This is a genomic window from Rothia sp. CCM 9417 (genome assembly GCF_048513575.1).
GTDB lineage: Bacteria > Actinomycetota > Actinomycetes > Actinomycetales > Micrococcaceae > Rothia.
The window spans coordinates 1-46,492 of the sequence record NZ_JBLXXT010000011.1; the positions used below are offsets into that span (position 1 = coordinate 1).

Consider the following 46,492-nt stretch of genomic DNA (forward strand, 5'->3'; position numbering starts at 1 on the left):
TCACTTCAATCCTCTTTATTTTCAAGGCAAAGCACCGACACAAACCCAAAAAGTCACCACAAACTCACCACTTTGAAATCTAAGGGTTTCCTACGCCCACATGATGCCTAACCTGCCATCGGCAATATAAAGTCAAGAGAGGAATAGGAAGCACACTGCCACACGCAATAAAGAAAGACCTACATGACAACCTTTGAGCAAGCAGCAGAGACAGTCCTACGACAAGCTCTAGAAATGCGGGCCACCAAAGGTGAGCCCGAAGCAATAGACCTACCCATTTACGAGAGCGAAGCCTCGCTACGTAGAGCCGGAGTCTTAGAGCTAAGTTTGGAAGAGCACACCCAGCGGGTTCAGCACATCGCCAAACGCTTGGAAGAACACGGGTTCAGGGTAAACGTTTTCACATCACCCACCGAACTATAAAAAGGCCCCTGCCGCAAAGTATAGAAGCTGGCGGCAGGGGCTACCCCCAGAGACCTGGGGAGCAATCACGCCAAAGGAAGGCGCATCGAATACTTTACCAAACGGAACAGTCGTGCATAATGATGCCGTGAGAACATTCTCAAAACCGAGGTGGATTATATAATCTTCACGTTTTCACCTTGTACTTGCATCGCCTGTTACATTCAGGTCTAGTATTTACTGAGGCAAGGAGATAGAAGCCCGAGCCTCACGCCCGAAACCATCCGGACAAGGGTAAGCAATCAAACAAAGGATAGAATCTATGCCCCGCAGAAAAAACCGGGGGGTCTGGCCTGTAGACCTCCCCAAAATACGCACCCACACCATTACCTCCATCCGGGACGCAGCCAGAACCGACCCAGAATACGCCACCGAGCACAAGCACAACGCCAAGCTCATGGAAGAAGCCGAGCTCTGGTGGGTAGCAAAACCAATGGCAATCCTCGCCAGCCACGCCAAAGAAGACCTCCCGTCAGGTCAAACCCTGTCCGATAACCGCCCCTCACTGGCTGGAATCATCATCTACGAGGGCGGCACCGGTATCACCACAGAATGGCTCGATGCCCCAGAAGAGCACCAAAAAACTAGCGCCTTCGGGCAGGTCATCTACCCGCAGGTTGAAGTCAAAGGGCTAGTGTGGCTGCCGGGGCATATCCTAGCCCTGGCCGACACACCCCTGGTCAAGCGCACCGGGGTGCACGATAAGGTCTTTGTAATAGCCCTGAGCCGCAGCGCTCAGAATCATCTAGAGAAGCTACTGATCACCACCTGGCTCCTGGCTGAGCAACCGCATCTGGGTGTCTCTAGGCGTGAGCCGGTCGCCTCCTACGGGCAAGCCAGCAGGCCACAGCACCAGCCAGAAATTAGGGTTATCAAGCTACGCGAAACCCCCACCCACCCAGAGCCCTGGGAGACCGAGTCCGTCAAGGAGGGCAAGAAATGGGCCATGAAGCACCGCACCGTCGTTTCGGGTCATTGGAGGAATCAGCCCTACGGGCCGGGTCGGGGTTCGGTCAAGCCGATTTACATCGAGCCCTATCTCAAAGGGCCATCCGGCGCGCCCATCATCGTCAGGCCCACGGTCAAAGTGTGGAGTCGGTAGATGACCTGCTACGCGAGTACCTGGCTGCCTATAAGAACCCGCGCACTCTTGCCAATAAGCGCCGTTTCCTTGATGGGTTCCTGGGCAAGCTGGCCTCAGCACGCCTACCCTTAGCGGAGGTCACTGCTTCCTTTGTGGAGCAGCATATTCGTGATGAAGCCCGCGGTAAAGGCTGGGGTGAAGGTACTGTTCGTTCAGCTCAGATAGAGCTGCGGCTCTTCCTCCAGCGCGCTCACGTCATGGGTTTTATCCCCGATGATTTCACCAATCAGCTCAGGATAGCGCCCTACCCGCCGCGCACGGTGCAGTATTTTTACTCTATCGAAGAGTCCCAGCGCATCCTGGCTGAGGCCGCCAAAGCCAGCCCCTCAGCTAACCGGGCGGTACACCTAGCCCTGCTCAGCGGGCTACGGCGCGGCGATATTATGCGCGCCCACACCAGCCACCTGCGCCAAGATGGGGAACATACTCTGCTACATCTGCCCCTGCGTAAAGGCGGGGCGGCCTCCACTATCTCCTTACCGGAGGCTACCGTAAAGACCCTCCCTACATCCGGGCCGTTCATTGAGTTCTCACAGGATAAGCTCTACAAAGAAATCAGGAAGATAGGCGAAAGAGCCGGGCTGAGCGTGCCCCTGCGCCCTCATTCTATGCGGGCCAGTTTTATAACCCACGCCCTGGATGCGGGAGTGTCTGAGCGTGATGTGATGCTAGCTGCCGGGCATACCCGGCTGAGCACCACCGCCTATTACGATCAGGGGTATAAGGCCGCCAGGGTGGGTGTGAGTGAAGCGGTAGCGGGCCGTATCCGGGCATAAAAAGAAAGGCCCCCCACCCACCATCACGGCAGGCAGAGGGCCAATCCAACTCACTCCTCAATCAGAGTAAGAAGCTCACGGGCATTTTGCAGATAGCGCTCTCGCCAATACGGGGCCAAATCAACCCAAACGCGCTGCTTGGGGAGGTTGCGGTTGCCATCATTGGCGTAGAGGAACTGAGCTACAATCAGGGCTTTATCCATGCCACCAGACTACTAGGTCAAAGGGGTCTTCAGTAGAGCCAGTAGCCCCTGGGAGCCGCCTAAGAATACCCAGACAGCGGTCGCGATGGTCAGCCAGATTGGGTGGGTGAAACCCCCAGCGCTGTAGCCGACTTGGATAGCGCCGAGAATGACCGAACCCAGAGCATAGAGGGCGTAGACCCAGCGGCGGGCTCGGGCTGAAACCAGCTCGGCCACCGCTTCCTTAGCCTCAGCAACAGGCCCCGGCTCTTCCCCTTCATGGGGAACCTCGATCAGCTCTTCACGGAAACCTGGGATAGACATTTTAGCGCTCACCAGCCTTCCACAGAGTCAGCACAGTACCCGGAGTCAGGCACTTACCGGGGTTGCGTTCCTTGACCGCCTCCACACTGTAACCGTAGTAGGTTGCAATCTTCTCCCAAGAATCACCAGGCTCAACGGTCCATACCAGCGGGCCGGGGATAAAGATGCGCTGACCCACAGCCAAGCGGTTCGGGTCCTTGATACCGTTGTAATCAGCCAGCTTCTTGACATCCTCAGCCGAGGAGCTACCGAAGTAATAGCGTGCAACCTTGGCCAGGGTATCACCAGGGGTGACCACCCAGTGCGGGGCCGACGCATTATCGCCCACAGCGGTCTGGAAACCAGGTGCAGGGGCAGCGTTCTGCGCAGCAGGAGCCACATGCGTGGTTCCACCATAGAGCAAATCATTGATGGCCAGGCGCAGGGCATCCATGTCGATATAGGATGGGTCGATTTTGCCCTGGTCGGAGTATTCCTTATGACCAATCTGGATGAAGTCCTTGCCCTTGCCGTAGCCGCGCTCTAGGGCGGCGCCCAGGTGGGGCATGACGCGGCGCTGAGCCTCAGTCCAATCGTCACGCACACCCGATGATTCCATCTCGATACCGATGAAATATGAGTTGCCGACGTTGCGGTAGAGTCCGGAGGCACTACCAGTACCAGCATGATTACACAGGCCAGCGGCAACGACATAAACTGATCCATCGCGGGCCAGACCCAGCTGGCACAGAGGGCCGGGCAAGAAAGAATGCCCGTTGATGAGGATGTTCAGGGTGGGGGCGTTTGAGCGGGCGTATGCTGCTTCTGCGGTGGCTGTGTGATGCCAGAGAACGCCCTCGACGCCTTCCATGCCCTGCCCGGCGTAGCCTCGTAGCTTCCAGCCGGCAGTTTCGATGACGGTGAGCTTTGAGCCGTCAGGCGCGGTATAGGCACGTAGCTTATCTGCTAGATCAGTGATAAACATTTGTGTCTCCTTAAATAGGTAAGCCCCGTGCGCTTATTGCGCCGGGGCGTTGTTTTTGGGTAAGAAAAAGGCCCGCGCCTAAGAGGGCGGGCCAGACGGTGGCTGGATAATAATCAGGCCAGTTGGCGGGTCAGGCGGCGGCGGGGGCGCGCCAGACTCGATATGCTTCACCAGCGACTGATTCCACACATGATGCAGCTTGGTTTGGGCGTGGGCTTCATCGGCAGCTTGCTGGGCTGAACGCGCCTCATCGTGGGTACGGTCAAGCTCAGCCTGCATCTTATCTGCCCGCGCGTCCTGCTGGTCTACACGCTTAGCCAGCGAGTCAATCACCTTGGCTTGGGCTTCAATCTCAGAGGATTTCGCAACATGCTTAGGTACAACGCGCGCCCCGATCCAGGTGCCAAGGAGCGTTGATAGCGCGCTGGCACCGCCGATAATGGCCGGGACCATCTCAGGAGAGAACAACAATTTTTTCACCTCCTTTCCATGTAATAGCAGGACAAGGACCCGTCCTTGTGGCCTACCCATAGGGTCTTACCGGCAGGGGCACATGTGAAAGCAGTAGGGATATGAGAGACAGGAGCTGGCGCGTCCCAGAACAAAACCCCTTCCGGAGTATATATACGCCAATTCAAAGGCCCAATAAATAGTTGATAGCCGGTCGAGGGGCAATACAGGGCCCCGTTCGATGGGGCCCAGCCGGTTTCATCTGGTGTCAGATCGTTACCGTCAAAGATATACGCTCGCCCAGTGCCGGGGTTGTACACCCGGACGCTTTTTTCGGTGTGAGGGTAGAAACGGTAAAACCTGTGGTAGTCCCCCTGCTCTTGCTCCGAAGCTACTATCTTCCCCGCCGTGGTGTTACCACCAGGTGTGAAGATAGCCGCGTAACCAGGGTAAATAGACCCGCAGAAAAAAAGTTCTCCATCCAGCTCTACAGCGTCAAACGCGTGGATAGCCTGCTTAAAATCTCCGGATTCTTCCCATGAACCGTCTGGTTTTTGGCGCGCAAAGATACGCCATTTCCTCCCGGCTGGCGTGTCCTCGTGGGTGTTAGCTGTCGGGTCAGTGTAGGGTACCACCAGCCCCCCTGAGGTGTCCTTAATGATAGAGATATTTTCTGTGCGTAAAGGCTCAGACTGGCTGCGCACCTCCCCGGTTTTTGAGTCCACCTCCAAAATCGGCACCTTACCCCCATTAAGACTCCAATCACCGAAACCCACCAGCAGGTTACCGTCAGGCTTTAAATGGAGGCAAGTAACATCGGTGCTATAACGGTTGCGCCGATAAGAGACGATAGGGGCCAGGGGCGGGGTGGCGCGCACCAGAGCTAGCTTTTCATCTACGGCCCCAAAGGCCAGTAGCACTAAGGGCGGCTGGGCTATTCTCATGGCTCCTCCACGCGGGTGAGGGGTACCTCGTAAATTTCTCCGGCGTGAGGGTGAGCTATGGGCATGCCTTCATCTTGGAATGCCCGGTAAGAGCCGTCAGCATAAGGGCGTATGCGTACCCGCAGTCGGGGGGCTCCTTCATCTAGCCCCACCACCTCATAGGCTTCACCCAGCATTAGGGTAGCTCCGCTATCATCTCCCTGCAAAATAGCCGTATGCCCGTTAGGGGGAAAGAAGAACGGCGCATCCTCAGGAGAAGGGGCAGAACCAAACATCAGGTTTTGGCCCATCCAGGCGAAAAACTGATTAGCTACTTTACGGTTGCTCAGTATCTTAGCTATCACAGAATGCTGATCGACCAGATAATCCACCCAGTAGCGAGCGTTCTCTACTTGCTGTGGCTTCGAGCCTTCGCGGTCTGAGTCTATTTGACCTAAGTCCATATCCTCAGCCCGCTCATTCATGTACTCGGTAAAGTTCTTGACCCAACCCGAAGCATTTACCATAGCTTGCGGTAGCTCTTCGGCGCTCATGTTTTGAGCGCCAGCATTTCTCTTCCAGGCCTCTAGCTCAGCGGTAAAATTGGCAGTCCCGCTACCGCCGGTTGCCTGAGGTGCGACCTCCCAACTATCTCTACCATGCACCACCGATGCCCACAAGGTGCGGGAGCTTCCTGTATCGGCTAGCGGTTCTAGCCCCGGGATACGGGCGTACTGGGCACCTCGGATGATGGCCAGGATAAAGGACTGGCCTGGGGTTCCCGAAGCAGGGAAGCTGATAGTGGCCTCACCATCGAGTGAAAGGATATGCAGGGTCTTGCCCTCTTCCAGCAGGATAGGCCCGTGAGGCGGATAGGCATCAGCTACTGATGGGGCCAGCGGGGCCACGGCCTGTCCCACAGCTTCTTCCACTACCGGGGGAAGCGCAGCCTCTACCACCGGGCGGATTTCCTCACCGCTGGGCGTATCGCCCTTCTCCCCCTTCTCTCCCTTTTCACCAGGCGCCCCAGCAGGCCCACGGGTCATGAACTCCCCGGTCACCGGGTCAGGAACCGGGGCGACCTGCGCCAGGTTCACAGGGGAACCTGCGGTCAGCTCAAAAGCGAAAGACTCCCAGCTAACAGCCTGCCCCGCGTGCCGAAGCTGAGGGCAAGCCCGCCAGCCCCAGGAGTCCGGCTCAACGCCCTCACCTGGTACCAGCAAGCTAACCTCCACCCGGCCGTCATCATCTAGCACACCTACAACCGGGGCTGGGAGCGTCACCGCCTGGCTATCACGGGCAAAAAGAAAGGCCGGGGCAAAAACCACCGACCCGCTCAACGGACTACCGTCTGGGGCAAGAAAGCGCCCCGACACACGCTCATAAACAGCCATCAGCAAACCCCTAAACCCTAATCGACATCACACTAGGCACCCTACGCCGCCGCGCAGAATCAGCAGAAGGATGATAAACCCTGCCCCTGACCATAGCCTGGGCCGACCCACCACCATCAATATTCGCGCACTCATGAAAGCCAAGCATCTTACAAACAACCGCCAACTCATTCAAAGTCAGCCCTTCACCGCGCCCCGTAGACCCATACACCGAAAGGAGCATAGGCTCACCAGAAGCGCTCACCCCAACAACATTTCGAGCCGAACGCTTACCCTGAAAATCCGGGAAGCGGCCAGAGCCGTCTAGGTCCTGCGGCTCCCCCGCGCGCACCGGGCACCCCACAAAACCAAATGTCCACTTGACCCCTTCCTCAACCATCTGCTCGGCGGTATCCCCATCAAAGGCCGAGTAAGTTTTAGCTGTAAAATCCTCAAATACCCCGAGACATTCCACACCACGGCCACCATGAGAAGAACCCACCGCGTTGAAGTCAGAGAGAATTTCTCCATCCCAAATCTGGATGCCCTGCAACCGGGAAGAAGTAAAACCCGAGCAATTAGATACGAGCTCACCCTCCCCAGCGAAAGTGTCAATAAAGCGCTTGCCCTGGCTAAAAGTTAAAGCAGGCTCACCCTCTGCATGAACCTGCTTCCACTGCTTTACCTTCCCCATGACCGTTGCTAGCTCATACCGGCACGGCGGATATATGAGCTCCCCAGAGCGCACAATAATCTGCCCAAAATTCATTTATCATCATCCAATCTTTTTAGACTGCGTAGAAGTGCACATCGGTGGCCGGGGTGTCGATAGATACCGTGAGCGCCAAATTATCAAGGGGTATTGTGCGCGGGTGAAAAATCCGCAAATAGCCCCATTCAGGGATTGTGTGCGTCTTGGTGGAATCCCCAATCTGGCTTGTGACCACCGCCCCCGGCTCCCCTTCCACAAAAGCAGTCAGAACACGGGTTGAGCCCAGGAGTCCGGCCCGGTACCGGGCGAAGTCCACGCTCTCGCTAAAAGGCCCAATGGAGGCATGGGCTACCAGCGCATCAGAGCGCGCATCTGAGCGGGCATCGGCTACCGCAAGCCCAGAAACGGTCAGCACCTCAAGAGCCTCATGCGCCCGCTGCTCAACCAGGTAATCCAGGACCTGCTCGAAATCAGCTAGAGACATTTTCCCCTCTTCATCAAAAGGTTTTGAATGCCACATGAAGACCATGCCTACTGCCGAATCGCGGGCCTGGTCAATGCGCTCCTTCGCCCGCTCGAAAGTGTAGGTGTCCATGCTGTAATGGTTCAGGCCGTCTTTGATCTGCCCATCAAGCTGCCACCAATAAGCATCCTGGAAATAACCCGAGACCAGGGCATGGTTCTCTACTACTTGCTGGCCAGCGAAAGTTTCCGCGTAGTTGCTGATGCTGTTTGACGGCATGTACCCCGCGTACTGGACGGCTCCACCAGGTGGGGCGAAGCAGTCAATAGGGATGCGAGGCATCCGCTGACGCAAATCATCTAAAGGAGTAATGAGCTCACGGAAAACATCGCCCATCGTGGTCGCGTTATCGTGCGTCCGCCCGTGGTTCCACACTTCCCCGCCAGCTCTGAGACAGTAATCCTGCATGAGGGGAAACTCTGCCCCATCAATGGCCTCATCATGAATGCTGTCAGAGGTGGTCACGCGGGTAAAAGGAAGCCCCCGCTCTTCAAGCAGGGGCAGAACTTTCTCACGGAAATCCACAGGGTAATCATCAAAACGCAGGGCAATAGCCCCACGCCCAGAGGTACCTATGACCCGGCCCTTACGCGCAAGAAGCTGCTGTTGCAGAAGCTCACGGCGCGCTACCCCGGCCCCCTCCTGGACCCAGTCTGACCACTCTCCACCAATCTGACGGCGACTGAAGGTCGTCCCCTTGAGCGACTCATAGGTTTGCACCTCAGCCCCAGTTGCGACCGGGGCAGATTTGAGTGCCCCCGGGTAGTTATCGGGCAGGCCCGCGCCTTCAGCATTGGTTGCGTTGGTGGCAGAGAAAGAACCTGAAAGCGCATCATCGGCTGTATAGGAATCATCCAGGCGGCGGTTCTTGACGTAGGAGGCCTCGATAACCGCTTTATCGAGGGCGTTCTCTATGCTCTGCGCCTGCCGGGTATCCTGCGTATTCCCTAGAGCCAGCTGGCCTGGGTCATCAGAATAGATTCCCCATTTGGGAGTTAGAGCCATCTTCTAGCCTCCATAATCTTCATCAGAATTGCCGAAGAGTGACCAGGTCACCCCACGGTCTGTAATACTTTTCTCAGCCTGAGCCCAGGTGACCCCGGCAAGCGCAGCCGCAGCTTCAAGCTCACGCCAGGTCTTGACGCTGGCCTCAACCCTAATAACTCTCAAAGAAAGAGTGCTCTGGCCCGCATCTGGCTCATGCTCAAACCCAGTCACCGTGCAGGTAAGCACCGCACCAAAAAGGAAATCCGAACCATCCGGGGCGTAGCCACTAATTTTCACTGCCTGCCCCAGCTTGATAGTAGGCTCATAGGCCACGGTCACAGAACGCAGAATCGGTGGCGGGTCAGCAAGGAAGCGCATCAGGTAGGCTGCGATTTCCTGTGCTCTATCCTCGCGGTCCACCCACTTACGGGCATCAACTTCCACGACCGGGGCGTAAGGCCTGCCACCTTCCAAGGAAAGCGTATTGTCCTGGCGTTCTACCAGGCCCCGGCCACGCAGGATAGGGGTATCAGCGCCCCGCAATGACCGCCAAATCTCAGGGGACTCATAGACAGAGCGTGAAGCGTCCTCAGTGAACTCCTCAGAAATTTTGACCACCCACGGGGTGACCATCCGCGCCTTGAACTTATACCCGGATGCCCAGAGCGTGGGGTCATCATGGGAGGCCCCGTTTTTTGCTGCGCCCCACCATGACCCGTTTCTTGAGTTGAAGCCAGCAATGGATGAGGCAATGCGGTTGAACGTGAAATCCGGCTCAATCCACTCAACGTTATCTTCTGGCTTGGCGAAATCCTCTGTGGTTGTACCAGCGGTAGCGGTGCCCCCCTTAGCCCAGAGCGTTATCGAATGCCGGTTTGAGGCAGAGCGTGAAGGCTCTGAGTAGGTGATACTCACCCCCGACCCGGCGTTCTGCAAATCTGAGCTGATCTGGTAGGTGCCAATATCAGCCGATTCTATAGTGTGGGCGGGGCGCGCTTCAGTGAGGCTGTTGGCGTCCTCAAAGTTCGCTACCCCATCCCCATCCACCCACCAAGAGGCAAGGGTGGCTGAGCAGATTTCATCAAGCACCTTACGGGCTGGCTCATCTCTCACCGAGGGCAGGCACACCCGCATGTAAGAGGTGAAAAGACCACCCTTGATACGGGCCGTCGAAGTGAAGCCCTGAACCCGTGCAGAGGTCCCATAGGCTAGTGAATCTACCTGCACCCCTGCGATACCGGCGAACTCGTGAGCGATAACTCTCACCCCGCTAAAGGCGGTGTCAAGGTAGGTGCTGGCTGACATGCTATTCTGCCCTGCGTAGAGGGTTGCCTGCCCGTTGTGTACGACCAGGGTTACCATCATTGAGTCCGCCCAGGCATCAGCAGGGACGGTGAGCACATGCTCCCGCTCAGTACCCTGCACCAAGGTAATAGAGCGGTCAGCGTTTACGGTCAAAAAGAGCCGCTTAGGCCAGGCCATGACCATAAACTCAGCAAGCGCATGATGATTCAAGTGCACCATAAAAGAAAGCCGGAAACCATCGGACATATCCGTGCCACGGTTTGGGATAACATAAACCACCCCGTGGTGCATCCACAAAATACCAGCCCCACCATAGATACGAGGAAAGGCCACCGGGGAATCCGGTAGCCCGTGGCATTGAACGGTCTCCCCATATTTTTTCCAGGTGTTGGTCCACACGCACCCCTGCATCGAAAGGTCAATGACCGTTGAAGCGTGCACCGGCGGTGTCAAATGATACCTGGCTGCCCTAAAAGCCTCAGCGACAGTCCATAGCGGAGTTGGCGCCGGGTAGCGCGTCCGGGAGGTTTCATCGCCCCACTGATTCTCCAACCTGGTGGCTGGGGAGGTCTGCAAGACCGGGGGTAGGCGCAGAACCGCTGAGAAGGTATCAGTAGGCATCATGAAATCAATGCGCGCCCGCTCAGGGTCAAAACTGATAGCATCCACCACCGGGCGGTGCGCAGCAACCTCTTCACCATCGACATAAACCCGGATAACAATCCGGTCCCCTGGCTGAGGGTAAGCATCAGACCAGGGGTTAGCGCCTCCCTGGTAGACATCATAATCTCTGACGATCTCACAGGACCCACGCCAGGTGCTGTTGCCAGAGGTAGCGGCCACAACATCGGGCAGGCCTGCGGAGAACTCTTGGCCCCAAGTGAGGTTGTTGACCCTGAAAGACCGGTTCTTCCACGCCACTGTCTCATGGGTGCGGTGGGTCGTCATGGGCTGACCTCCTTGAGCGTGAAGCTGATATTGAGCCGGGAGTGAGCGTAGGCCAGGCTACTGTGGGAGATCGCTACATCATGCAGGCTCACCCACCCGCACCCGCTGGGTCCAGGGGGTAGCTTTTTACGGTCGTGCCCAATCCTGACTGCTGGGGATGCGAAAAGCTGGCACCCTAGCCCAATCATGAGCACCTCTACAGCCTCCTGGGGGGCTACCGCCTCAACCTCAACTAGCGAGAGCTCACTAGAGGCTGAGACGGTCGGGCCGTCGATCAGCTCGCCCTGCTTATCTTTCCACCAGATGCGTAGGCGACCGCCTGCGATAAAGGCGGTCGCGGTGACCTCCATTCCGGGTTGGATAGGGGCCGAAGCGGAGGTGTTATTGCCCCACTGGTTAGGGCCGTAGGTTTCCACAGGGAACCCCTCAACGACCTGGACCCCAAGCGGTAGCCCGTACTGGGGGCGGTCAGTCGGCAGGATGTTGGTATGCCGACCAAGCGGTGAAACCCAGTAGTATTTCTGCGGCTCCATGAGCGATAGGCGTTTGATTGCTTGGGCTTGTGCCCAGGTGCCTGTGCCTGATATTTCCCAGGTGGCGGGTGTGTGCCCCCGGAAGAACACAGTTCTTTTTCCTAGCGCTGAGGTGAACCCGGTGGTGTTGGGGGTTGTGGTATCGGTGATTTGGCCGGAGTCGATGACTGGCACCCAGGCCCCGGATTCAGAGACGAGTAAGCCAGGGCAGCCAATGAATTTTCCAGATAGCATTTTATGCCCTCTTTCTCGGTGGGTATACAGCGAACTTGCCGGAGCCAGGTTCCAGCGGCTCTTGCACGTAACCAACCAAAGGGACAGACAACAGATACCCATCAGGGTTATCCAGCAAAGCCTCCCCTGGCTGCACTTTTACGCGAGTAAAATAGATACCCATAATCTTCTCTTGTCGCGCAAAACAAACTAGAACCGACCGGTAGACAGGTGATACAACCCCAGCGGACCGATAGGCGCCAATGGCAGAATCCCATTGCCCTGCACCAAACGTTCGGGCGAAAACTGTCCGGGACATAGAAATCTGGGCGATATTCAGGGTTATGTAATTATGTTGGACACAAAAAGAGTCAAGGTTATCCCATAAATCCCCGTCCGTCTCCCCTGTGCTAACCCGCATACTGACTTTTGACTGAGACGATGTGAAAGATAACGACTCCCAGCCAGGAGGGTAAGTGCTTGCATCCTCTATAGCTATCCCATCAATAGCAGGGGCAGGGGCGTACTCATCTGTAGAGACAAGTACAAACCCCTTGCTACCTGTAAAGAACTGTCGTAATGAGGAAACCAAACTTACCCCCTACTGTAAGAGCGCTGAGCGCTACTGTGCATCATAAAGAAAGAGCGTTCATCGACTTCTTTCAGACGTGACAGAACTGCTGACAGCTCAGCCAAGATAGGAAGAACCGCTGGGTCAGCTCCGCCCCCGATAGAAGCTCTGCTCACCTCCGCACGCTGAGATGCTGAGTAGTTCAACGAAGCACCTACAGTACCCACTTGGGCAGCCTTCATCATCTTCTGAGTTGCAGACTGCACCTCAGACGAGTTACCGACAATCCCCCGCGCGAAGTCACGAGTCAAAGCCCGACCAGAGTACGTTGTGTACCCGCGCCCTGAGAACGGGCCACGCTTAGCAGGAGAAAACGGGAAGTACTCACGTGCTTTACCCAAAACTCGCCCAACAGCGTCCCCAACGGAACCAGCCATTGACTTAATGCCGTTGATGAAACCATTGATAAGAGCCTTACCAGATTCCCAAAGAGTGCTACCCAGGTCACCAAGAGTCGAAACGATATTTCCAGGCAGCTCAGCAAAGAAACGCAAAACATTATCAATGCCGTTTGAGACCGCCTGCTGGGCGCGATCCATACCATCAGTAAAGAAAGACACGGCGCTGTCCATTGCCCTGGAAATGACGTCACCAATAAACTTCATAGCACCATCAATGATTTGGCTGATAAGGTCAGCTGCACCCTGAATCACGGTGAGAATAAAGTTCCAAGCAGTATCAATAACGGAGCTAATGATTTTCATCGCACCATCGCAGATACTTGCCAAACCAGCCCAGAACTGTTCCCAGTTACCGGTGATTAGGCCAATGAAAACATCAAAGATGCCAACGATAATATCTACAGCACCTTCAATGACTCCCTTAATGCCTTCCCAGACAACGCTGACAACATCAAGAAGAACCTCAAACGCAACCCCCAGAACCGGGCCAAGGAAGTCTATAAGAGGCTGTAACGTCTCAAGGACAGCTGCAACGAATTCGACTACCTTAGTTGCTATCTCAGTGAAAGCGTCAAGCGCTGTGGTGGCAACGTCCCACAGAATCTCGCCCAGGCGTTGCAGAGCCGGGATGACCGCATCCAGGATGGGCTGAGCGAACTCAACCAGCTTGTCAAGTAGACCCTGGACCGCGTTCCTAAAATCTTCCGAAGTGTTCCAGGCATAAACCAGCGCCCCAACGAAAGCTGCCACACCCAGGACTACTAGGCCAACTGCCCCGCTCAGTTCAGCTAGAACGGAGCCGACCACACCCATAATCGCTTCAAGACCACCCAAGGCGGTCACAGCTGTCCCTACTGTTCCGATAAACGTCAAGACGCTCACCACGATAGGAGCCAGCACAGCAACAAGCGCGGTAACAGCGCCCACAACCAGCAAGAGAGTAGAAGCCAATTCAGGGTTAGCCTGCGCCCACTGAGACGCAGCCTCAACCAGCGGCAGAATATTGTCTTTCACCCAGACAAGAGCGCGCACAAGCCAATCACCAAGTACAGGTACCAGTGCGGTAACAGCTTGCATAATAGAGTCAAACGCAGGGGCTAGCAGATCAATGCCCGCTGCAAAAACATCTGCCAGCACCGGGGCTATAGCCCCAATAGAATCCATAGCTGTTTCGAGGAGTGAAGCGAACTCGGGGAGCTTCTGCGTCACCTTGCTAACCGCAACGAGTATCTGGTCAAACATCCCAGTAGCGCTGGATTGAACACCCGGCATCTGGAAAAGTCTCAGGACCATAATGGCTAGGTTGGTAAACGCCCTGGAACCAGTCTCAACGATATGGGCGAACGTATCATCCAAGGACAGCAAGGTGTCGCCCAAGACTCCCACGGCCTGCCCAAAGATTTCCATAGCCTTATGCCCGGCACCAAAATACTTACGCAAGGAGTCCTGGACATGGAGCTCATTCAACTTATCTGCGGCCCGCTGGGTCCACTCAGCGAACCCAACCAAACCGCCAGAACCAGAGTCCAGTGCGGCACGCCCCAGCGCACCCCACATCTTGACAAGACCGTTTATAGCAGAGCCTGCCGCCTTGATTGACGTGATACTCTGCTCGATCGCCTCAGAAGCATCAGCAGTCTTGGACCACTCATGGAAAGACCTGGATATATCGTTGAACCACTCAGCAAGTCTCGGCAGGTACTGCCCACCAATCTCACCGATGTTCAGTAAGCCTCGCACAAAGTCATCCATGCCCAGCGTGGCTATGTCAATGCTTGAAACTAGGCTGTCAAACATGCTTTCCAGCTGCCCACCACTGAGCGCGTCACTCATGGTATTGGCGATCTGCTTGACCTGCTCGCCCAGAGAGTCAGACACCCGCCGCATCCCCTCAGAAAAAGAAGGGAACAAATTATCAACAAGATTGCGTATAGGCGCCTCAGCCTTACCCCAGAAGTTACTGGACATCTGCTCACGCAGCTCAGTAAACCGGGGTTTCAGGTCTTCCAGAACTTCACCCATGTCGCTCAGGACAAGGAAAAGAGCCGCCGCCCCAGTTGCAAAACCTGCCAGTATCCCAGGCAGAGCGATAACAGACTTGAGCATCCGGCCTAGTTCAAGACCAAAACCAAAAACGTTAGATGAAGCAGCTGCCAGCCAACCGCCCATTGAAGCGAGCGCAGAGGATAGGAGCGCGAGCTTAGGCAGAGTCTGGTCGATGTTCTTAGCAAAGTCCTCCAACCGCTCTGAGAAGTTGCGGAGCATACGGTACCCTGAGAGCCGTTTGAGGATATTCTCTACACGCCCGTAAGCCGTTTTATTGACACTCACCAAGACCTCGACCCAACGGGGGCGAGTAAGCCATTTCAGCTCAGCCCTAGCGGCGGCAGAATCTACCTCTGGTTTTACCGTGAGCTCGGCCTTCTTGCCCTCAACGTAATCAACAAGCCCATCAACCTCACGGAAGAACCGTTCCCTGTCCTCTAGCTCAACAGGTATCTGAGCTTCGCCCAGCTGCTTGATGCGAGCCATGACTTTCTGCAACTCAGACCGTACATGCCTAGTATCAACATCCATAGGAATATCGACAGCCAAAGACTTGAAGGCTTTATTGGCTTTAGAGATAGTGCTCTCCAACCGCGCCTTATCAAGGTCAAGACCTACCGGCAATTCAACCGGCTTAGCCTTGCGCTCAACATAAGAGACCAGGCGCTCCATTTTCGTAAAGAAATCTTTACGAGCCTCAACACCAACAGGGACATTCACCCCGCCCTGGTGCTTCTCAATGACCCGCATAACCCGTAGCAAGTCAGCATGAACCTTGTCTTCGCTGACAGACACCGGCAGATTTATAGGGCGTGACCGCATGGCCTTAGAAGCCCTGTCTAGGGCTGAGCGCATCTTCTCGCTATCAACGTCTACGGGGACTCTTATTCGTTGCCCGCTGTGCTTGTTGAGAGTTTGCTGTAGGTTGTCTCGATCAACCTTGACATTAGCGCGGACAGTAATGTCTGATACTTCACGCTCTGCTCTACGGATAGCCGCGTTGAGGCGGGTAGCGAACTTATCCAGGTCCGGCACGACCCGCACCTTATGCTCGTACTTCTTCTCAAGAGATTTCAGCTTGTTTCGTAGAGACTTCTCGAAACCCCGCGTCAAGGGGTAAACCCTGACACCGACTTTCCCATATTCGTAAGTCGCCAAAACTACCGCCTTAATAGATAAAGGCACCCACATTTGGGTAATGTGAGTGCCTTACTAAACCCAGCTCATAAGCTCAAGAATTTCTTGCTCTTCATCAACCGGTTCTTCTTCAATATCTTTTTTCTTGCCGGGCCTTTGAGCGAAGAGGGGTTCCGGCAGTTCCGCGTCCTTATCAGAATTAGCTGATAAGAATTCGTGCCTGAATATGGCTAACAAGTCGTGAACATCATCAATTTGGCGTGACAAAGTGCCATAGCCAAAATACTCGTACCCGTTCACTGCCGCCTTAAAGAGCGACCGCTCTTCATGCTTCAGGCGCTCTAACAGACTGTCTAACAGGGTATGGTCGTTAGACCAGATAAGCTCAAAAATATCTACCCTGAACAGGACGTGGAAGTCACCCACGATTTCAGGGTAGAGACGGCATTCCTGGTCTAGGGCATGTCTTTTCCCAGTTCGTCCGCAAAGGCCATTGCCAGCTCCAAGGTGCGGACCATGCCGCCTGAACCAGAAGTGAAGGACTCAAAGCCCTCCTTATCGACAGTCCAGTTATCAGCTAGATAGTCTACGAAGTCAGCGAAATCATCAAGGTCCATTTCAGAGGCATCGAATTCCTCAGCGTCCGTACCCTCGGGCATGAGCTTTCTGAGGCGGTTGATGATGCGCATCTGGTCAGAGCCCTTGATTTTGCGGAAAGGCACCATGTACTGGCTGCCCGGAACCTCGGAGAAGTTCTTCTGTGCTTTTTCAAGCCTCTCTTCTCGTGAGGGCAAATGGTCCTGCGGCTGACGCGGTTCGTTCAGGTTCTGCGCGGGTAGCTGGGTGTTAGGGGCTTCGGCATAAGCCTGGGTCGGCAGGTTGGCTTCTTCGTAAACGTTGTTCTGCATTTTTTCTTCCTTCGTGTTTAGGTCTTAGGGGCCACCCCGCCCTGCGGCGCTTGTGGTCACAGGGCGGGGCAATAGGTTTAGCCGCTAGGCTTATGCCTTTTCGTATTCGCGGACCTGGAATCGCACAACTCGGTGCTTGCCTTCCAAGGGCGCAAGGATGCTCCCGCGAAGCGACTGTTCAACGAGGCCATCCCCAAGTTCCATTGGGTCTCCTTCGCTCATGGCGACCTGGTTCCAGTAGACCCCTCCGCGCTTGTTGCCAGCGACAAAGACAACCTGGACTGAGCGAACCACTGTGTGGGTATCTGTGTACTGGTAAGCCTTGAGTTCGTCATCCCAGTCACCGCCCGCGTGTAGGAGCTCCCACACAGACTTGTTTTGTTCCAAAGTCTTGATCGTGAATGACTCTGCCGCTGAAGCCATTTCTGAGTCAACCGCATCAAGCTCCCAGGCATGGTACGACTCGGTCTCCCCGCCCTCCTTTTCCAAGGACAGCTTATTGTCCTTAGAGGTCAGACCTGGTGTAGTCCAACCAGAAGGGTAGGTGGCCGCGTCAGCGGGGTTGATTGACTTAGGGTCAAAAGGTTCAGCGCTTGGGTCGTTTGAGATGAAGATGATACCGCGACCGGTAGGAATGGTCCGACTTTTCATCAAGCCCATAATGATTTCTCCTTAAAAACAAAAGCTCCCTAGTCAGGGAGCTCAAAATAGAAGTCGATAGTGAATGTGTATTGGAAGATGTCTCGGCGCTCAATGGCCGTGATTCGCGGGGATTGCGTGGGCAAGTTATCCGGTTCAACCATGCTGGCGTAAAGGCCACCTGCCTGCTCGTCATTGTTGAACGCATCTAGTAGGCGGTTGATAACACGCTGGCAGTTGTCGTATGCGTCTGCATCATTTGGTGCAACCGAAGTGAACGAAGCTAGCAGGTGGAAACCATGTCGGTAACCGGCCTGCCTGTCAGGAGAGTTAGTAATAGCATTTATCAGCACGAACTCGTTTGGCATGCCCTGTTGCACCTGAGAGTAAATCGCGGGCCGAACTTTGCCTTCAAGAACCCCGTAGACCCAAGCTAAGGGGTCAGCCCTTAAAGACACGCGCAATCCCCCTAACCGTTTTGGTCATGGTGAAATGCCCCTTGACCGTAATCTTCCTGACGCTGTCCGCGTACCCGTACTCAATGAGGTGGGCAGCAGGGTCCGTGGAATGAACCAGCCTGTCTTTCACAATCACGCCCAAACGTGAGTGGTAGTCGATAGGGTCGACCCGAATAGACTTCTGGTAGTCACGGCTGTCAACAGGTGCGTTAGCTTTCCACAGGGCCGCTATGTCAGCAGCTACACGATCCAGAACGCTTGAATTACCAATCATCCGGGCAAGCTCAGAGCTGGCACGCGGATTAGCTTTAAACGTACGCATTACCACTCTCCGCAGCTATCTGGTCGTACCAGGTGGCCTTAGTGCCCATGCGATACATGGATACCGGACCCTTCTGCGAGTAGATACGACCCATGTACTCAATCTTTGCGTGCAAAATATCGGGGTAAACACCAGGGGCGAAGACGATACGAACCATGTGAGCCGGCAGCACACCATCAATAAGAGTGATCGTTGAAGACGAACGGTTCAAGTTATCTGTAGCCGCAGGCTGAACGTTGCACTTGACAGTGAACGGCTCCTTCTCGGTAAAAACCATAGAACCATTACGCTCAGATTTACTCACGTCTAGTGGGGTAACCACCACAGTATGGCGCGGGTTCCGTATGAGACTCAATACCACTTCACCCCTCTAGCAACCCGTGACGGGTAGCCATAAGGGGCGCTCATACGCAATCTCGTGCCACCCACCTTCGTTCGTGCGTTGCACCCAAGGAAGGCCAGCTCCTTATCAGGGAACCAAATGTCACCAGAGGCAACCAGCATGTTCTTGGAATACGAGTAATTACCCTCAGTCTCCGACCGATACATGGGAGACTCGTCCCTGACGACACGCAAGACAGCACGCACTACACAGTCTTTGACCAGCAAGAAGAACTCGCTGTCAATCGAGGCGCGAGCCTTAGCTGCTGGGCATTGAGCATAAAGGATGCGTTGGGCCTCAGCGATCTTCTGGCCTACCCACTCACGCTGTTCATCGGGTATCTCACCCTCATACGATGCAGCTACATCTTCTACCGTAACTATGTTCCCCATAGGTACCTCCCTGTAAAAGAGGTGAGGCCACTATCTCTAGTGGCCTCACCATGATTAGCTACTTCCTAGAGCGCTTAGAGGTAGTGGCTTTAGGCTGTTCAACTACCTCCGGGTTAGTGATGACAACGCCCTCCGGCACTTCATCTCCCGGCAGTAGCGTCACGATACGCCCCGCGACCGAAACAACGCATGCGGTTTTGACGGTAGCCACTACAGGACCTTTGCGGTAAATGCAAGGTTGGCGTTAGCCAGAATGGGCAGGCCAATAGCGTCTGCGTGTACCTCTGCGATAGCAGGTGGCTTCTCGTTCTTGTAAACGCCTGCCACAATTCCGGCCTGCTGCTCACCAACAAGGCCCCAGCCCGGCTCAGAAGCGGTCAGAGGACGGCCCCAATAAGTCTTACCGAGGTCACTTAGTCCCTGTGAAGGGAGCAGGAAAATGCGGTCAGAGGGTAGCACCCGGGTGGAGTTGCCTTTGACCCGCACAGTGCGGTCGTAGGTGTACAGTTCCGGTACTTCATTGGCTCCCAGGATGCCCCGGCCTTCGTCAGCGGTGACACGGCGTGAAGCGCCATTACCGCCAAGGAGGAAAGGCTTAGTGCCAAACATCTGGCGCTGTAGAGAACGAGACATAACCAGTGCGCCCGGTTCCTCACCGTTCTTTTGAACGTACTTCTCAACCCAGTTGCCGAGGTCTTCTAGCGGGTCAGCGTCAGGGTCACTCCACAGGGTAGTGGCTGTCACTGACATATCTGCGTCACGCCCGAAGTCGTCCTCAGTCTTGAAGTTCGGCTGGTCAATGGTCGCCTTACCGGTGGTAAGGACAACACCGCGCATGAGCTCCATGCGGTCCACAACAGCGCGGGTCAAACGCTGGGTAGTCTTGACGATGTGATTACGAATTTCCTCGTCAGAGGCGTTGCGGATACGAAGCTGGTCGTACTCGCTCACCGGGAGCCAAGCGCCCAGAGGGGGAAGCTCAACCGTGCGGCGGCGCCCACCGGTAAACGATGTTGGATCTGGGCTGGCATCGTATGCACGGAAGTTAGCCACATCAACAAGGCCGTTCGAGTCCTCAGTTACACGGGCAACAATATCGTTCACCGTGTCGTTAGGGATCCAGGCGCTCAAAGACTTTTTAGCCTCATAGTCTTCCAGCGTCTTACGCGCAATAGCGGTAAGAGCGCTAGGCTCAATAACGTCTGTCCAAAGAGCCATAGTTCCTCCTTAAAATAGAAAGCACCACACAAAGTGGTGCTGTAAAAGATTTTTCTGGGTTGCCGGTTAAATGTAGATGATGTGCGGGTGGTTATCGGGGGCAGTGAAGCTGCCCGAAACGTAAGGGACATGCTCGGTATTGACACGACCGTGGTCGAACACAGGCACAGCCACGTCACCGTAACGAGTGTCCTGGTCAAACAGGATGTGCCCCACAATGTCACCTGACCCTGTGTAAGGCTCAACCTTATCGCCGGTCTTGATAACCGGGTACCCTGACGGGACCTTCCCGAACTTCTCAACAACAGCCGTAAAAGCTGAAGCGTCAGCGGTCTCGGTGCGGGCAGTGTACAGCCCGCGAGGGCTAGACAGCCAACGAGCGTCGTAGCCCCCGCCAACGTTTTCAGTATGCAACTTAGGCATTATGAACCTCCATTAATTTTGTACTTTTCGTTGTACAGCTCTAGACCGTACTCATAGCCAGTGGCTCCCTCGTAAGAACTTGTGGAGGCACCACCAACGGGAGCGCCCGCAGGCTTGCTAGGCTTGACAGCCTCGATAACCTCAGCGAGCTTCTTACCGTCAATACCACCGTCAGCGTCAAGGAACTTAGACATATCAAGGGACTCTTTTAGAGCCCCCAAGTCCTTCCCGATACCAACCGTGGCCGCGCGGAACTCAGCGTCAAACAGCTTCCGCAGCAAAGGCGACTCTGGCTCAGCATGAGCATCCTCAACAACAGGTTCCTTAGAAACCTTCTTGAGTGCGCTCTCGTGCTTACGAGAATGAAACTTCCAGTAAGCGGCCTGCTGCTTGTAACTCATCTTTTCGATCGGTGTATCATCCGGGAACCCGTGCTCATTCTCCTTAACCAGGAACTCTTCGACAGATTCCTGCTTAGGAGCAGGAGAACCCTGTTCACTTTCCGTGGCCTTGCTTTCCTGACTGTCAGCCTCTACACCGTTTTTGCTCTTGTCAGAACTCATAAAAATTTCCTCCATGTCGGAACCCGAACTACCCGGGTCATACTGCTCAAACCACCGGTCGATGGCCTGAAACAAATCTTCATTACCGTCACGCGCCATAACACGTTCCTTGCAGGTTGATGCGTCCGTGTCCAGCACAATCACTTCATCAACACCTACACGCTTGCAATACGCCTCAACATCATTAGCAGAAGCCAGCGTCCGGGCGATCCAAACATCGCCCGCGTAATTGCTGGCCTTAGATTCCACAGCGCCCCGTAAAAGGCGCGCCGTATCATCGCTGTCTGCTAACTCTCTGAAGCGGTCAAGCTCGATAACCAAATCTTTAGGGCCCTGCTTGCCCTGAATGAAAGTGGACTTGCCAGCACCAGGCGGCCCAATAACCAGCCTTATCATGCCGCCCTCTTTTCCAAAATAGAAAGCTGGGCGTAATAGCGGGCAAGCCTTCTCTCGTAAATCTTCTTAGCAAGGTCTAACGTTTCCTCGCTGATGATTCTCTCTAGGTCGCTAATCTGCCATTTGAGAGCTTCAATTTTCTCTGGCACATCACGCGGTTTAGTAGCGCGGGCAGCACGCTCATTCTCAACCTCGTACCGCGAGCGCGCGTATTGCTTCTCGGTTCCTTCCTTAGTGAGCACAGGCCCCAGCTCCCCAGAAACAAAATCAACCAGGCGGACATTAGAAAGACTCGACTTGCCCGTGCCCCCGGCCCGCTTATACAACTCACGCAAGTCATCATCATTCAGGTGTAAACCAGGGTCAGCTGTTCTAGTCACTGGGGCAATAGTGCACTTACAGGAAGGATGGATAGCGGACAGGTCGCCACGATGATAGATGCGAGTAGCCGCAGCCACGCACAAACCGCACACGCCCGTCTCAGAAAGCTCAGGGTGTATCAACCGGCGATACCCCATCACGCGCTCTGAGGCAAGATTGATACGGGCTTCCTGATCTCTTTTAGCCAGACGAACCTCCATATCCGCCACGGTTTCAACCCTGCTCAACGCCGCCGAAACAGCCTGCTGCTTAGAGGCACCCGATGAAGCCTTCTTGCGGTACTCTCGCAATGGCCTCTCCCACACCTCGAAAGCTGTAACCCCCCGGCGTGGATAATCAGGAGTATCAAGACCCAAATCGCCCATACTCAGCTGGTTTTCACTCACACCAGCCTGCTGGTAAACAGGTAACGAGTGAGCGTAAACAACTCGCCTAGCCTCAGCCTGGGCGCTCTCCACCAATTCCACGCTCTGAGCACGGGCAAAGCTAATACCCTCTTCGTTCCAGGTCTCAACCCCAGACCACAGGGCAACGAGAGCGTCTACCAGCGACTTGACAATAGACTCAATAGCGAGAGTCTGCGCGTCAACAAACCGGGCAATGCTAGCCAACGCCCTTCACCACCTCGTGGTAAACGTCCTCAACGCGCCCCTGCATGGCCTGCTCAACCTCTTCGGGGGTAAGCTCCGCAAAGTTCTTCATCACAAGACGGAAAGGCACCCCAGCGTCAGAGGCCGCCCGTGCGGCTTCCGCGCGCTCCATAACGGACGAACGGCGTGGGTTAGCCCAAAGCAACTGCATGTTAGAAACATCAGCCCGTTCCGCTTCCCCAAGAGACACCAGAACATCTGAGATGAACCTCTTGATAACCCCCTCAAAAGAGGCAATAAGAGCTTCAACATCAAATATCAGCGTCTCCCGCTGAGCGTGAGCGCCCTCAGCCGAACCGTTAGCGTCATCCGGTGAAATCATGTAGTTAGGTGTCTTAGACTCAACGGCCAACACTTTCAGATCATCACGCACCGCAACCAGAACAGGCGTGAAGTCAGTGCTAGCAGACTCCCAAATACTGGTCCCCTCCGGCAGCATCCACAACGCATCAGGGGCAGACTCAAACAGATTGTCGTAGTCAATCTCCTGACCATGCTCGTCCCTATCCGGCGCATTGGTAATAGCCCGCTGCCTGAAAGCCTGCATAGCGATAAGAATCAACCGTTGCAGAACACCATGATTGATTCTCTCCAACGTAGGCAAGTGCTTAGCAATCAGAGACTGCCCATCACCTACCGCATACACAGGTACACCCTCAAAAGAGTTCTCCACAGGGTCCTGAAACTCCCAAGAAGAAGGCAGGAAAGAGACACCATGATTAGCTGGCAGGAGCTTAGCATAAGCCGACTTAGTGACAGCCTGAACCGAATACCCCGGGCGCATCAGCACCATAGCCTGACGACCAAGAACCGGGTCATACCTGACAGTCAAAGCCGCAACCGTCCGGCCAAAAGAATCTTCCTCAACCACTGTATTAGCAGGAGAAGAAACCAAAACACCAGCCTCAGAGAAAACCAGATAACCGTGGCCACATACCAGCGCGTCACGGAAAGCGACCTGGAACTTCCGCTTCAAGTCCTGCTCAACAAAAAACCGGCGCACAATATCGTCACCATCAGCCGACGAGTCAGAACCAGTCTCCGCCCCCAAAAGCTGCAACCTATGGAGACGAGCCTCAACAATCAGGCCAGCAACATTCACCCGAGCTATACGCTGCAACCGCTCGAACCCCGGCTTGTCATTATCAGGCGCAGGAATAGGCGGATCACCAGCAACCCAAGAATTATAAAGCGCCGCTTCGGGCGCAGCCCGGGACAGCTTCACCCACAAACGGTTAAACCACCACAGGTCACTACCAGGTTCTAACTCATTCACGGAAACCTACCTAACTCGCCTCGGCGCGTACCTATTAGCTTTTTTGGGCTTATTCAAATCACCAACACTCAAAGCGTCCAAGCGCGCAGCATTAGCCAACATGAGGGCGTACGCCCCATCAATCTTTTTCGCTGAATCAGGGAACTCCTTGTACATGAGCTTCCCAGAACGGGTCTGACGCATACGAGCGTTCAAAACATGCCTGGTCAGCCTAGAATCACCACGGTGCCGAATCTCCCCCTGCACGATGCTAAGACGCAACAGCTCAACCGCCTCAACTGTCTTACGCAGTTCCGAGGTTTTCCATGCAATAGGGTGCCTCTTCAAACCAACCTTTAGCCGAGAGCCATATTTGGCTTCCCAGCCAGCAACATTTGTGTGCCACATAGCAGGGTCAGCGTAGAAGCCGACAACATGATGCCCATCCATGAAATCCTGAATAGTCCGTTCAACTTCATATTCAGGGACATCCCAATCCTTACCCTCAGCCGTGTCAGGTTGCTCCCACAGCCCAACAACCCACGACAGGCCATCAGAAACTCTCTGAGCAACCAAAGCGGTGGCATCAGAAACGCCCTTAGAGCGCCCACGAGAACCATCAAAACCAAGAACAACCGGTTCATCCTCAGAAACCTCTGGGGCCTCCAAGTCCTCACAGTTAGCCCACTGATGCTGCTCAACAAAAGCGTTAGCGTCAGCATGGGCGACATTCCCGTAATACTGGTAAGCGTCAGCGACAGTAGTATCTGGGTCCCAAATTTCCTGCCTCAAACGGTACAAATCAACCCAACCCTGAGTGAAAGTCTCAGCCGTGCAAGGCGGATCATGAATAACGCATCCATCAGGCAGGAGCGCCGAGTCCCCATAGGCACGAGCCAAACCCGCCATCAAAGAGTTCTCGTCATCCAAATCAACCTGACCCCAGTCACGCGAATCAACCAGAAGGCCATCCTTATCACGAGTACGACCCTGCTTGATTTTGAACCAGGTATCAAAAGACTTCTCAGAAACAGAACCCGAACCAGTAGTAAACGAATTGGGAAACTCCAAAGTGGAACCGCCCACCTTGCCAGCATTACGCCGAACAACGCGAGCCAGCTTCACACCACCATTAGAAGGAACCCAAGACTCAGTCTGATCCAAAATAGCGAACGTAGTAGGCTCACCCTCACGAGTATTACCAGAGGCAGTGCGCGGAGCAATAAACCCAGACGGCAGGTTCACCCGGGTTTCCATCGGCTCAAAGCCCACATAATCATCCACCAGCGAACCAGACCGCGCCATAGACAACAAAGGCAACCAAGCGTTCTCAGTCTGCTGCTCAGAAACACCCAACAAGAAAACCTGCGGAGAACGCACACGAGACCAAGGCTTACCCACAGGCCGCCCATTAGAGTCCCACCCGTCAAAAACAACATCAGCAAGACCCTCAGCAAGACACAGAGCCCCACCAAAAGGCGACTTACCCCAACCCTTCGGACGAGCAAGCACACCACGGCGATAAGCCCTACGCCCCGTCAAAGGGTCAAGCCGATACCACTCCAAACAGAACTCAGCCTGCTCCCTAGTAGGAACAAACGGCTCGTACTCATCACGACCCGGAGCACCCAAATAAGTAGCCATCCACTCCAAAACCGAATAACCCAACGTAGGGAACTCACCCTCATACTCAGGCTTGAAAGGCACCCCGCACCTCCCTACTTTGAAGCACGCAAACCGCTGAACTTGTTGATTGCTTCCATCTGCTGATTCATCACCTTCTGCTCACGCTCAGAAGTCTTAGAAGCCAACTCGTCACCAGTAAGCGCCTGAATACGCAAAGCCTGCCGATCCTTCGGAGTCAGAGGGAAACGACCCAAAATCGACATTAGCTGATCCACACGGATAAACGCACCCTCCGTCATAATCTGCTCATGCAAAGAAGCCGCGAGAACCAGCAACCTCCACTCAATCGCAGTGAACGAAGAAGAAAGCTCCAACTCCCCCAAAGCGTCCCAGAACTCATGAGTCAAATGAGACCAACCACCATCACGCTCAGGCAACACAGGTTGCTCCCCCGGAGTAATCTCAACCGTCCTCCAATCAACAGAGTCCTTATTACGCCGAGCACGCCTACTAGGATGCTTAGGAGCTGCCAACAAAATCACCACCAATCTCAGCAAGGCGAGAATCAACATTCGCCAAAACCTCACGCGCAAAACCAGCACCAGCCAAACGCTTGCGCCTCTTCTTCAAAACCTGCCGCTCCTTCTGAGCAGCGTACCTGCACTCCTGCCCACAGTACCGACGAGGCTTACCCCCCGAGTATGAATAGAAAGCGACACGACAAACAGGGCATTGCATTTATATTCACCTCCAAATCAAGGAACTATTAAAATCGTTCGACCCCCTGGCACCGTACACGGCCTGAGCGACAGACGGACCAGGTCAGGGGAAAAAGACCCCGGGGAGGGGGTGGGGTGCCCCCTGTGTTTTTATGCAGTTGGTACGCATATTTATGCACCGTGTTCACCGAGCGCCTGGCATGGCTGGTATAGGGCCGGGGTAGAATGTTTTTGTTAGTTTTCAGCGTGTCGTTATTGACCGCTGGCTGGTCTCATGTGTACACGTGCGAGCGTGTGCGTGTGTGTATGTATGTAGGGAGTGTGTGGGCATGGAGCCTGTGGAAGCTGCTTTCTTGAGCAAAGCTGGAGTAGCAAAGCTGCTGGGTATCCAGGGGCCGAATCTTTCCAAGCTACCCGACCTGCCCCCGGCTGATGAGTGGCTAGAGGGCGGTAGTGATAAGCTCACGCCTATGTGGAGGCGTGCCACCGTAGAAGCCTATGCAATGAGTGAAAGCTATAGGGCTAGGAAGGTTTTTACCCCCAAGACGCTTAGGGGGTAGCTTCCTGGTAGGTGCCCTGTACTAGAACGTGTGTTCTGGTACAGGGCTTTTTTTGTGCGCTCTGAAACTTTTTTGAAAGTTTTTTTGTTTTTTGTTTTGGCCTGTCATGCGCTGTTTTTTGGTGCGTGTTCGATTCGTTTTCGAGTGTTTTAGGTTGTTGGTGGGTTGCACAGCTTATCCGTATGCGGATAAGCTGGTATCACAAGCCAACGGGGAACGCCCCCACAAGAGAAAGAAATAGAAATGAAAAAGCTCCTAGCACTCACCGCACTAGCAACCACCGCACTCACCGGGTGCACCGCAACCGAAGCCCCCGCGCCGGCAGAACCCGCAAGCCCCATACTCACATGGCATGACGCAGACGGTGACGGCGTACGGGACACCCTGGTCACCACAAGCCACGGATGCGCAACCGAAGCAGGATTCTTCGATGTGTACGGCGGTTTTACCGGGTACCGGGTAGAAGCAGGCACGCAGTGCATGACCAGCCCTGAAATCATCGAAACCCTTGTAACTTTCATTGAGCTAGATGGAGGCATCTAAATGACCACCCAAATCAACTTTTACAAGAAGCGCGAAAACATCCACACAGGCGCGAAAACATGGGCAACACATGATGTGCAAGCGCTAGAAACCGCGCTGGAAGCTATCGGCTGTGACCTTGACACACCACGTTGCGGGCGAATCAACCGGTCAGGGGAATACACATTTGTCACCGGGGGCGGGTACGAAATCGCATCAGACTTAACCCAATGGGGTGCGGATGGATCAACCACGTATGCACTCAGAAAGGCCGGCTATACGGTAGCTTTCTGGCCCTCAAAACGGGCCATGAATCAGGCCACTAAGTAAAAATAATCCACCAAAAAACATAAGGAGAAAACCATGAACACCACCTTCTACCGCACCTGGACACAAGGCACGAACACCACCTGGGAACAGGCACACGACATTGACCCTAACCGTGAAATCTCACTAACCGATGACCAGCGTGAGCAGATGAACGCTGACGCGAAAGAAGCTCTAGAAGCTGCTATTGACCGGGAACTGCCGGACGGTGTCACCGTGCTAGGTAACGGCGACATCGTGGGGCCCTACCCCGTTATCCCGATTGACTGGGAGGAAGTCCACGAAAAGGTAGATGCCTCAGAGTGGTGGGAACCTATCCTAACCCGCTACCTGTAAGAAGATAGCCCGCACCGTTTGGGGTAGTTCCCCGGTTCGATACCGGGGGCGGGCACTCGCAGGGGAAACGCCCCCTACACAAGCAAAACATTAGGAGAAAAACCATGCTCACCGTCCCTAAGTTCTTCCAACCAACCATGCGTAAAATCGCTAAAAATAATTATGGTGTACTAACCGGGTACGGATACGCCGGTGACAAGTTCCACGTCATCATTAATGAAAAAGAAGGTGAAACCTATGCCCGCAGCACCCCCCTACCGCATAAAGAATTGACCGGCTTAACTGGTTGGGGGCAAGGCGTAAAAGCCTACGGCCTCAGAGAGGAAGCCGACGACGCTTCTTGGGACGGCAGAGCTCAGGCCCCAGAATTAGGGAGGGCATGGGTGTCCGTTGAATCCCTAACGCATGATCAGCGCAGGCTTCTTGTAAGTAGCGCAAGCGCAGACGGCACGCTACCTAAACTCAACGGCGCGTGCATCGAAAAAGAAGGCGATTCAACTTACATCATGGCCACGGACCGCTACACCCTAACGCGTGTTCCGGTAAAAACCGATAATCCCGTTACCTCCCGGATTTTTATACCCGGCGTTATTGTTGGGTCCTTGGATAGCCGATATTTTCAAGCCCTAACAATCTACCCTATGCACGTTGAATTGACGCTAGCAAGTAAGGAAGGTTCGGTAAAAATTGTTGCAGAAATCGAAGATGTAAGTTACCCGGAGGTGCTGTCGCTGTTCGATTCAAAGGAGCCAGAACACCGCGTCAAGGGTAACTGCAAGGAAGTATTAGAAGCCGTAAAATCTTTCTCCCTGCCCAAAGGTGGGAGGGTGATAATTGACGGGTACGGTGTTTCTGTTGCCCCCGGAAAAATACGGGTAGAAACTTTCAGGGGCTGGGTCCCCTCGGTTACTGTTTCTGCCGGGCTGCTCACTAGGTTTTTGCGGTCAGTAAACGGGTCCCGAAGTTTCACTGTTGAGGGGTCCGATGATACCCGAACGCTATCCCTCAAAGTAGAAGACGTAGAGGCTGATGTTTTGCTCTGCCCAGTTGTTGCCGATACCGAGGTACCCGACAACCCTAAACGCCCTATCGCTGAGTGGGTAGGAGCAAGAACCCCCGCCGAAGGAAGCGGGGCGGGTCCGAAGAAAAAAGCCCCGAAGAAAACAAAAACCTACACAAAAAAGGACCCCGCGCCCGAACCGGTGGAAGCTGAGGCAGTCCCAGAAAAAAGCCCCAAAGAAAAAGCATCCGGTGAAATCATCACGATTGAAACCGGGGCCGGGTTGAACGTCAAAAACAGGGCAACGCTCATAGCCCCCGCGCTCAAAGAAGCGCAAGCACTGGCCCCTCACCCGGTGTTCATCAAGTTCTCCCACTACACCGCCAAAAACCGGCTACATGTGGCCGTGGAAGGGGACACCCTAACCCCCGTAGTTATCGAAGATAGCGGCGTGGTATGCGAAATATCAGGGGTTGAACCGGTCAAGGTTGGGGATGATATGGCACAGGCTGTCGTCAAGCTGCTGAAAAAGATGCGCCCGATCAATAAGGCCGTGAACGGTGGGCTGGCTACCCTCACCCCTAGCGGATCCCTACCCCCGGTAAAAACCCCGGCAACGGTCTAACCCCCACCCAGTTTCAAGCCCGCCCTATAGCGGGGCGGGCCCCCGAAGAATTGAGAAAGATGATGCAAAAACTACCCTGGTACATGGCCCCAGAGCAAGGCCCAATAACCCGCCTAACATCGTATGCCCTTGATGTTCTACGCATGGAAGGTCCCGAAACTTTCATACTGCAAGGATCACCCATAGTCACCGTGAACGCTACAGTAGAGGACGGTCACCTAGTGTTAGAGTCGGTCCTCCCGGACGGTACAACCAAAGTTTCACGGCGCGGGGCGTGGCACCCCCGCAGACCATACACCAGCGCTGATGTGGCACAGGTGAGGGTCATGGTCAGGCGGGCTGTCCGCTCCCACATCAAAAAGATGTCATCATGGGCGCTATGAAAAATAGATACCCACTACAGTAAAAACCATAGATAGAAAGTAAAAAGCAATGTTCACCCTAAAAACCCAGCACGCCAAAGAGAACGTGACCCTGCAAGCCGAAACCCTGGAAGGCATCGTGAAGCAGGTTGAAGAATACGCCGGGCCACATACCCCCGATTTTTCACACGACACCCTAGAGGGTCACATCTGGTGGGACGACAACGAAACAGGGTTCGGGTACGAAGGCGGGTCTGACGCTATCAACGTTGGAGGGGACCCCGAAGAAGGCGAGGTGCCAGACTACCAGCACAAGGGACCCAAACCCTTGACCGTGGAAAACATCAAGGAATACGCCGCTTATGTTCTTGACTCCCACCCTGGGAATGTGGCGATTACAGAGAGCTAGGGCAACAAGCCGGGATGTTTAGGTCCCGGCTTTTTTGCCCACCTGGCACGGCCTCCCTGTCTGGCGGTTTTACGGGAATGGTGGTAGGAGCACAGGGAGCGGAGGTTGGTTAGGCTGTGGTCATCTGCCGGGCCGATATGATCAACGTCTGTTGCTCTAGCTGAGCACCTTTCACCAGTGTCCCCGCGCGTTTCGACGCATTGGTACCCGTCCCGGGCCAGGACTTTCTGGCGTATTTTCTCCCACCCTCTAGGTAGGGGGGATGTTCTGCTCCCGGTTTTTTTCCACATGACCGCGCCCTTTCTAAGTGGCTGGGGCCATGCGAGTTTTTTAGTCCCGCATGGCCCCCTGTCACCCTCATAAATAACAGGCCGCAACCTATGATTTTACTTCCTGGTTTCGGCAGTGGAGGAAGGGCTTTTTCCTAAAATGAATGACTCAGAATTGCCCGACCAGCTGTATGCTGGGCCTTTTTGGCGGTGTGTTCGGTGCAGGTGCATGTGCCGGTTGCGAAGCAGTCAAGGTTGCAGGTTTCAGCGGCGTCTGGTTCTTTTTCGGTCACTGAGGGCCTCCTCTGCGGTGGGGTCTGCGTAGGTTGGTAGCGGGTCGCGCGTGCGTTCGGGTAGGTCGCCGCGTAGCCAGGGTGGGAGTTGTGCTCGGGGTTTTTGCTGTTCGCGTGCTGTTTGCGCGCGCAGTAGGTCGGTGAGGTCTGGTTTCCGCATGATTCCCACCGCCCCCCTGGTTTTTTGGGTGCAAAAAGGAGGGGGCAGATAGCCTGCCCCCTCCTGTTCGCTGAACACACACTTTAGAAAGGAAAAAGTGCCCGCCGCCCCAACCCCCTCGGAGGCAGGAGGGCACAAAAAAAGCCCGGCGCCCCTAGCTACAGGACTTCCGAACCTATCAGGTATCTAATCACAAATTATGAGGCCTTGTCAAGAGCTTTCCTCTGCTCCCTACGCACACGCCTTAACTCCTTGAGTTCCGCCTGATGTAACGCATCATCAAACAGGTAAACCCAGTGACCGTTTATTTTCTCCCTCGGCACCTTCCCCCGCACTCCCCACATGCTAACTTGCTCCTGAGTCACGGCGTACCCACAGCAAGCTAGCGCGGCGCTAGTGTCCGAGCCGGTGAAGTAGGTCCCGTCAAGCCGGTCATGCACCATCTCCCCACGCCGCTCTTTGAGAGCCACAAGGTCTAGCCCTTGCCCGCAGGCACAGGTATGGTACGTGCGGTCAGCAGGGGCTTTCACTAGTTGCCCGCAGGCCGGGCACCAGCCGCAGAGAATAAGCTCAGGCTGAGGGTTCACCAGCCGCTCAGCGGTGCGCACCGCTAGGGATAGGTCGGTGTAGAGCTCCAGGAGGTTAGCGGTGTTTTCGGCAGGCCAGGCGAGCTTGTATGCCTGGGGTTTGAGTCTGCCGGGTTTGCGCGTGTGCAAGCCGATGTTAGCGGCCATGCCTGCTATGGCCTGGGTGAGGTCGTATGAGGCTTGCAGGGGTGCCAGCCTGATACCTGCGGGCGCGCCCTCGGAGCCGGTGGACCAGCCACCGGGGGTTTTGGTGGCTTGCCCGGTGGCTTCGGTCGCTAGCTCGGGTAGGAGCAGGCCTGCTTGGTCGAGTAGGCGTTCTACTAGGCCTATGCAGGGGTTGCAGGTGCGGGCGTGGGTGGGTTGGGAGCAGATTTGGCATGGGTGCATGGTGTGCCTCTCTCAGGGTGCGAGCGTGCAGGGGGGGGTTAGATGTGGCAGGTGGCTTCGGCTTGGGCGGCCATTTAGTGCGCGCTCCTTTCATGCTGACGGGCCTTAGCCTCAGCCTTAGCGCGGGTAGGGCAGGCAGCCTCATACCGGGCGCAGGTGCAGCGCACCCAGAAGAATGGCTTGCCGTTGTTGCCCCAGTGCCGGGAGATAGTTGTTTGGTGAATCATGGTTGCTCCTCGTAGATAGTTATTTGCGCGCCGGGCTGGTTTTCCTCATCGGCGTAATGTTTGCTGGCGATTATCTTGGTTACGCGCCCGTCATCGTCCCAGACACCTGCAACGCTGATGGGGTCGTTGACCGCGCGGACGAGCTTGTCCAGGTCTGGTTTGACCCAGGGTAGCCAGCGGCGCACGCTTTTTGGCTTGGTGAGGTGGAAGGTGTATTCCACGGTGAGGGGGCGTTGCCCGGTGAACTTCCCGGCGTGAGCGGTTGCGGCTTTTTCTACCGCTTCCCTCCAGGGTTTGAGGTTTCTGTTTGCTTCTCTGAGGTAGATTCCGCCGTTTTTGCGTCTGCCGGGTATTTTTGAGCCTTGCGGTGCGGGTTCGCCCGGCACGTGGAAGGTTATTATCATCGTTTCCGCCAGTTGTTGGGTCGGTTTTGGCGTAGGCGGGTGACCTCACGCGCAGGGGCGTGAGCGCTAAGCATGTGCTTATGCGCGTCTTGCATAGCCTCAGCGTGGCTGTCATGGGCGACTATGTACAGGCTGGGGCATTTTGGGCAGCGGTGGATCCAGATGCCGAGGCTGGTTCTGTAGACTTTTGCTTTCTTTGTCATGGTTTCCTTTCGATTCCCCACCACCAGGCGGGGGTGAGGCCGAGATAGTCGCGGGCATAGGTGAGGCCCTGAACCAGTGGTTGCAGGGCCTTTGTTGTGAGGTAGAGGGCTGTGAGGGGTATCAGGGCGGCGGCCCCCACACCGGCTAGAGCCAGCATGACGACCGCCGTGAAAGAAGCCCAGGCGAGCAGGGCAAGAGTCATGTATTGTTGCCCTTACGCTTACAACAACAGCAGTGGCAGTGTTTGGCCGAGGCGGTTCTTTGCCGTTCTGCGACTTTCTCTAGCAGGGTCCGCCGGGGCTGTTGGGAGGGTGTCGGGTCGGGTACCTTGTTCACCTCCAGGCAACGGGGTGTGGGGTCAGGGAAAATGAGCTTTAGGAACCTCATTCTGCCCCCTCTGCTGGTGCGTGCTTGTGGGATTCTGCCAAGCCGTCAAATATCTCTTCCCATCTCTTCATTTCTTCTCCGGCTTGGAAGTATTCATCTTCGGTGAGATGGTCGTGGTCTTCCCAGAGAATTGGGTTAAGGTCGATTGCTTTGGCAATGCTGGTAAAGACGGCGGCTTTTACGCGGTCTGGGACACGGTCGCTCATTTCTTACTCTCCTGTTCTAGTGGAGGTTGGCGTTTGGTACGTTGATTTCGGCTTCTGAGACCGTGAGGGTGACGGTCAGCTCCACTATTGCTCCGCCGGGGCCTGTGGGTTTGGCTCTGATGTTTGGGGTGAGATACCTGGCGGGTATGGTCACCCCCGCTAGGTGTAGCCCTTCTTTGTCTAGTCGGGCTTTGGGTAGTGTTTCGTTTTTTGAAGTCACGAGGGCGGTCACTTAGTTCTCCTGTTCGGGTGCGTGCTCTAATACGTCTGCGTGGACGAGTGGGTAGTTCTCGGCGATGTAGGCCATGCGTTTCTCGTAGATAGCGAGCTTGCGGGCGGTGGCTTCATGGTCTGCTATGAGCGCAGGGACGGCGTTGCGGTATTCAACTATGACCCTTCCGTCTTCTTCACTGACCCAAGCGATGTCCTCGCGCTCATGTCCAGTTCCGCGTTCGTCATGGTTGAGAACGTCACCGTCAGGGTGTTCGATGTAGGTTCTTTTGCCGGGGCCATGGTTGCTTGATTCCCAGGGTGCGGGGCTTGCTTGCTGGTGGAGTTCGCGGAGGCGTGCGTGTAGCTCGGGGGTGTAGGTGGTGGTCATTACTGTTCCTCGTAGATTTTGGGTGTCCGGGTAGTGGGTTCTAGGTCGGTGAGCTTCTGGTTGATTGCTTGCACTGCTTTGGGTCCGTGGATTTGTATGCTGGGTGATCCTGCGGAAAAGATGATTGTTTGCAGGAGTCTTAGGGCATGGTGCAGGGGCGTGTTGGCTGGTTCGTGTTTGAGTACTTCTTGGATTTGGTTGATTGCTCCTTGGGTGTCGTGGGAGTTGATGAGTTCGATTTGGATAGCGTCTAGTTCGGTGAGGCGCTGTAGGTAGAATCGGGCTTTTTTGAGGTCTGATATGGGGTCGCCTTTGTGTTCGTGCCTGTAGAGGTATTTGATGGCGTTTCCGAGGTTGAACCCGCCCATTTGGGCTATTTTGATTGATTCGATGCCGGAGGGGTGCTGTGTGTAGTGGGGTGGGTGGTTGATGAGGTCTGTCATGGCTGTTTTTCCTTTCTGTGGGGTTGAAAATAGCCGGGGTGGGTTCCCGGCTTGTTTTTGTGTTTTAGGCGCTCTGAGCCTTGTTTGTGTCTTTCTCAGCGCGCATGTGGCGCTGTTCCCTGACCCGACACGTATGACACCAGCCCTCCCAGGGGCCAGAATGATATATTTGCTTCGCCCTGCCATTGCGTGTGTGGGTAAGCCCACACACTTGGCACGGGTACGGCTGATACTGCTGATACTTCCTCCAAGCGCTGGTATAGCAACCAGAGCAGACACCTGGGAAACGTGACTCAGGGCCGATGATTCGCAACGGGCGCCCAGTACTTGTTCTTGTGCGCCTGCAAGCACGGCACCTTGGTAGCGGTTTACCCATCAGTTACCCCCCCATGCAGGCCGGTGCAGGAAGCGACTAAAGAAGTCATAGACGACCACCAACCGAAGCAACAACAGAGCCAGCACCCACCGCCCATTGTGGAGCGGGTAAACAAGCAGCAACATCAGACCCCCTCACAGAGGCAACCCCGTCACGCCAGCACTGCTCAGCGCGCCCAGGGTACTTAACCTTCCACTGGGCAAAAGTTATCTTCGTGGTGTCATGGGTGATCTGGCGGGCAGAAGCCTGAGCGCGGGCAGACTCAATCAAGGACTGCGCCAGTAGCCGAATCTGCCGGGCAGTTGGCTTGTCGTCACTGCGCCGCACAAAAGCCCTATAAGCCGCGTCTGCCTGCGCCGGGGTTAGTTTCTCTAGCTGCTCCTGCCAAACAGAGACCGCGTAAGAGGATGGCTCCACCCGTGGGTCGTTCTGGTTGACGGCTGTTAGGAAAACGTGGGTTTCTTGCTTATTCATTGCTCGATACTCCTGAGAAATTCTGCCCCTGGGTCTTGATACTGCTGGTTGAGTTGGGCGTTGTATTCAAGACGTTTTTGCCAGCCTGGCTTGTAGGTGGGGTCGGGTTGTTGGAGGCGTGGGGGTTCTGCTGGGCCGTCCTCCCAGCCTCTTGATTCAAGCCACCGCGCGGGGGTTTTAGTGAACTGCGGGTTGCGGTGGGGGTTGTCTCTGTAGCGGGCGGCTCCGGCGATGATCGTTGAGGCGGTGTTGAAGTGGGAGGCGGAACGCCAGGCATTCCAGGCGTCGAGCTTGCCTTCTTGTCTTGGGTAGGTCGCCCAGAATTGCTCGAAGATGGGTGAGTAGTTCACTCTGCCCGGCGCAGGTCTTTTCCGCTCCCCCGTTGTTTCGTGCGCGTGCGCGTTATTAATGGGGTGTAGTTCTTTAGAACTACTGGGGTTAATGGGGTTGTGTCGCAACGGTGCGACGGGTGGGGTCGCATTTTGCGACGGGTCAGTGCCGTTTTTGCGACGGGTCGCATTTTGCGACGGTCGCAACGGTGCGACGGGTGGGGTCGCATTTTGCGACGGGTCAGACATCAAAGGAAGATAAAAGACATTCACACCCTTCGGTCCCCTAGTCTCCTCCCTCGCTAGCTCTCCAAGCTCTTCAAGGGACCTGATTTTTCTAAAGACAGTAGCCCTATCCACCCGCGCCATTTTGGCTATCGTCGGCACCGACTGATAGCTGTTACGCCCCTCCCTGTTAGCCGCATCAGCAATAGCCAAAAGAACCAACCGAGCGGTACCCTCAGCCTGCGAATGATTCCACACCCAAGACGTAGCCTGAACGCTCAAAACAACCTCCTTCCCTTGTAGTAGTAGTGGAAAGCCCGCCCAGGGGAATTAGAACCTCTGGGCGGGCTATTGAATGGTGCACGCCTGCTATTGGGCAGGTGCCACAGCGTTGGCTTTCTCAATCTCAATTTCACGTGCCAGGCGGGTCAGAACTGCCTGCGCCTGATCGTGAGTCAGTGAAGCAGCGCCGCGCAAGCTGGGGTCATTGACCCAGTCACGGACGATACCCAGGATTTCCTTAGCATCGGTCACCCCAAGTTCCCCGAAGCCTGCCTTGATACGGCCCTGATCAGCCTTGGAAGCGTACTTGACCTCAGCCTTCGGCTCTGCGGGTAGTTCCCCGGTCTCTGGGTCGGCCTGCTCGCTCTCTGCGGGTGGGGTCACCACCGGGGCAGGTGGTGCCGAGGGCGCAGGTGCGGCCTTAGCCTTAGCGGGGGCCTTCCGCTGAACCTTCTTCGCGCCAGCAGTAACAGCCTTAGCCTCAGCTGGAGTGGGAGCTGAGTTGGGGTCGAAGTCGCCGTCCTCAATATCCTCCACAGAGTCAATACCGCCAAAGACGTCTGAGAAGGTAAACTTTGCGGCTTCAGAAACAGCCTTCCAGTGCAGCATTTCAGTGGGGTTGGTCTTATATTTTGCGTTTGAGGTGTAACCAGCGCGGGTGGCCCGCTCAATCGTCCAGTCGTAATCAACGCTAACTGACGGGTCATCCTTGCGAACTGCTCTCAGAACAACGCGGGTATCACTCCGTTCTATTGCGTTGAGCTTGTGCCCTGCCTTGGTGATCATCTTTAGCATCGCCTTTGCGTAAAGGCCTGGCCGCCCATGCACGACATAAATTGATTTCAGCGCTTCCATTGGATCCATACCCAGCGACTTGCCCTCAAGAATGGCAGCGGTAACGTTAGCCTCGTTCCCCTGGAACTCGCGGGGCACGAAGGAAGTTTTTGCGAGCTTTCCAGCGATGTATGCGGCAGCGTCGGTTTCCTGAGCCCATCGGACTAGCTCGCTGAGCGGCTCGCTAGGATCATGCGCTGGTATGTTAAAACCCTGCGCCGCTGGTGCCCCGTAGGGTGCCTGCATTGCTGGGACGTTCTGCTGGTATGCGGTGATTTCAGTCATTTTGGGGTTCTCCTTATTAGTTGGTGAGTTTCTTGATGGTCAGGCGGGGCGCGGTCTCCTTGGTGTACTGCGCCTTGACCTGCGGGTCTACCTTCTTAGCGTCCAGCTTCGGAGGCTGAGGGATATAAAAATCAGGGTGCTCCTCAACCGGGTATTCCCGCTCAAAAGCCGCCGCGTCAAAGCGCGACCCGGTAGCAACATTCACGCGCCAGGTTCCGGTCTCCACAGTCAGCGCCGGGTTCTCTTTCAAGGCAGCCTCAATGCGGGCTACCTCCGCCCGGTGGTATTCGAGTTGTTCAAGGACTTCGTCTACCTGTTCGGGGGTCATTTCTTCCAGGTTCAAGGTGGGGTCAATCTCAGTCACGAGTTTCTCCATTCGGGGTTAGGCCGCCAGGGTGGCGGCGGTTAGTTCTTCGATGTTCAGCGCGGGCTTGACGTACCCGGCGCGGTCTTTGGCTTTGCGGGCTATCTCCGCCGCATACTGGAATTGCAAGAAGTGGGCGTCAATCTCTTCTGCGCTCTCTGCCAGCGGGTGAAGCTCCGTAAAACCTGGCCTGATATGCGCCACATAGGTGGCTGTGATTTCAGGGAGAGGGTGCTCAGTGTGCGGATCATAATCCTCAACCCAGAACTCAGCTTTTGCGTAGGCGGCTGCCTGCAGCGCAGTCTCCCCGTACACACCATTGGAGGTTTTCCAGTCGATGAGGACAGGTTGCCCGTCGTTGAGGTAGGGGCTGGTGCCGATAAAATCAACCCGCCCCGCGTACCAATGGGAACGGTTGGCAAGGGACTTCTCGACAATCAGCGGGGTAAGCTCCAGGGCCTCAATCAGAGCGACCAGACCCATCACCTCCGGCTCGTAAAGCGGCGGGATAACCACCTCCGCGCCCTCCAGGTAGCGTTGGCCGAGATCGTGTATCAGGGTGCCTCGCTCCCCCGCGCTATCCCTCAGACCCTCCGGCACCTTGCAGAGGGCCTGCACCAGTGCTGAGCGCCCGTGCGGGTTCTTCTCCGTGGGTGTAGGTTCACCTCTTAGCCGCTCAATCTCTAGCGGATTAGCCTCCACATACTCAGCCACCATCCGGGCGTGCCAGCCCATCAGGGCAGGCTTGGGCACTCCCCCACCTAGCAGGGTCGTCACGCCGGTCACTGACCTGCCGTCCAGCCGGTACCGGTGGGAACCTGCGTTAAAAGTCAGGCTCACTGACTCTCACCTCCTAGCAGGTCAGCTATGGCCCTGCCCAAGGGCGGGGTATTAGGATTGGCTGACTCCATTTGGAGGCGCGCCAAGTGAGCATGCGACAACACGTTCTGCGCGTACATATGCCGATTCTCCAGGTCCTCAGCGCGCTCACGAGCGGCCTCCTCAAAGCGGCGGCGCTCATCAATCCTCACTGCCGCTTCAAATGCCTGCAGCTTCTCTAGCTTCCTCTGCCGCTTCGCGGCTTTCTTGGCTTCCTTCATTGATCCAATCCTTAGTTGTGCGATATACAAAAACCCCGACCGGTGCGGCCAGCAGCATGGCTCCCCCGGTAGGGGCAGGGTTCAAAATGGTGAGGGTAAGAAAAAGACCCCACAAAAGCAGGGCCCTAGTTCTGGTGCTCATGCGGCCTCCTTATGGGGATTCACCCTGATATAGTCGGCCTGCTCACGCAGGCAGGCATTTGCCAGGGCAATACTTTTCTCTGAAGTTCTAGGGGTTAGCCTGCGCCCAGTGACCCGCCAGAAAACGAAGCACTCACGGCAATCACAAACCGGGGCACTCATGCGGCCTCCCAAAAATCATCTTCAGGGTCCGCGAAGTAATCACAGATGCAGGGGTATTTCATCGACCCGCCGCACTCTGGGCACACACCCGGCTCCTCATTCGGGGCTTGCCACAGCGGGCTATCAGGGCCAAACCAGCGGCTCATTTGCGCGCCCTCGCTTCACGCTTAGCCAAATACACAGCAAGCTCACGCGAAAGCTCAGCGGTGCTCTTACCCGAAGCGCGGGCAACCTTAGGGCGCAACATCGTCGCCCGGGTAGAGCGCATATCAATCCGCCCAGCACCGGCCACCTGCGCTCTCATACTCAAATCACGCAATTTAGGCCACCTCCAACATTTCCTGCTGACCAGCGGCGGCCAGCTTCGTTGAGAACCTGCGAACCAGCTCCTCGTAATAAGCAAGGGTGTACTTCCAAGCCGGCGTAAGCTGACCATTGGCCTTTTGAGTCATATACTCGTAAGCCCAACCATTGCGGAAAAGAACCGTCTTAGGCTTGTATCTGATCTCCTGAACTTCACCGGTGAGATTGTTTTTCTTTTCCCACTTACCGAGTTCCCCGCGCTTTATCATGTGCTCCCGCAACATCGGCAACTTCATACCGGGGTAAACCTCAGCAAGTTTCTTATTAAGGTCAGTAATCGTCATGCCGTTATCCTGCTGCTTCCAATGCCCATAAGCAGTAGCCGCCGGAGCAAGCTGGGCAATCTGGGCGTCTTTAGCTTCAAGAACCTTCTGCGCTTCAACCAGCGCCTTAGCCATAAGCTCCGGGCCGGTAAGCTCAGGAGCTTGGGTGACAGCGTAAGAGCCTGTCTTTCGAATGGCAGGGAGGACTTCGTGTGTAACCCACCGTTGAAAATTGGTTATCATCTCCCGGCTAGATTTCTTCTGCAACCTACCTGACTGTCGCTGAACAACAATCTTGTAAAAGGCAGGCTCCGAAATCACGGCTAGATTCTGTGTGCCCCCAGGGGTACGCATGGGACGCGTACCCTTATCCTCTTCATCTACAACGCGGAGCATGTCAGATGCCATGCGGTATTCGAGAATGCTTGCGAGGTCTAGTGCAATAAACCAGGGTTCGCCGTCTATGAGCAGTGCCCGTAGCGGTAGGCCGTTGAAGTTGAAAGTCTGCACACCATCATGTGCGCTGTTATTTGCTAGAATTTCCATTGGATTAATCCCCTTTCATGGGTTAACAAAAGCCCCTGGCAAGTGCATGCCAGGGGCTTTCCCAATTTATTAAATAATAAAACCAACCTACAAAAATAGGCATAAAAATAGGCTCCACCGAACTGTGAGCCACACATAAAAAAGAGGTAGACTAATAAACTCTCCTAGAATCAAGACTCACAATATCAGCCTGAAAACCAGCAACTAAATCATCCCCCAAAGCATCAGCCCAAGGAGAATCAAGCTGCTGAAACACAGGCCTCAAAACATCCCACGGCAAAAAAGTCTCTGAACGCAAAACCTCAGCACTAGGCAAAAGGCCAAAAACAGCAGAAACAATAGCCGCAAGAACACGAGGCTTCTCCGGCAAACGCTCAAGAGCACCAGGCTCCTGAACCCTCCAGCTCTTACCAGTAGCGCGGTCCTTATTATTAGATAGCTGTCGATATATAGACGAATACCTAAAGTTATCAATCAGCCCTAGAGTACGACCATACCGAGCTATAGCCGCTATCGAAACCCCCCATTTCCTTTTCAAGGGAAGTAATGACAGCGGCGTAGCATGATCAGGCCATTCCTTCATAATCTCAACAGATGGAATCAAGAAACGGATAGCAAAATCAAAAGCTTCCTCTTCCTTATTCTCCCCTGCTCTGTACCTATGCAACAGCAAGTGCCCCAGCTCATGCGCCACCGAAAGCCGCTGTCTTTCCCAAGCAGTATCCATACGCACAGCAATCACCGGAACATCGATACCCGCGCCACTTGTCCATGAAGAATAAGCATCATGGTTGGGTATATGAGCAACTAAGTCGCCAACGGTCGGAACAACAATTACACCATTCTTCTCTAAAAGGCTGACAAGATTACCGATAGGTTCACCAGGTTTAAGTCGAAGGATCTCCCGCGCGCGCAACACTGCGTTGTCCATATCATCAAGATAATCAAGGTTTTCTAGCTGCACAGGAAAAAGCTCAACCTTGCGAGTATTGACCATCTGAACAATATACTCGTTAATAATTTTTAAAAAAGAAAGCTGGGATGAACACTCTTTTTTCGTGATAGTTGAATTAGCACGAAAATGCAAGTCTGAATTCTTTATATAACTCACTGGTGGGGTAATAAGATATTCTTCATCCACCCCCAGAAAATCAGCTATCAACCGAACCTCAGCAACAGGCAATTCCGTACTTTCTGTACCCTCGAGGTGAGAAATAGAACTAGGAGTCTTCCCCAGCTCTTCGGCTAGCCTTTTTGCTGTTACCCCTCTAAGGGTTCTAGCGTCTTTTACTCGCTCGCCGAATACAGCAACCCTTGAGTTAGGCAGTGTGAGAGGTAGACTCTCCTCCATTTTCTTCAGCATCCCCTTCCTTCACTATTTCTGGCTCTGAAATCTTCATCTTGTTCACGAACTCGACAAAGTCATCTTCGTCCTTAACTACTCGTTGGGGCGCCTGATGGTCAATCAAAACGATATCCTCCCAGCGCGGATTACCGTCCTCTAATGGGGCAACCCCTACCGCCTTAACCCCTCGCTGGTCACGGCTACTGTATAGCTCCATGCACAGTGCATACTCCTGAATAGCTTCACCAAAGAGCACGTCAGCGAGCACCTTATCGAGACTCTCAACACGGGCTTTCCCGTGGTTCATTAAGGAGTAAAGATCCTTATCTTTAGGCACCGTACGCACCGCAAGAGATAAGTTTCCGTCAATGGTTATCTTGCAAGAGTTCCCTCTCCGGGAAACGGTGATTCCATCTTCAGTAAACTCAGGTTCACTCAGGCGTGACTCTAAAATTGCTTTGACCGTGTCTATCTGCACTGTACGCTCACGATTCTGTCTGTCCTCAAAGCCCTTGATAGTCTCAAGGCCTTTCTCCTGGCTCTCGCTCGCTTGGCAAACACTCTCGTCAGCCTCTCTAGCGATGCGGTGGAGTCGAGGTTCGTACGGCTGAAGGTCCTCGGATAGGCCTGGGTGCAAGATAGTCACCTTTCAACTTTTATGGTTTGAAATCATGTAAAACCATTAAATACACCCCAATGCTTTTAGTCAAGCCGGCCTCTAGCCTGATAGCTTCTCAGATTCTTCCTGCCATATCTGCTGGCTAATCTCGCGAATCTCAGCCCAGATATATGCTGAAATGTCGAGATACGAAAATTCCTTCTCATCAAGCCTTGCACCCCTGTGAGCAGCTGCTTCACTTAGCCTCTGCTCAAAATCAATGAGCGCAACGATACGCTGGTCAATGCCGTGCGGAGAGCCGGCATTTTCGTTCATGCGGCGTATGACTGCGCTCTGTATTTCTCTGCATCGCTTCAGCGCTTCAAGTAAATTGACCATCTGGTAAAATCCTTACTTAATCGATGCCCGCGCCTGGTAACTTCCCAGAGCGCGGGCGTTCTCTTACTTACTTCTTTTCATATCCCGCATCACATCATCGAAGGGAACCCTAAGCAGTCTTTCCCCTTCAACTTTGTAAGCGAAAGCCATAACACCAGACCTTGCTGAGTGGGCGTTCTGCAAGCTCTTTACAGAGCGACCTAAAAGAATGGATGCCTCTTTGACACGCACCCACCCTCTGAACTCTCCCAATCTCACAATCTCTTCTACATCCATGACGGTCCTTTCTTCGCTAATACATGAGGGGCTGGCGGGTGAATACGCGCTTGCGATACCTTGTGTGGATAATCGTTTGCTCACCAGCCCCAAGCGCCCGTCCTTGGTCTTGCACCAAGTCACCAGCTCTCCACGCTGACGGGCTAAAACTGCACGACGCTAGCGCCGTGACTCCCAACCGTTTACCGTTACCTCCCGAAAGCCTTATGGGCTATACCCGCCCTCACTCTGTGGGGCGCTCTCTCAGGGTGTAGGGCCGAGCGCGGTGTCTCACTGGCCCCGTATCTCTCCACGGCGGGATATTCAATTACCAAGTAGCGGCCTGTGTTTTTCTGCCCTGCGCCCAGGTTGTTGCGCAGCTTCACCCTGTTTTTGGGTGCACTAATCCCCTTGAATGGGTAAAAGTGTTTTTGACTTGCGAGAATAAAAGTGCCGTCTCGCACCGGCCAAACCCCAGTAATGGGGAGACTTTTGTTGGCTAAGCAGCCATTGCGGTAACTTCCTCGTAGCTTTCTACGGTCATGTCCTGCAAGGGGATATTGAATCGGTAAGCGATCATCACAGTTTCAGAGAAGTTGGGTGCTGATACGCCGTCACGCCAGTTCTTGAGCTTGGTGTATGAAGTGCCCAGTAGGATTGCTAGGTCGCTCCAAGTGTGGACTCCCTGTTCGTACTTGATTCGGTCAAGTACTCGGGGGTTGAAGTGTGGCTTCTGTGCCATGTTGTCACCTCCTTAGTGGCTGATAATTCGATATTAGATTATATCTATTCGTATTTGCAACCCTCTTTCTGGCGCAATGTTCGGAAATCCTGCATGCTCACAGCGTTTCAGCATGTCAGGGTCATGTAAAAAAGTTTCAAAAAAAGATAACAGTGTGTCTAAATTGCATGGGTTATCTATTTATGCAACACTTGGAGCATGAACATTGAACAGTACATTCAAGAACAGACCGGGCTATCTACTCGCCAGATAGCCGAGAAATCTGGCCTGACCCAGTCACGCCTAAGCCGCCAGTTCAACGGAAACACCGCCCTAACACTAGACACCCTCAAAGACATCGCACTAGGAACCGGCCTAGACTTCCTAGACCTAGCAGTCAAAGCCAACCTGCTCAAACAAAACTATGTAGACAGGCTCCGCTCCAAAGGAGCCCTACTCAAAGCGACAGACGAAGAACTCGTTGCAGAAGTACTACGCCGCATGAGAAGCAACGCCCCCATAGACAAGAACGCACCATTCGCAACACAACCATTTGCCACTCACGAAGAAATGGCACGAGCAGAGCTAGCGGAAGAGCTCAAAAAGTCAGACGTAGACATAGCGGCATACCGGGAAACAGACGGAGATGAAATCGACTACGACTCATACAACTAGCGCGCAAGAGTACGCTAAAGCCTTGGGGCTACCCATCTACTACGATGACCTAACCCCAAGGCTCCGGGGTCTCTACCTCCCCCAAAGTAACTGCATATTCCTCCGACCAGACCAGCACCCCCACATGGAAAACTGGGTGCTCTGGCACGAAATAGGCCACTACCACACCAGGTCATCACATATTGCCAGCAGGAAAGACCGCAACAGCATTGAACAACGATGCGACAGATACGCCGCCATACAGTCCTTACCCCTTGGGCTACTCTGCAACAAAGACCTATACTCACCTGACCTAGCACAATGGGCCTACAACCTAAGAACTCCACCACGCGCACTTAAGACGCGCTTACAGTACCTAACATTCAACGAAAAGATGCTGCTACCAGAGCAGATAAAAATATAAGACCACCAGACAGGAGAGATCAAATGAGCTTCACCAAAGGAAATGTCAACGCTTACACAATGGGCAACAGCGCCAGAAGCTACATCGACACCAAGAAGGGAGAGATGCTCGCAGACCTTCTCTACAAACTTCATACCAACCAGCCGGTGCACCCACCGATTCCCTACGAGGAAGAGTCGCCAAAACCCAATTCTTTCCTCCACCCGTTCAAGGCTTCAAAGTGGGATATAAAAAGGGCCCGCAGGGAAGCCAAGATAAAGACCTTCAACCAGACGTTCGGGCAACTAGTGCAGGACTTGAACAATGGGGTAATCACCCGAGAAGCCGCTATTCAATACCTGGAATCGCAGGTACCAAGGTACCGCTAATCACTACCGCCCAGCCCATCGCCCGAAGGAAAACCATGCGCCCACCCCTGCCCATAGGAGCACACGGCGAGATAAGCGCTGTCAAAATCGCCAACGGTAAATGGCGAGCACGAGCATACTACCGCGACACCACCGGCAAGCGCAGGGACATTACCGCTAACGCGACCAGCAAAGCCGCTGCTGTAAATAAGCTCCGTGAAAAGATAGCGGCCTATCAGCCAGTCGAAGAAACTACCGCAACTATGCGGCTCAAAGACTTCACCCAAATTTGGCTCAAAGACTACAAAAAAACCGTCACCTTCAACACCTTTCGGCAGACAAGCCTCATTATCAAGAACTTCATCGAGCCAGTAGGTCAGATAAGGCTTAACGAGATCACCGTCCCCTGGCTTGAAAAGCAGATAGCCGCAGCAGGCGAAAAGCGTACCCGTGATGGACGCACCATTGGCGGCCCATCATCGGCCACCCGCCTACGCATCATGTACAAGATGATTCTAGGTGAGGCAGTGAGACTTGGCGCCTTACCAGTGAACCCTGCGGAGCAAACCCGTGCTGTAAAGATTGAGCGAGAGGCGGTCAAAGCGCTGTCACCGGAGCAAATGACCGAGCTAAGAAAGACAGTGCGAGATTTTTATCTGTCCTACCCCCACTGGACGCGGGCCAAAGAATGGATGCCTGACTTCATAGATTTCCTGGTGGGCACAGGTTGCCGTGTAGGGGAAGCGGTCTCTCTCAAATGGGATGATCTAGACCTCGAATCTGGGCTGTGCACGATTAGGTCTACCGCAATTATTGACTCCGGCGCGTCTGTTTATCAGCCTTATACCAAGACCAAAAACGACCGGGCTATTACTCTTCCTGGGTGGCTCATTGCTGTGCTCCGCGAGCGCGAGAGGCGATCGGGCGGGGAGGGTTTTGTTTTCACCGCAAAGGGTGGGGGGATGGTGAAGTATTCGGTGCTGACCCATAATTTTAAGAACTCCCTGGGTGGGAAGTTTGGGAAGATTACGCCGAAGATTATTCGTGCTTCGGTGGCAACGATGATTGAGCGTGAGCTTGGGCTTGAGGCGGCTGGGTTGCAGCTGGGGCATGATGATTTTAAGACTACGAAGAAGTCTTATATTGAGCGGCGTGGTGTTTCTGATGCTGTTGGGGTTTTGGGTGGTTTGTAGTCGGTCACTATAAACTCACTACTTTGGGCGTGGAATGTAGTGGTGTTCTATGGAGTTCTGGGAAGTTTGGATTATGCGGTTCGCCTAGTCATATGGACTTACCGGGAGTTCTATGGAGTCAGGGGAACACGCGATTA

Annotated in this window: 61 protein-coding genes and 1 pseudogene; 13 read left to right on the forward strand and 49 right to left on the reverse strand. The window is 54.6% G+C overall.

Translation table 11 applies throughout. The features are described 5' to 3' along the window. Positions 1 to 183 precede the first annotated feature (183 nt). The 3 genes from ACN082_RS09685 to ACN082_RS09695 all read left to right on the forward strand — a co-directional run bounded on the left by ACN082_RS09685 (position 184) and on the right by ACN082_RS09695 (position 2,382). Positions 184 to 423: a hypothetical protein gene (locus ACN082_RS09685; RefSeq protein WP_419100654.1), complete on the forward strand. Its 240-nt coding sequence runs from the start codon at positions 184 to 186 to the stop codon at positions 421 to 423. A 301-nt stretch (positions 424 to 724) separates the two neighbouring features. Next, on the forward strand, positions 725 to 1,564 hold the full coding sequence (locus tag ACN082_RS09690) for a hypothetical protein (RefSeq protein ID WP_419100655.1): 840 nt from the start codon (positions 725 to 727) through the stop codon (positions 1,562 to 1,564). Next, positions 1,552 to 2,382 (forward strand): tyrosine-type recombinase/integrase, encoded by an 831-nt coding sequence (locus ACN082_RS09695; RefSeq protein WP_419100656.1) that lies wholly within the window; start codon positions 1,552 to 1,554, stop codon positions 2,380 to 2,382. The genes ACN082_RS09690 and ACN082_RS09695 overlap by 13 nt, the downstream gene beginning before the upstream one ends. 50 nt (positions 2,383 to 2,432) lie before the next feature. Here the strand turns inward: ACN082_RS09695 and ACN082_RS09700 are convergent, their stop codons facing one another. The 26 genes from ACN082_RS09700 to ACN082_RS09825 form a co-directional block, all read right to left on the reverse strand. After that, positions 2,433 to 2,585 carry a hypothetical protein gene (locus tag ACN082_RS09700; protein ID WP_419100657.1) on the reverse strand — a complete coding sequence of 51 codons (153 nt, stop codon included), beginning with the start codon at positions 2,583 to 2,585 and terminating at the stop codon, positions 2,433 to 2,435. A gap of 12 nt (positions 2,586 to 2,597) precedes the next feature. After that, entirely contained in the window at positions 2,598 to 2,900 is a 303-nt protein-coding gene (locus ACN082_RS09705) for a hypothetical protein (protein WP_419100658.1), read from the reverse strand. Beyond that, the gene (locus tag ACN082_RS09710; RefSeq protein ID WP_419100659.1) at positions 2,890 to 3,852 is read right to left on the reverse strand and encodes a LysM peptidoglycan-binding domain-containing protein; all 963 of its coding nucleotides are present in this window, start codon (positions 3,850 to 3,852) and stop codon (positions 2,890 to 2,892) included. The genes ACN082_RS09705 and ACN082_RS09710 overlap by 11 nt, the downstream gene beginning before the upstream one ends. A gap of 78 nt (positions 3,853 to 3,930) precedes the next feature. Further along, a complete protein-coding gene (locus tag ACN082_RS09715) occupies positions 3,931 to 4,323 on the reverse strand; it encodes a hypothetical protein (RefSeq protein ID WP_419100660.1) in 393 nt (130 codons plus the stop codon). A 5-nt stretch (positions 4,324 to 4,328) separates the two neighbouring features. Then, positions 4,329 to 5,246, reverse strand: coding sequence for a hypothetical protein (locus ACN082_RS09720; RefSeq protein WP_419100661.1), 918 nt, complete (start codon positions 5,244 to 5,246; stop codon positions 4,329 to 4,331). Next, positions 5,243 to 6,619 carry a hypothetical protein gene (locus ACN082_RS09725; RefSeq protein WP_419100662.1) on the reverse strand — a complete coding sequence of 459 codons (1,377 nt, stop codon included), beginning with the start codon at positions 6,617 to 6,619 and terminating at the stop codon, positions 5,243 to 5,245. The genes ACN082_RS09720 and ACN082_RS09725 overlap by 4 nt, the downstream gene beginning before the upstream one ends. Positions 6,620 to 6,629: 10 nt before the next feature. Beyond that, entirely contained in the window at positions 6,630 to 7,292 is a 663-nt protein-coding gene (locus tag ACN082_RS09730) for a phosphodiester glycosidase family protein (protein WP_419100663.1), read from the reverse strand. 94 nt (positions 7,293 to 7,386) lie between these two features. Continuing rightward, entirely contained in the window at positions 7,387 to 8,838 is a 1,452-nt protein-coding gene (locus ACN082_RS09735; protein WP_419100664.1) for a polysaccharide deacetylase family protein, read from the reverse strand. Positions 8,839 to 8,841: 3 nt separating this feature from the next. After that, the gene (locus ACN082_RS09740; protein WP_419100665.1) at positions 8,842 to 11,073 is read right to left on the reverse strand and encodes a hypothetical protein; all 2,232 of its coding nucleotides are present in this window, start codon (positions 11,071 to 11,073) and stop codon (positions 8,842 to 8,844) included. Continuing rightward, complete coding sequence (locus tag ACN082_RS09745) at positions 11,070 to 11,840, reverse strand: hypothetical protein (RefSeq protein ID WP_419100666.1); 771 nt, start codon at positions 11,838 to 11,840, stop codon at positions 11,070 to 11,072. Before ACN082_RS09745 ends, ACN082_RS09740 begins: the two co-directional genes overlap by 4 nt. Positions 11,841 to 12,413: 573 nt before the next feature. Continuing rightward, on the reverse strand, positions 12,414 to 16,055 hold the full coding sequence (locus tag ACN082_RS09750; protein WP_419100667.1) for a phage tail protein: 3,642 nt from the start codon (positions 16,053 to 16,055) through the stop codon (positions 12,414 to 12,416). Positions 16,056 to 16,109: 54 nt separating this feature from the next. Next, positions 16,110 to 16,460, reverse strand: a complete 351-nt coding sequence (locus tag ACN082_RS09755) for a hypothetical protein (RefSeq protein WP_419100668.1) — start codon at positions 16,458 to 16,460, stop codon at positions 16,110 to 16,112. Positions 16,461 to 16,489: 29 nt separating this feature from the next. Beyond that, a complete protein-coding gene (locus ACN082_RS09760) occupies positions 16,490 to 16,942 on the reverse strand; it encodes a hypothetical protein (RefSeq protein ID WP_419100669.1) in 453 nt (150 codons plus the stop codon). Between the two features lie 90 nt (positions 16,943 to 17,032). Continuing rightward, on the reverse strand, positions 17,033 to 17,593 hold the full coding sequence (locus tag ACN082_RS09765; RefSeq protein WP_419100670.1) for a hypothetical protein: 561 nt from the start codon (positions 17,591 to 17,593) through the stop codon (positions 17,033 to 17,035). 38 nt (positions 17,594 to 17,631) lie between these two features. Then, the gene (locus ACN082_RS09770; protein WP_419100671.1) at positions 17,632 to 18,039 is read right to left on the reverse strand and encodes a hypothetical protein; all 408 of its coding nucleotides are present in this window, start codon (positions 18,037 to 18,039) and stop codon (positions 17,632 to 17,634) included. After that, complete coding sequence (locus ACN082_RS09775) at positions 18,023 to 18,361, reverse strand: HK97 gp10 family phage protein (protein ID WP_419100672.1); 339 nt, start codon at positions 18,359 to 18,361, stop codon at positions 18,023 to 18,025. Before ACN082_RS09775 ends, ACN082_RS09770 begins: the two co-directional genes overlap by 17 nt. After that, positions 18,348 to 18,665, reverse strand: a complete 318-nt coding sequence (locus tag ACN082_RS09780) for a hypothetical protein (RefSeq protein WP_419100673.1) — start codon at positions 18,663 to 18,665, stop codon at positions 18,348 to 18,350. The genes ACN082_RS09775 and ACN082_RS09780 overlap by 14 nt, the downstream gene beginning before the upstream one ends. Before the next feature lie 47 nt (positions 18,666 to 18,712). Continuing rightward, entirely contained in the window at positions 18,713 to 19,135 is a 423-nt protein-coding gene (locus ACN082_RS09785) for a Gp19/Gp15/Gp42 family protein (RefSeq protein ID WP_419100674.1), read from the reverse strand. Between the two features lie 58 nt (positions 19,136 to 19,193). Continuing rightward, entirely contained in the window at positions 19,194 to 19,346 is a 153-nt protein-coding gene (locus ACN082_RS09790) for a hypothetical protein (RefSeq protein WP_419100675.1), read from the reverse strand. After that, on the reverse strand, positions 19,346 to 20,353 hold the full coding sequence (locus tag ACN082_RS09795; protein WP_419100676.1) for a major capsid protein: 1,008 nt from the start codon (positions 20,351 to 20,353) through the stop codon (positions 19,346 to 19,348). Before ACN082_RS09795 ends, ACN082_RS09790 begins: the two co-directional genes overlap by 1 nt. A gap of 66 nt (positions 20,354 to 20,419) precedes the next feature. Beyond that, the gene (locus ACN082_RS09800; protein WP_419100677.1) at positions 20,420 to 20,776 is read right to left on the reverse strand and encodes a hypothetical protein; all 357 of its coding nucleotides are present in this window, start codon (positions 20,774 to 20,776) and stop codon (positions 20,420 to 20,422) included. After that, complete coding sequence (locus ACN082_RS09805) at positions 20,776 to 21,735, reverse strand: hypothetical protein (protein ID WP_419100678.1); 960 nt, start codon at positions 21,733 to 21,735, stop codon at positions 20,776 to 20,778. The genes ACN082_RS09800 and ACN082_RS09805 overlap by 1 nt, the downstream gene beginning before the upstream one ends. Beyond that, the gene (locus tag ACN082_RS09810; protein ID WP_419100679.1) at positions 21,732 to 22,727 is read right to left on the reverse strand and encodes a hypothetical protein; all 996 of its coding nucleotides are present in this window, start codon (positions 22,725 to 22,727) and stop codon (positions 21,732 to 21,734) included. The genes ACN082_RS09805 and ACN082_RS09810 overlap by 4 nt, the downstream gene beginning before the upstream one ends. After that, entirely contained in the window at positions 22,720 to 24,042 is a 1,323-nt protein-coding gene (locus tag ACN082_RS09815; protein WP_419100680.1) for a hypothetical protein, read from the reverse strand. The genes ACN082_RS09810 and ACN082_RS09815 overlap by 8 nt, the downstream gene beginning before the upstream one ends. 6 nt (positions 24,043 to 24,048) lie before the next feature. Continuing rightward, the gene (locus ACN082_RS09820) at positions 24,049 to 25,665 is read right to left on the reverse strand and encodes a hypothetical protein (protein ID WP_419100681.1); all 1,617 of its coding nucleotides are present in this window, start codon (positions 25,663 to 25,665) and stop codon (positions 24,049 to 24,051) included. A gap of 74 nt (positions 25,666 to 25,739) precedes the next feature. Continuing rightward, positions 25,740 to 26,219, reverse strand: a complete 480-nt coding sequence (locus tag ACN082_RS09825) for a hypothetical protein (RefSeq protein WP_419100682.1) — start codon at positions 26,217 to 26,219, stop codon at positions 25,740 to 25,742. A 470-nt stretch (positions 26,220 to 26,689) separates the two neighbouring features. Between ACN082_RS09825 and ACN082_RS09830 the strand changes: the two genes are divergently transcribed. The 6 genes from ACN082_RS09830 to ACN082_RS09855 all read left to right on the forward strand — a co-directional run bounded on the left by ACN082_RS09830 (position 26,690) and on the right by ACN082_RS09855 (position 30,507). Beyond that, a complete protein-coding gene (locus ACN082_RS09830) occupies positions 26,690 to 26,926 on the forward strand; it encodes a hypothetical protein (RefSeq protein WP_419100683.1) in 237 nt (78 codons plus the stop codon). Positions 26,927 to 27,169: 243 nt separating this feature from the next. Then, entirely contained in the window at positions 27,170 to 27,469 is a 300-nt protein-coding gene (locus ACN082_RS09835; protein ID WP_419100684.1) for a hypothetical protein, read from the forward strand. After that, on the forward strand, positions 27,470 to 27,778 hold the full coding sequence (locus ACN082_RS09840; RefSeq protein ID WP_419100685.1) for a hypothetical protein: 309 nt from the start codon (positions 27,470 to 27,472) through the stop codon (positions 27,776 to 27,778). A 33-nt stretch (positions 27,779 to 27,811) separates the two neighbouring features. Continuing rightward, positions 27,812 to 28,111: a hypothetical protein gene (locus ACN082_RS09845; RefSeq protein ID WP_419100686.1), complete on the forward strand. Its 300-nt coding sequence runs from the start codon at positions 27,812 to 27,814 to the stop codon at positions 28,109 to 28,111. A 104-nt stretch (positions 28,112 to 28,215) separates the two neighbouring features. After that, a complete protein-coding gene (locus tag ACN082_RS09850) occupies positions 28,216 to 29,736 on the forward strand; it encodes a hypothetical protein (RefSeq protein WP_419100687.1) in 1,521 nt (506 codons plus the stop codon). Positions 29,737 to 30,168: 432 nt separating this feature from the next. Next, positions 30,169 to 30,507: a hypothetical protein gene (locus ACN082_RS09855; protein WP_419100688.1), complete on the forward strand. Its 339-nt coding sequence runs from the start codon at positions 30,169 to 30,171 to the stop codon at positions 30,505 to 30,507. 533 nt (positions 30,508 to 31,040) lie between these two features. Here the strand turns inward: ACN082_RS09855 and ACN082_RS09860 are convergent. The 23 genes and pseudogenes from ACN082_RS09860 to ACN082_RS09970 all read right to left on the reverse strand — a co-directional run bounded on the left by ACN082_RS09860 (position 31,041) and on the right by ACN082_RS09970 (position 43,758). Beyond that, positions 31,041 to 31,229, reverse strand: coding sequence for a hypothetical protein (locus tag ACN082_RS09860; RefSeq protein WP_419100689.1), 189 nt, complete (start codon positions 31,227 to 31,229; stop codon positions 31,041 to 31,043). A gap of 197 nt (positions 31,230 to 31,426) precedes the next feature. After that, positions 31,427 to 32,203: a hypothetical protein gene (locus ACN082_RS09865; protein ID WP_419100690.1), complete on the reverse strand. Its 777-nt coding sequence runs from the start codon at positions 32,201 to 32,203 to the stop codon at positions 31,427 to 31,429. A 74-nt stretch (positions 32,204 to 32,277) separates the two neighbouring features. Further along, positions 32,278 to 32,430, reverse strand: a complete 153-nt coding sequence (locus tag ACN082_RS09870) for a hypothetical protein (protein WP_419100691.1) — start codon at positions 32,428 to 32,430, stop codon at positions 32,278 to 32,280. Continuing rightward, positions 32,427 to 32,816: a RusA family crossover junction endodeoxyribonuclease gene (locus ACN082_RS09875; RefSeq protein WP_419100692.1), complete on the reverse strand. Its 390-nt coding sequence runs from the start codon at positions 32,814 to 32,816 to the stop codon at positions 32,427 to 32,429. Before ACN082_RS09875 ends, ACN082_RS09870 begins: the two co-directional genes overlap by 4 nt. A 217-nt stretch (positions 32,817 to 33,033) precedes the next feature. Then, a complete protein-coding gene (locus tag ACN082_RS09880; protein WP_419100693.1) occupies positions 33,034 to 33,240 on the reverse strand; it encodes a hypothetical protein in 207 nt (68 codons plus the stop codon). Between the two features lie 181 nt (positions 33,241 to 33,421). Then, a complete protein-coding gene (locus ACN082_RS09885; RefSeq protein WP_419100694.1) occupies positions 33,422 to 33,631 on the reverse strand; it encodes a hypothetical protein in 210 nt (69 codons plus the stop codon). A 16-nt stretch (positions 33,632 to 33,647) separates the two neighbouring features. Beyond that, positions 33,648 to 33,863 (reverse strand): hypothetical protein, encoded by a 216-nt coding sequence (locus tag ACN082_RS09890; RefSeq protein WP_419100695.1) that lies wholly within the window; start codon positions 33,861 to 33,863, stop codon positions 33,648 to 33,650. Beyond that, positions 33,864 to 34,232 carry a hypothetical protein gene (locus ACN082_RS09895; protein WP_419100696.1) on the reverse strand — a complete coding sequence of 123 codons (369 nt, stop codon included), beginning with the start codon at positions 34,230 to 34,232 and terminating at the stop codon, positions 33,864 to 33,866. Further along, the gene (locus ACN082_RS09900; RefSeq protein ID WP_419100697.1) at positions 34,232 to 34,675 is read right to left on the reverse strand and encodes a DUF3310 domain-containing protein; all 444 of its coding nucleotides are present in this window, start codon (positions 34,673 to 34,675) and stop codon (positions 34,232 to 34,234) included. Before ACN082_RS09900 ends, ACN082_RS09895 begins: the two co-directional genes overlap by 1 nt. 421 nt (positions 34,676 to 35,096) lie before the next feature. Then, complete coding sequence (locus ACN082_RS09905; protein ID WP_419100698.1) at positions 35,097 to 35,525, reverse strand: hypothetical protein; 429 nt, start codon at positions 35,523 to 35,525, stop codon at positions 35,097 to 35,099. After that, the gene (locus ACN082_RS09910) at positions 35,522 to 35,875 is read right to left on the reverse strand and encodes a hypothetical protein (protein WP_419100714.1); all 354 of its coding nucleotides are present in this window, start codon (positions 35,873 to 35,875) and stop codon (positions 35,522 to 35,524) included. Before ACN082_RS09910 ends, ACN082_RS09905 begins: the two co-directional genes overlap by 4 nt. 300 nt (positions 35,876 to 36,175) lie before the next feature. Further along, positions 36,176 to 36,337 (reverse strand): annotated as a pseudogene (locus ACN082_RS09915) (helix-turn-helix domain-containing protein); the annotation flags it as partial. Positions 36,338 to 36,448: 111 nt separating this feature from the next. Beyond that, positions 36,449 to 37,480, reverse strand: coding sequence for a hypothetical protein (locus tag ACN082_RS09920; protein WP_419100699.1), 1,032 nt, complete (start codon positions 37,478 to 37,480; stop codon positions 36,449 to 36,451). Between the two features lie 16 nt (positions 37,481 to 37,496). After that, positions 37,497 to 37,844 carry a hypothetical protein gene (locus tag ACN082_RS09925; protein ID WP_419100700.1) on the reverse strand — a complete coding sequence of 116 codons (348 nt, stop codon included), beginning with the start codon at positions 37,842 to 37,844 and terminating at the stop codon, positions 37,497 to 37,499. An 18-nt stretch (positions 37,845 to 37,862) separates the two neighbouring features. Then, positions 37,863 to 38,684 (reverse strand): hypothetical protein, encoded by an 822-nt coding sequence (locus ACN082_RS09930; RefSeq protein ID WP_419100701.1) that lies wholly within the window; start codon positions 38,682 to 38,684, stop codon positions 37,863 to 37,865. Further along, a complete protein-coding gene (locus tag ACN082_RS09935; protein WP_419100702.1) occupies positions 38,681 to 38,944 on the reverse strand; it encodes a hypothetical protein in 264 nt (87 codons plus the stop codon). Before ACN082_RS09935 ends, ACN082_RS09930 begins: the two co-directional genes overlap by 4 nt. A 445-nt stretch (positions 38,945 to 39,389) precedes the next feature. After that, a complete protein-coding gene (locus ACN082_RS09940) occupies positions 39,390 to 39,566 on the reverse strand; it encodes a hypothetical protein (RefSeq protein ID WP_419100703.1) in 177 nt (58 codons plus the stop codon). A 1-nt stretch (position 39,567) separates the two neighbouring features. Beyond that, positions 39,568 to 40,419, reverse strand: a complete 852-nt coding sequence (locus ACN082_RS09945) for a Bro-N domain-containing protein (RefSeq protein WP_419100704.1) — start codon at positions 40,417 to 40,419, stop codon at positions 39,568 to 39,570. Positions 40,420 to 40,570: 151 nt separating this feature from the next. Next, entirely contained in the window at positions 40,571 to 41,782 is a 1,212-nt protein-coding gene (locus ACN082_RS09950; protein WP_419100705.1) for a helix-turn-helix domain-containing protein, read from the reverse strand. Continuing rightward, a complete protein-coding gene (locus ACN082_RS09955) occupies positions 41,739 to 42,071 on the reverse strand; it encodes a hypothetical protein (protein WP_419100706.1) in 333 nt (110 codons plus the stop codon). Before ACN082_RS09955 ends, ACN082_RS09950 begins: the two co-directional genes overlap by 44 nt. A 411-nt stretch (positions 42,072 to 42,482) precedes the next feature. After that, entirely contained in the window at positions 42,483 to 42,761 is a 279-nt protein-coding gene (locus ACN082_RS09960) for a hypothetical protein (protein ID WP_419100707.1), read from the reverse strand. Positions 42,762 to 42,824: 63 nt separating this feature from the next. Continuing rightward, positions 42,825 to 43,037 (reverse strand): hypothetical protein, encoded by a 213-nt coding sequence (locus ACN082_RS09965; protein WP_419100708.1) that lies wholly within the window; start codon positions 43,035 to 43,037, stop codon positions 42,825 to 42,827. A gap of 478 nt (positions 43,038 to 43,515) precedes the next feature. Continuing rightward, complete coding sequence (locus ACN082_RS09970) at positions 43,516 to 43,758, reverse strand: hypothetical protein (protein WP_419100709.1); 243 nt, start codon at positions 43,756 to 43,758, stop codon at positions 43,516 to 43,518. Between the two features lie 198 nt (positions 43,759 to 43,956). On the opposite strand from ACN082_RS09970, the gene ACN082_RS09975 reads away from it, so the two are divergent. The 4 genes from ACN082_RS09975 to ACN082_RS09990 are packed head-to-tail and all read left to right on the forward strand — an operon-like array spanning position 43,957 to position 46,355. Next, the gene (locus tag ACN082_RS09975) at positions 43,957 to 44,412 is read left to right on the forward strand and encodes a helix-turn-helix domain-containing protein (protein ID WP_419100710.1); all 456 of its coding nucleotides are present in this window, start codon (positions 43,957 to 43,959) and stop codon (positions 44,410 to 44,412) included. Beyond that, positions 44,384 to 44,815 carry an ImmA/IrrE family metallo-endopeptidase gene (locus ACN082_RS09980; RefSeq protein WP_419100711.1) on the forward strand — a complete coding sequence of 144 codons (432 nt, stop codon included), beginning with the start codon at positions 44,384 to 44,386 and terminating at the stop codon, positions 44,813 to 44,815. Before ACN082_RS09975 ends, ACN082_RS09980 begins: the two co-directional genes overlap by 29 nt. A 23-nt stretch (positions 44,816 to 44,838) precedes the next feature. Next, positions 44,839 to 45,183, forward strand: coding sequence for a hypothetical protein (locus tag ACN082_RS09985; RefSeq protein ID WP_419100712.1), 345 nt, complete (start codon positions 44,839 to 44,841; stop codon positions 45,181 to 45,183). 35 nt (positions 45,184 to 45,218) lie between these two features. Further along, positions 45,219 to 46,355, forward strand: a complete 1,137-nt coding sequence (locus ACN082_RS09990) for a tyrosine-type recombinase/integrase (RefSeq protein ID WP_419100713.1) — start codon at positions 45,219 to 45,221, stop codon at positions 46,353 to 46,355. The last annotated feature ends 137 nt before the right edge of the window (positions 46,356 to 46,492 follow it).

Excerpts from the sequence above, each read along its gene's own strand:
- ACN082_RS09905 (WP_419100698.1), bottom strand. The coding sequence starts at position 35,525 with ATGAATAAGCAAGAAACCCACGTTTTCCTAACAGCCGTCAACCAGAAC.
- ACN082_RS09745 (WP_419100666.1), bottom strand. The coding sequence starts at position 11,840 with ATGCTATCTGGAAAATTCATTGGCTGCCCTGGCTTACTCGTCTCTGAA.
- ACN082_RS09840 (WP_419100685.1), top strand. The coding sequence starts at position 27,470 with ATGACCACCCAAATCAACTTTTACAAGAAGCGCGAAAACATCCACACA.
- ACN082_RS09935 (WP_419100702.1), bottom strand. The coding sequence starts at position 38,944 with ATGAAGGAAGCCAAGAAAGCCGCGAAGCGGCAGAGGAAGCTAGAGAAG.
- ACN082_RS09985 (WP_419100712.1), top strand. The coding sequence starts at position 44,839 with ATGAGCTTCACCAAAGGAAATGTCAACGCTTACACAATGGGCAACAGC.
- ACN082_RS09760 (WP_419100669.1), bottom strand. The coding sequence starts at position 16,942 with ATGCAGAACAACGTTTACGAAGAAGCCAACCTGCCGACCCAGGCTTAT.
- ACN082_RS09960 (WP_419100707.1), bottom strand. The coding sequence starts at position 42,761 with ATGGTCAATTTACTTGAAGCGCTGAAGCGATGCAGAGAAATACAGAGC.
- ACN082_RS09775 (WP_419100672.1), bottom strand. The coding sequence starts at position 18,361 with ATGCGTACGTTTAAAGCTAATCCGCGTGCCAGCTCTGAGCTTGCCCGG.
- ACN082_RS09720 (WP_419100661.1), bottom strand. The coding sequence starts at position 5,246 with ATGAGAATAGCCCAGCCGCCCTTAGTGCTACTGGCCTTTGGGGCCGTA.
- ACN082_RS09785 (WP_419100674.1), bottom strand. The coding sequence starts at position 19,135 with ATGGGGAACATAGTTACGGTAGAAGATGTAGCTGCATCGTATGAGGGT.
- ACN082_RS09965 (WP_419100708.1), bottom strand. The coding sequence starts at position 43,037 with ATGGATGTAGAAGAGATTGTGAGATTGGGAGAGTTCAGAGGGTGGGTG.
- ACN082_RS09900 (WP_419100697.1), bottom strand. The coding sequence starts at position 34,675 with ATGACAGACCTCATCAACCACCCACCCCACTACACACAGCACCCCTCC.
- ACN082_RS09920 (WP_419100699.1), bottom strand. The coding sequence starts at position 37,480 with ATGACTGAAATCACCGCATACCAGCAGAACGTCCCAGCAATGCAGGCA.
- ACN082_RS09710 (WP_419100659.1), bottom strand. The coding sequence starts at position 3,852 with ATGTTTATCACTGATCTAGCAGATAAGCTACGTGCCTATACCGCGCCT.
- ACN082_RS09820 (WP_419100681.1), bottom strand. The coding sequence starts at position 25,665 with ATGGCTACTTATTTGGGTGCTCCGGGTCGTGATGAGTACGAGCCGTTT.
- ACN082_RS09850 (WP_419100687.1), top strand. The coding sequence starts at position 28,216 with ATGCTCACCGTCCCTAAGTTCTTCCAACCAACCATGCGTAAAATCGCT.
- ACN082_RS09955 (WP_419100706.1), bottom strand. The coding sequence starts at position 42,071 with ATGAACCACGGGAAAGCCCGTGTTGAGAGTCTCGATAAGGTGCTCGCT.
- ACN082_RS09800 (WP_419100677.1), bottom strand. The coding sequence starts at position 20,776 with ATGCCTAAGTTGCATACTGAAAACGTTGGCGGGGGCTACGACGCTCGT.
- ACN082_RS09980 (WP_419100711.1), top strand. The coding sequence starts at position 44,384 with ATGAAATCGACTACGACTCATACAACTAGCGCGCAAGAGTACGCTAAA.
- ACN082_RS09945 (WP_419100704.1), bottom strand. The coding sequence starts at position 40,419 with ATGGAAATTCTAGCAAATAACAGCGCACATGATGGTGTGCAGACTTTC.
- ACN082_RS09975 (WP_419100710.1), top strand. The coding sequence starts at position 43,957 with ATGAACATTGAACAGTACATTCAAGAACAGACCGGGCTATCTACTCGC.
- ACN082_RS09885 (WP_419100694.1), bottom strand. The coding sequence starts at position 33,631 with ATGAGCGACCGTGTCCCAGACCGCGTAAAAGCCGCCGTCTTTACCAGC.
- ACN082_RS09870 (WP_419100691.1), bottom strand. The coding sequence starts at position 32,430 with ATGATTCACCAAACAACTATCTCCCGGCACTGGGGCAACAACGGCAAG.
- ACN082_RS09725 (WP_419100662.1), bottom strand. The coding sequence starts at position 6,619 with ATGGCTGTTTATGAGCGTGTGTCGGGGCGCTTTCTTGCCCCAGACGGT.
- ACN082_RS09880 (WP_419100693.1), bottom strand. The coding sequence starts at position 33,240 with ATGACTCTTGCCCTGCTCGCCTGGGCTTCTTTCACGGCGGTCGTCATG.
- ACN082_RS09845 (WP_419100686.1), top strand. The coding sequence starts at position 27,812 with ATGAACACCACCTTCTACCGCACCTGGACACAAGGCACGAACACCACC.
- ACN082_RS09805 (WP_419100678.1), bottom strand. The coding sequence starts at position 21,735 with ATGATAAGGCTGGTTATTGGGCCGCCTGGTGCTGGCAAGTCCACTTTC.
- ACN082_RS09855 (WP_419100688.1), top strand. The coding sequence starts at position 30,169 with ATGTTCACCCTAAAAACCCAGCACGCCAAAGAGAACGTGACCCTGCAA.
- ACN082_RS09865 (WP_419100690.1), bottom strand. The coding sequence starts at position 32,203 with ATGCACCCATGCCAAATCTGCTCCCAACCCACCCACGCCCGCACCTGC.
- ACN082_RS09950 (WP_419100705.1), bottom strand. The coding sequence starts at position 41,782 with ATGCTGAAGAAAATGGAGGAGAGTCTACCTCTCACACTGCCTAACTCA.
- ACN082_RS09990 (WP_419100713.1), top strand. The coding sequence starts at position 45,219 with ATGCGCCCACCCCTGCCCATAGGAGCACACGGCGAGATAAGCGCTGTC.
- ACN082_RS09795 (WP_419100676.1), bottom strand. The coding sequence starts at position 20,353 with ATGGCTCTTTGGACAGACGTTATTGAGCCTAGCGCTCTTACCGCTATT.
- ACN082_RS09825 (WP_419100682.1), bottom strand. The coding sequence starts at position 26,219 with ATGTTGATTCTCGCCTTGCTGAGATTGGTGGTGATTTTGTTGGCAGCT.
- ACN082_RS09835 (WP_419100684.1), top strand. The coding sequence starts at position 27,170 with ATGAAAAAGCTCCTAGCACTCACCGCACTAGCAACCACCGCACTCACC.
- ACN082_RS09685 (WP_419100654.1), top strand. The coding sequence starts at position 184 with ATGACAACCTTTGAGCAAGCAGCAGAGACAGTCCTACGACAAGCTCTA.
- ACN082_RS09690 (WP_419100655.1), top strand. The coding sequence starts at position 725 with ATGCCCCGCAGAAAAAACCGGGGGGTCTGGCCTGTAGACCTCCCCAAA.
- ACN082_RS09895 (WP_419100696.1), bottom strand. The coding sequence starts at position 34,232 with ATGACCACCACCTACACCCCCGAGCTACACGCACGCCTCCGCGAACTC.
- ACN082_RS09735 (WP_419100664.1), bottom strand. The coding sequence starts at position 8,838 with ATGGCTCTAACTCCCAAATGGGGAATCTATTCTGATGACCCAGGCCAG.
- ACN082_RS09765 (WP_419100670.1), bottom strand. The coding sequence starts at position 17,593 with ATGAAAAGTCGGACCATTCCTACCGGTCGCGGTATCATCTTCATCTCA.
- ACN082_RS09740 (WP_419100665.1), bottom strand. The coding sequence starts at position 11,073 with ATGACGACCCACCGCACCCATGAGACAGTGGCGTGGAAGAACCGGTCT.
- ACN082_RS09860 (WP_419100689.1), bottom strand. The coding sequence starts at position 31,229 with ATGCGGAAACCAGACCTCACCGACCTACTGCGCGCGCAAACAGCACGC.
- ACN082_RS09730 (WP_419100663.1), bottom strand. The coding sequence starts at position 7,292 with ATGGGGAAGGTAAAGCAGTGGAAGCAGGTTCATGCAGAGGGTGAGCCT.
- ACN082_RS09970 (WP_419100709.1), bottom strand. The coding sequence starts at position 43,758 with ATGGCACAGAAGCCACACTTCAACCCCCGAGTACTTGACCGAATCAAG.
- ACN082_RS09700 (WP_419100657.1), bottom strand. The coding sequence starts at position 2,585 with ATGGATAAAGCCCTGATTGTAGCTCAGTTCCTCTACGCCAATGATGGC.